The sequence below is a fragment of the Staphylococcus sp. 231237_7MaSpsaltlick genome (assembly GCF_043107035.1).
The window spans coordinates 1-57,671 of sequence record NZ_JBICNX010000022.1; the positions used below are offsets into that span (position 1 = coordinate 1).

51 protein-coding genes and 2 pseudogenes (1 of these 53 running past the window's edge) are annotated in these 57,671 nt (G+C 33.6%); 5 read left to right on the forward strand and 48 right to left on the reverse strand.

The window, feature by feature from the left end:
* The coding region (locus tag ACF91D_RS24675) for a thermonuclease family protein (RefSeq protein ID WP_392437872.1) at positions 1 to 321 on the reverse strand (321 nt) is incomplete at its 3' end.
* 206 nt (positions 322 to 527) lie between these two features.
* Here ACF91D_RS24675 and ACF91D_RS24680 point away from each other — a divergent pair.
* Together ACF91D_RS24680 and ACF91D_RS24685 are read left to right on the forward strand one after the other, a co-directional pair.
* A complete protein-coding gene (locus tag ACF91D_RS24680; RefSeq protein WP_042738800.1) occupies positions 528 to 719 on the forward strand; it encodes a hypothetical protein in 192 nt (63 codons plus the stop codon).
* 304 nt (positions 720 to 1,023) lie between these two features.
* Positions 1,024 to 1,149, forward strand: a complete 126-nt coding sequence (locus tag ACF91D_RS24685) for a hypothetical protein (RefSeq protein WP_257044019.1) — start codon at positions 1,024 to 1,026, stop codon at positions 1,147 to 1,149.
* A gap of 140 nt (positions 1,150 to 1,289) precedes the next feature.
* Here the strand turns inward: ACF91D_RS24685 and glnA are convergent, their stop codons facing one another.
* The 4 genes from glnA to hflX all read right to left on the reverse strand — a co-directional run bounded on the left by glnA (position 1,290) and on the right by hflX (position 5,763).
* Positions 1,290 to 2,630: a type I glutamate--ammonia ligase gene (glnA, locus tag ACF91D_RS24690; RefSeq protein WP_042738801.1), complete on the reverse strand. Its 1,341-nt coding sequence runs from the start codon at positions 2,628 to 2,630 to the stop codon at positions 1,290 to 1,292.
* A gap of 21 nt (positions 2,631 to 2,651) precedes the next feature.
* On the reverse strand, positions 2,652 to 3,020 hold the full coding sequence (locus ACF91D_RS24695; protein ID WP_162846345.1) for a MerR family transcriptional regulator: 369 nt from the start codon (positions 3,018 to 3,020) through the stop codon (positions 2,652 to 2,654).
* A 253-nt stretch (positions 3,021 to 3,273) separates the two neighbouring features.
* On the reverse strand, positions 3,274 to 4,512 hold the full coding sequence (locus ACF91D_RS24700) for a methionine gamma-lyase family protein (RefSeq protein ID WP_107526704.1): 1,239 nt from the start codon (positions 4,510 to 4,512) through the stop codon (positions 3,274 to 3,276).
* A 15-nt stretch (positions 4,513 to 4,527) separates the two neighbouring features.
* Positions 4,528 to 5,763, reverse strand: coding sequence for a GTPase HflX (gene hflX, locus ACF91D_RS24705; protein WP_107526705.1), 1,236 nt, complete (start codon positions 5,761 to 5,763; stop codon positions 4,528 to 4,530).
* Between the two features lie 104 nt (positions 5,764 to 5,867).
* On the opposite strand from hflX, the gene ACF91D_RS24710 reads away from it, so the two are divergent.
* Positions 5,868 to 6,341 (forward strand): glutathione peroxidase, encoded by a 474-nt coding sequence (locus ACF91D_RS24710; protein ID WP_042738804.1) that lies wholly within the window; start codon positions 5,868 to 5,870, stop codon positions 6,339 to 6,341.
* Between the two features lie 374 nt (positions 6,342 to 6,715).
* Here ACF91D_RS24710 and hfq read toward each other — a convergent pair whose 3' ends face one another.
* The 18 genes from hfq to ACF91D_RS24800 all read right to left on the reverse strand — a co-directional run bounded on the left by hfq (position 6,716) and on the right by ACF91D_RS24800 (position 27,932).
* Positions 6,716 to 6,928: an RNA chaperone Hfq gene (hfq, locus tag ACF91D_RS24715; RefSeq protein WP_042738805.1), complete on the reverse strand. Its 213-nt coding sequence runs from the start codon at positions 6,926 to 6,928 to the stop codon at positions 6,716 to 6,718.
* 1 nt (position 6,929) lies between these two features.
* Complete coding sequence (gene miaA, locus ACF91D_RS24720; RefSeq protein WP_198643847.1) at positions 6,930 to 7,886, reverse strand: tRNA (adenosine(37)-N6)-dimethylallyltransferase MiaA; 957 nt, start codon at positions 7,884 to 7,886, stop codon at positions 6,930 to 6,932.
* An 18-nt stretch (positions 7,887 to 7,904) separates the two neighbouring features.
* Complete coding sequence (locus ACF91D_RS24725; protein WP_107526708.1) at positions 7,905 to 8,840, reverse strand: alpha/beta fold hydrolase; 936 nt, start codon at positions 8,838 to 8,840, stop codon at positions 7,905 to 7,907.
* Between the two features lie 374 nt (positions 8,841 to 9,214).
* Positions 9,215 to 10,888: a glycerol-3-phosphate dehydrogenase/oxidase gene (locus ACF91D_RS24730; protein ID WP_042738808.1), complete on the reverse strand. Its 1,674-nt coding sequence runs from the start codon at positions 10,886 to 10,888 to the stop codon at positions 9,215 to 9,217.
* A 146-nt stretch (positions 10,889 to 11,034) separates the two neighbouring features.
* Complete coding sequence (gene glpK / locus ACF91D_RS24735; RefSeq protein WP_042738809.1) at positions 11,035 to 12,537, reverse strand: glycerol kinase GlpK; 1,503 nt, start codon at positions 12,535 to 12,537, stop codon at positions 11,035 to 11,037.
* Between the two features lie 182 nt (positions 12,538 to 12,719).
* Positions 12,720 to 13,538 carry an MIP/aquaporin family protein gene (locus ACF91D_RS24740; RefSeq protein ID WP_042738810.1) on the reverse strand — a complete coding sequence of 273 codons (819 nt, stop codon included), beginning with the start codon at positions 13,536 to 13,538 and terminating at the stop codon, positions 12,720 to 12,722.
* 171 nt (positions 13,539 to 13,709) lie between these two features.
* Positions 13,710 to 14,744 carry a S66 family peptidase gene (locus ACF91D_RS24745; RefSeq protein WP_107526710.1) on the reverse strand — a complete coding sequence of 345 codons (1,035 nt, stop codon included), beginning with the start codon at positions 14,742 to 14,744 and terminating at the stop codon, positions 13,710 to 13,712.
* 129 nt (positions 14,745 to 14,873) lie between these two features.
* A complete protein-coding gene (locus tag ACF91D_RS24750; RefSeq protein WP_042738812.1) occupies positions 14,874 to 15,407 on the reverse strand; it encodes a glycerol-3-phosphate responsive antiterminator in 534 nt (177 codons plus the stop codon).
* A 12-nt stretch (positions 15,408 to 15,419) separates the two neighbouring features.
* Positions 15,420 to 17,498, reverse strand: coding sequence for a DNA mismatch repair endonuclease MutL (gene mutL, locus ACF91D_RS24755; RefSeq protein ID WP_107526711.1), 2,079 nt, complete (start codon positions 17,496 to 17,498; stop codon positions 15,420 to 15,422).
* A 12-nt stretch (positions 17,499 to 17,510) separates the two neighbouring features.
* Positions 17,511 to 20,219 carry a DNA mismatch repair protein MutS gene (gene mutS, locus ACF91D_RS24760; RefSeq protein WP_107526712.1) on the reverse strand — a complete coding sequence of 903 codons (2,709 nt, stop codon included), beginning with the start codon at positions 20,217 to 20,219 and terminating at the stop codon, positions 17,511 to 17,513.
* A gap of 396 nt (positions 20,220 to 20,615) precedes the next feature.
* Positions 20,616 to 21,113, reverse strand: a complete 498-nt coding sequence (gene thiW, locus ACF91D_RS24765) for an energy coupling factor transporter S component ThiW (RefSeq protein ID WP_042738815.1) — start codon at positions 21,111 to 21,113, stop codon at positions 20,616 to 20,618.
* Between the two features lie 29 nt (positions 21,114 to 21,142).
* Positions 21,143 to 21,508 (reverse strand): YlbF/YmcA family competence regulator, encoded by a 366-nt coding sequence (locus ACF91D_RS24770; RefSeq protein WP_042738816.1) that lies wholly within the window; start codon positions 21,506 to 21,508, stop codon positions 21,143 to 21,145.
* Positions 21,508 to 23,049 (reverse strand): tRNA (N6-isopentenyl adenosine(37)-C2)-methylthiotransferase MiaB, encoded by a 1,542-nt coding sequence (gene miaB / locus ACF91D_RS24775; RefSeq protein ID WP_042738817.1) that lies wholly within the window; start codon positions 23,047 to 23,049, stop codon positions 21,508 to 21,510. Before miaB ends, ACF91D_RS24770 begins: the two co-directional genes overlap by 1 nt.
* Positions 23,050 to 23,241: 192 nt before the next feature.
* The gene (locus tag ACF91D_RS24780; protein WP_042738818.1) at positions 23,242 to 23,538 is read right to left on the reverse strand and encodes a thiamine-binding protein; all 297 of its coding nucleotides are present in this window, start codon (positions 23,536 to 23,538) and stop codon (positions 23,242 to 23,244) included.
* Positions 23,539 to 23,663: 125 nt separating this feature from the next.
* The gene (locus ACF91D_RS24785; RefSeq protein ID WP_107526713.1) at positions 23,664 to 24,293 is read right to left on the reverse strand and encodes a poly-gamma-glutamate hydrolase family protein; all 630 of its coding nucleotides are present in this window, start codon (positions 24,291 to 24,293) and stop codon (positions 23,664 to 23,666) included.
* A gap of 108 nt (positions 24,294 to 24,401) precedes the next feature.
* Complete coding sequence (locus ACF91D_RS24790) at positions 24,402 to 25,268, reverse strand: 2-oxoacid:ferredoxin oxidoreductase subunit beta (protein ID WP_042738820.1); 867 nt, start codon at positions 25,266 to 25,268, stop codon at positions 24,402 to 24,404.
* Positions 25,269 to 27,029: a 2-oxoacid:acceptor oxidoreductase subunit alpha gene (locus ACF91D_RS24795; RefSeq protein ID WP_392437879.1), complete on the reverse strand. Its 1,761-nt coding sequence runs from the start codon at positions 27,027 to 27,029 to the stop codon at positions 25,269 to 25,271. It lies immediately after the preceding gene.
* 114 nt (positions 27,030 to 27,143) lie between these two features.
* Complete coding sequence (locus tag ACF91D_RS24800; RefSeq protein WP_107526715.1) at positions 27,144 to 27,932, reverse strand: TIGR00282 family metallophosphoesterase; 789 nt, start codon at positions 27,930 to 27,932, stop codon at positions 27,144 to 27,146.
* Between the two features lie 161 nt (positions 27,933 to 28,093).
* Between ACF91D_RS24800 and ACF91D_RS24805 the strand changes: the two genes are divergently transcribed.
* Positions 28,094 to 28,309: a hypothetical protein gene (locus ACF91D_RS24805; protein WP_042738823.1), complete on the forward strand. Its 216-nt coding sequence runs from the start codon at positions 28,094 to 28,096 to the stop codon at positions 28,307 to 28,309.
* 193 nt (positions 28,310 to 28,502) lie between these two features.
* Here ACF91D_RS24805 and rny read toward each other — a convergent pair whose 3' ends face one another.
* The 18 genes and pseudogenes from rny to rbfA form a co-directional block, all read right to left on the reverse strand.
* The gene (rny, locus tag ACF91D_RS24810; protein WP_107512619.1) at positions 28,503 to 30,062 is read right to left on the reverse strand and encodes a ribonuclease Y; all 1,560 of its coding nucleotides are present in this window, start codon (positions 30,060 to 30,062) and stop codon (positions 28,503 to 28,505) included.
* 402 nt (positions 30,063 to 30,464) lie between these two features.
* Complete coding sequence (gene recA, locus ACF91D_RS24815) at positions 30,465 to 31,511, reverse strand: recombinase RecA (protein ID WP_042738825.1); 1,047 nt, start codon at positions 31,509 to 31,511, stop codon at positions 30,465 to 30,467.
* Between the two features lie 168 nt (positions 31,512 to 31,679).
* Entirely contained in the window at positions 31,680 to 32,828 is a 1,149-nt protein-coding gene (locus ACF91D_RS24820) for a CinA family nicotinamide mononucleotide deamidase-related protein (RefSeq protein ID WP_107526716.1), read from the reverse strand.
* A 188-nt stretch (positions 32,829 to 33,016) separates the two neighbouring features.
* The gene (pgsA, locus tag ACF91D_RS24825) at positions 33,017 to 33,595 is read right to left on the reverse strand and encodes a CDP-diacylglycerol--glycerol-3-phosphate 3-phosphatidyltransferase (RefSeq protein ID WP_107512621.1); all 579 of its coding nucleotides are present in this window, start codon (positions 33,593 to 33,595) and stop codon (positions 33,017 to 33,019) included.
* A 37-nt stretch (positions 33,596 to 33,632) separates the two neighbouring features.
* Positions 33,633 to 34,025: a helix-turn-helix domain-containing protein gene (locus ACF91D_RS24830; protein WP_107527217.1), complete on the reverse strand. Its 393-nt coding sequence runs from the start codon at positions 34,023 to 34,025 to the stop codon at positions 33,633 to 33,635.
* Positions 34,026 to 34,064: 39 nt separating this feature from the next.
* Positions 34,065 to 34,895: a DUF3388 domain-containing protein gene (locus ACF91D_RS24835; protein ID WP_042738829.1), complete on the reverse strand. Its 831-nt coding sequence runs from the start codon at positions 34,893 to 34,895 to the stop codon at positions 34,065 to 34,067.
* Positions 34,896 to 35,092: 197 nt separating this feature from the next.
* Positions 35,093 to 35,797: an elongation factor P 5-aminopentanone reductase gene (ymfI, locus tag ACF91D_RS24840; protein WP_107527218.1), complete on the reverse strand. Its 705-nt coding sequence runs from the start codon at positions 35,795 to 35,797 to the stop codon at positions 35,093 to 35,095.
* A 3-nt stretch (positions 35,798 to 35,800) separates the two neighbouring features.
* On the reverse strand, positions 35,801 to 37,087 hold the full coding sequence (gene yfmH, locus ACF91D_RS24845; protein WP_107527219.1) for an EF-P 5-aminopentanol modification-associated protein YfmH: 1,287 nt from the start codon (positions 37,085 to 37,087) through the stop codon (positions 35,801 to 35,803).
* Positions 37,084 to 38,376 carry an EF-P 5-aminopentanol modification-associated protein YfmF gene (yfmF, locus tag ACF91D_RS24850; protein ID WP_107527220.1) on the reverse strand — a complete coding sequence of 431 codons (1,293 nt, stop codon included), beginning with the start codon at positions 38,374 to 38,376 and terminating at the stop codon, positions 37,084 to 37,086. Before yfmF ends, yfmH begins: the two co-directional genes overlap by 4 nt.
* 10 nt (positions 38,377 to 38,386) lie before the next feature.
* Complete coding sequence (locus tag ACF91D_RS24855) at positions 38,387 to 39,100, reverse strand: GntR family transcriptional regulator (protein ID WP_042738833.1); 714 nt, start codon at positions 39,098 to 39,100, stop codon at positions 38,387 to 38,389.
* A 2-nt stretch (positions 39,101 to 39,102) separates the two neighbouring features.
* Positions 39,103 to 40,557: pseudogene (locus ACF91D_RS24860) on the reverse strand (DNA translocase FtsK); the annotation flags it as partial.
* Between the two features lie 105 nt (positions 40,558 to 40,662).
* Positions 40,663 to 41,532 (reverse strand): annotated as a pseudogene (locus ACF91D_RS24865) (DNA translocase FtsK 4TM domain-containing protein); the annotation flags it as partial.
* Between the two features lie 302 nt (positions 41,533 to 41,834).
* On the reverse strand, positions 41,835 to 43,508 hold the full coding sequence (gene rnjB / locus ACF91D_RS24870; protein ID WP_042738835.1) for a ribonuclease J2: 1,674 nt from the start codon (positions 43,506 to 43,508) through the stop codon (positions 41,835 to 41,837).
* A gap of 318 nt (positions 43,509 to 43,826) precedes the next feature.
* On the reverse strand, positions 43,827 to 45,932 hold the full coding sequence (gene pnp, locus ACF91D_RS24875; RefSeq protein ID WP_042738836.1) for a polyribonucleotide nucleotidyltransferase: 2,106 nt from the start codon (positions 45,930 to 45,932) through the stop codon (positions 43,827 to 43,829).
* Between the two features lie 151 nt (positions 45,933 to 46,083).
* Entirely contained in the window at positions 46,084 to 46,353 is a 270-nt protein-coding gene (gene rpsO / locus ACF91D_RS24880) for a 30S ribosomal protein S15 (protein WP_042738837.1), read from the reverse strand.
* Positions 46,354 to 46,457: 104 nt separating this feature from the next.
* Positions 46,458 to 47,429 carry a bifunctional riboflavin kinase/FAD synthetase gene (locus ACF91D_RS24885; RefSeq protein WP_107527222.1) on the reverse strand — a complete coding sequence of 324 codons (972 nt, stop codon included), beginning with the start codon at positions 47,427 to 47,429 and terminating at the stop codon, positions 46,458 to 46,460.
* Between the two features lie 12 nt (positions 47,430 to 47,441).
* Positions 47,442 to 48,359: a tRNA pseudouridine(55) synthase TruB gene (gene truB / locus ACF91D_RS24890; protein WP_107527223.1), complete on the reverse strand. Its 918-nt coding sequence runs from the start codon at positions 48,357 to 48,359 to the stop codon at positions 47,442 to 47,444.
* Between the two features lie 123 nt (positions 48,360 to 48,482).
* The gene (gene rbfA, locus ACF91D_RS24895) at positions 48,483 to 48,830 is read right to left on the reverse strand and encodes a 30S ribosome-binding factor RbfA (protein WP_042738840.1); all 348 of its coding nucleotides are present in this window, start codon (positions 48,828 to 48,830) and stop codon (positions 48,483 to 48,485) included.
* Between the two features lie 444 nt (positions 48,831 to 49,274).
* On the opposite strand from rbfA, the gene ACF91D_RS24900 reads away from it, so the two are divergent.
* The gene (locus ACF91D_RS24900; protein WP_042738841.1) at positions 49,275 to 50,144 is read left to right on the forward strand and encodes an HTH domain-containing protein; all 870 of its coding nucleotides are present in this window, start codon (positions 49,275 to 49,277) and stop codon (positions 50,142 to 50,144) included.
* A gap of 111 nt (positions 50,145 to 50,255) precedes the next feature.
* Here the strand turns inward: ACF91D_RS24900 and ACF91D_RS24905 are convergent, their stop codons facing one another.
* The 7 genes from ACF91D_RS24905 to ACF91D_RS24935 form a co-directional block, all read right to left on the reverse strand.
* Entirely contained in the window at positions 50,256 to 51,248 is a 993-nt protein-coding gene (locus ACF91D_RS24905) for a hypothetical protein (RefSeq protein WP_042738842.1), read from the reverse strand.
* Between the two features lie 1,169 nt (positions 51,249 to 52,417).
* A complete protein-coding gene (gene infB, locus ACF91D_RS24910; protein ID WP_042738843.1) occupies positions 52,418 to 54,484 on the reverse strand; it encodes a translation initiation factor IF-2 in 2,067 nt (688 codons plus the stop codon).
* Positions 54,485 to 54,488: 4 nt separating this feature from the next.
* A complete protein-coding gene (locus tag ACF91D_RS24915; protein WP_042738844.1) occupies positions 54,489 to 54,806 on the reverse strand; it encodes a L7Ae/L30e/S12e/Gadd45 family ribosomal protein in 318 nt (105 codons plus the stop codon).
* On the reverse strand, positions 54,803 to 55,087 hold the full coding sequence (gene rnpM, locus ACF91D_RS24920) for an RNase P modulator RnpM (RefSeq protein ID WP_042738845.1): 285 nt from the start codon (positions 55,085 to 55,087) through the stop codon (positions 54,803 to 54,805). The genes ACF91D_RS24915 and rnpM overlap by 4 nt, the downstream gene beginning before the upstream one ends.
* A 20-nt stretch (positions 55,088 to 55,107) precedes the next feature.
* A complete protein-coding gene (nusA, locus tag ACF91D_RS24925) occupies positions 55,108 to 56,277 on the reverse strand; it encodes a transcription termination factor NusA (RefSeq protein ID WP_107527424.1) in 1,170 nt (389 codons plus the stop codon).
* Between the two features lie 20 nt (positions 56,278 to 56,297).
* Entirely contained in the window at positions 56,298 to 56,765 is a 468-nt protein-coding gene (gene rimP / locus ACF91D_RS24930; protein ID WP_107512723.1) for a ribosome maturation factor RimP, read from the reverse strand.
* 254 nt (positions 56,766 to 57,019) lie between these two features.
* On the reverse strand, positions 57,020 to 57,671 hold the end of the coding sequence (locus ACF91D_RS24935; RefSeq protein WP_107527423.1) for a PolC-type DNA polymerase III. 3,665 nt of this gene lie beyond the right edge of the window; the window shows 652 of its 4,317 coding nt (coding positions 3,666-4,317); its start codon lies off the right edge, out of view — the gene reads right to left on this strand; its stop codon occupies positions 57,020 to 57,022.

A 57,671-nucleotide genomic window follows, 5' to 3' on the forward strand; every position in this document is an offset into this window, starting at 1 on the left:
ATCCTTGTTCGTTAAGTGCTTCTTTGAATAATCTGAAGCTTCTTTACCATATGGTTGAACCGGTGTATTTGGTTTAACTGTTTCTGGTGTATCTATTCCAATTAGTCGAATTTTAATATTCTGTTCTTGCTCATTACTACCTACCAATGTATCTCCATCCACTACTCGATCGACATGTACTTTTTCAGTTTTACTTGGACCTGAAGTTGTGTCTGAACCACTATTTTGAAATGGACCACTGTGATTAATAAATTGGAAAAATAAAACACCGATAACAATGACTATCGCAATAATACCGGTTAATGCTTTAGTTGATTTCATAGTTGCACCCACTTCTTAAACTTTGTCCAAATCATCATATATAATTTATTCAATACCGTCAAGAATCATTTTTATTATCTAAGGTGACTTTTAAAAATTCACCCCCTTGAAAGGAAATATTTCACAATTATATTAACAAAGTTATTTATTTAATTTAACTCAATGTCTATAACATGCTATAATACCCATGTTAGGAGTGAACGTATTTGAGTATGTTTAAAGAAAATATGATTTCTACAATCGCCATCATTGTAGCGATAATCATCGGACTTGTCTTACAATTTCAATTTGACTTACCTCCACTTGTTGCGGCTGTATTAGCAATTTTTATGGGCATTTTTGTAGGGTTTATTATCGTAATTATTCAAGGCATTGTGAATAAACGCAATAAAAAGTAAATACACAAGTATAAAACATGACACGAGTCTGGGACGTAAATTCTAGAAATAAAGCATTCAGCTGATTTAATTCATCTGAGTGCTTCTTTTTATTTTAAAATATTATATTGCTCACTTCCCTAGCGAGCTGGTTCAATCTCTGGCTCGACACGCATCATACTCCCTCATGTGTCTCGTAAAAATACGTCGAATCCATATAGCCATTTGTAAATTATTTAATACATCTTAAGAAGCGAATTTAACATGGTGCTTATGCATATAATCTTTAACATAACACAGCAAACCTAAACTAGGGTAATCTTCAGTGATTATTACCTCAAACGCTATATCTAGATATATTGATGAACTCATTGAAACAATCATTGAAGATGAATTCGATTCATCTTCAATGTATGATAGCTTTATCCATCCATTGCCTTATAATATTTAAAAATCGTCCCCAAATAGCACCTAAAATGCACCCAAACCACTCAATAAAATAAAAGTGGGTGCAAAAAAAGCAACCCTAATTATTCATAACGAATAACAGGATTGCTTATATACCTAGTGTTATACCCCTTTGTCTAGCACCTAGTATTGTTTAATATATTGTTCTCTTTCCCATTCAGATACTTGTGTTCTGTAGTAATCCCACTCGATAGATTTAGAATTAATAAATTGGTTATAAATGTGATTACCTAAAGCATCTTTAATTGGTTGATTTTCTTTCATTGCTTTAATTGCAGTGTATAATGTTGATGGTAAATCTTGAATACCTACTGCTTCACGTTCCTCACGATTCATTTCGTAGATATTTTGGTTAACTGGTTCTGGTACTTCTAATTTGTTTTCAATACCATCTAAACCAGCTTTTAAGATTGCAGCTAAAGCTAAGTATGGGTTCGCAGCTGGGTCAACTGAGCGTACTTCAACACGTGTAGATAAACCACGAGAAGATGGTACACGGATTAATGGTGAACGGTTTTTACCACTCCATGCAATGTAACATGGTGCTTCATAACCTGGCACTAAACGCTTATAAGAGTTAACTAATGGGTTACATACGCCAGTGAAACCACGTGCATTTTTAAGGATACCTGCAACAAAGTGGAATGCATCTTTTGTCATTTGCATATCACCATTAGGGTCGTAGAATGCATTTTCTTTACCTTTAAATAAAGATACGTTAAAGTGCATACCGCTACCGTTTACACCAAATAATGGTTTTGGCATGAATGTTGCATGTAAGTTATGTTGGCGAGCAATTGTTTTTACAACAAGTTTAAATGTTTGGATGTTATCACATGCTGTAATTGCATCAGCATATTTAAAGTCAATTTCATGTTGTCCTGGAGCAACTTCATGGTGACTTGCTTCGATATCAAAGCCCATGTCTTCTAATTCTAATACGATATCACGACGACAGTTCTCACCTAAATCAGTAGGTGCAAGGTCGAAGTATCCACCATCATCATTTAATTCTAATGTTGGTTCACCTTTTTCATCTAATTTGAATAAGAAGAATTCTGGTTCTGGCCCTAAATTAATATCTGTAAAGCCTAATTCTTCCATGTCTTTCAATACACGTTTCAAGTTAGCACGTGGGTCACCTTCGAATGGTGTACCGTCTGTTTTATATACATCACAAATTAGTCGAGCTACTTTACCTTGACCTGCAGTCCATGGGAAGATTACCCAAGTGTCTAAGTCAGGATATAAATACATATCTGATTCTTCGATACGTACGAAACCTTCGATTGAAGATCCGTCAAACATCATCTCGTTATCTAATACTTTTTCTAATTGACTAACAGGTACTTCAACGTTTTTGATTACACCTAAAATATCTGTGAATTGTAAACGTAAGTATCTTACATTTTCTTCCTTGGCAAACTTATGAATGTCTTCTTTAGTAAATGAACGTTTTGGCATTGTTAATGTCCTCCAGTAAAATTATTTGATAAAACGTGATAAATCCCCACGGTTTATCGGAATTGCTTCTCGTTGTGGTTTCTGTGTAGCATCAACTATCATTTGTTTTCTAGTTTCTTGTTCTTCATCAGAAAGGTGTGCTTGATCATCATGAATAATTTGTTTAATCCCTTTAATATTGAAGCCTTTTTCTATAAGACTTTTAATTTCAAGCAATCGTTCCAAATCATTCAATGAAAATAATCGCTTATTTCCTTCCGTACGTTGTGGTTTAATCAGTTCATGTGTTTCATAATAACGAATTTGTCTTGCGGTTAACTCGCTCAACTTCGTAACAACACTCATAGAGAAGACAGGCATATTACGTCGCAAAGTATCGTTTGACTTCAATCCAATCACCTCTATTTTTGAACTTGTTATTAATTTAGCACAATTATCAGACAAATTCAAAGATATGTCAGGTTTTCTTACATGATGTGCGAAACCCCGAAATGAATAGGTTTAAGTACTTCCATTAATCTATTGTTAATCATTTTTCCGAATATTCTTTAAAATTATTTTAAATTTTTTAAATACAACACTAAAAAAACGCTAAATGATTTCTTTCAAAGAATCATTTAACGTCTTGTATGATTTTTATAATTTAAATTAATTGATTCGCTTTTAATGATTGTGCAGCTCGTGTAACTGCTAATTTAACATGTTCATATGTTAATCCACCTTGAACATAGGCTTCGTATGGTGGTCTGATTGGTCCGTCTGCAGATAATTCAATTGAAGATCCCTGTATAAAAGTCCCCGCAGCCATAATTACATCATCTTCATAGCCAGGCATATAAGCAGGTTCAGGACTAAAGTGTGCATTGATTGGAGATGCATGTTGGATGCTTTGGCAAAACTGTATCATTTGTTCTTTTGTATCAAATTCGACAGTTTGAATCAAATCTGTTCTAGGTTCGTGAAAGGCAGGTTTTGTACGCATGTTTAACTTTTCTAGTAATAAACTAGTAAACAATGCGCCTTTTAAACTTTGACTCACTACATGAGGTGCTAAAAAGAATCCTTGATACATTTCTTGTAATGAATACAGCGAAGCGCCTGCCTCTTTACCTATACCTGGAGCAGTTAAACGATAGCCACAACGCTCAATTAAATCCTTTCGACCAGCAATATAACCACCGATTTTAGCAAGTCCACCACCTGGATTTTTAATTAATGAACCCGCTATTAAATCTGCACCACATTCAATTGGTTCCTTTAATTCTACAAACTCACCATAGCAGTTATCTACAAATATAATAATATCAGGATGCACGGATTTAATTGCTGAAATTGCACGTTCTATTGTAGCTAGATTAATGGATGGCCTTTGATCATATCCTTTAGAACGTTGGATAGCAACAACTTTAGTGTTCGGCTTGATTGCATGTAATACATGATCAATATCAATTTCATTTCCCTTTAAATCAACTTTGTTATAACTTACTCCATGCTCTTGTAAGCTTTCGATGCCATTGCCATTGATTCCAATGACTTCTAATAAAGTGTCATATGGATTACCGGTAATATATAATAACTCATCTCCATATTTCAATGTACTTTGTAAGGCCAAAGTAATGGCATGGGTACCGGAAATAATTTGGGGTCTTACCAAAGCGTCTTCAGCTTTAAAAGCATGTGCATAAATTTCTTCTAAATGATCTCTACCTATATCATCATATCCATAGCCAGTTGTGCCTTGCAAGTCACTTTCAGATGCTTTGACCGCATGAAAGGCATCTAAGACTTTCTCTTGGTTTAAATATGCTGTTTTTTCTATTTCTGTAAAATACGGATTTAACGTAGATTCCACTTCATCTATCAATTGTGTCATATCGTTCATTTATAATTACTTCCTTTATTCTTTTTTATAACCTTTAATCTCATATTTAGCAGTGTCTTCATTAAAGTTCAATTCAGTTACCAGTGTGTGTTGTTTTAGAAAGTACAAACGATGGGCATCTGTACTAGCAACTTGTTCCTCATAATAACTAAGTATCTGCTTAATTTGATCAAATAATAATTGTTTAACAGCATCAATATCATTGGAATATTGAGTTGATACATAAACGGAGGGTAAATTGGTTGTCGGTGCGATATCATGATTTAGATCTCTTTTATTAAATATAATAGCTTGTGGAATATGAGCCATATCTAAATCATCTACAATTTGATTCACAGTATCCATTTGACCACGATATTCTGGATGACTACTATCTACAACATGTAATAATAAATCGGCATCTTTCGCTTCTTCTAAAGTTGATTTAAATGCTGCAATCAGTGTAGTTGGTAGCTTTTGAATAAAGCCCACTGTATCTGAAATAATTAAATTAAAGCCGTTATTAATCTTTATTTGTCTTGTCTTAGGATCTAGTGTAGCGAATAATAAGTCTTTCTCATAAGTAGATTCATGTGCTAATTTATTAAACCACGAAGACTTTCCAGCATTAGTATATCCAACTAAAGCAACTTGAAATACTGCGTTCTGTTCACGTTTATTTCTATAGCGCTCCCGATGTTCAACTACAGTATTTAATTGATGTTTGATTTCATTCATACGTGTTCTAATATGACGTCTGTCCATTTCTAATTTTGTTTCACCAGGACCTCTTGTCCCAATTCCACCGCCCAATCTAGACAAACTACGGCCATGCCCTTGTAATCTAGGCATTAAATAATCCAACTGAGCTAATTCTACCTGTAGCTTACCTTCCTTGCTACGGGCTCTTAATGCAAATATCTCTAAAATTAATTGCGTTCGATCAATAATTTTCACATTAAGTTGACCATTTAATGATTTCGATTGCGCAGTAGTTAATTCATCATTTGTTACAACCACATCTATATCATGGAATTCTACATAATCCTTAATTTCTTCTAGTTTACCTTTACCAACATAGTATTTATGATCGAAATGCTGTTTATTTTGAGTGAATTGCGCTTGAACATCGAGTTGACATGTCTCAGATAAAGATGCTAATTCCTCCATCGTTGACGTGAAATTAAATTCATCATCTGTTTGAGCATGTACACCAACTAACACGGCAGTTTCTAATTGTTCTTCTGTCTTGTGTAACGATTGCTGTGTCATTACATGCACCTCTTTTCAAAGTTTTCTTTGCTATTCTATCATAGTGTGTATATAAAGACTATAGAGACAAATTGTGTTAAATTAAAACTAAGAGGTGAATAAATATGACGATTTACGATATAGAAGTACAAAAACCAAACGGCGAATCATATAAATTAGCAGATTATAAAGGCAAAGTGATGTTAATTGTAAACACTGCCAGTGAATGTGGATTTACGCCTCAATTTGAAGGTCTTGAAGCGTTGTATCAGAAGTACAACGACCAACCATTTGAAGTTCTTGGCTTTCCATGCAATCAATTTGGCGGACAAGAACCAGGCACAGGTGAAGAAGCAACACAATTTTGCAAAATCAACTATGGTGTGTCTTTCCCAATGCATGAAAAATTAGATGTTAAAGGTGAAAATCAACACCCATTATTTAAATATTTAACATCTGAACAGAATGGTTTTTTTAATGAAAAAATCAAATGGAATTTTACTAAGTTTTTAGTGGATAAAGAAGGTAATGTGGTTAAGCGATTTTCACCACAAAAGAAGCCAGACCAAATTGAGTCTGATATCGAAGCTTTATTATAAATTAAATAATCATTTGAGCAACACATCTCAAGCTAAGCATCGACAATTGCTATTTCATATAAAGCATTGTCGATGTTTTTAATGTTTTAGAGAAATGTGTTTTATCAATACTGTAGTAGTCAATGTGCAATGTACAATAAATCAGTTACTTAGTTCAATTTAATTACATAATCACTGTTCGTTTATCGATATTTATTCCAACATTGGTATTTCACGTAAGCGCAACACATTGGCATACATATACAGCGACAAAAAACTGCCGACAAGTTATTACTTTACCGACAGTTTAAAAGCTTATTCATTATGTATTGGATTTATTCCCTACATCATCTATTGAAAGATAACATCGGTCCAATCGGTTAAATCTTTAAATACTACTCTTCTGAATCATCAATTGTGAATGTACTAATTGCATGTTTATATATCATATGTTCTTTACCTTGAGATAATAAACATACAAGATATTTATCAAAATCAACAATCGTACCTTTCATTTGGAATCCATTTACTAAAAAAACAATAACTTTTGTTTCTTCAGCTTTAAATTGCCCTAGGAATTTGTCTTGGATGTTTTCTGTTGTATTCATGTTATGTACTCCTTTTATTTATTTGGGCTGAAACCTTTCGTAACATTGATGAAAGTGTGAGTGTTTCTTTGTCTAACCAGATGACATCTAGTTTATTTTTAAACCATGTCATTTGCCGCTTAGCATAATTTCTTGAGTGCTGCTTTAATTTTTCCGTGGCTAATTCTATCGTCATTTCATTATGTATAACTGGTACAATCTCTTTATAACCAATCGCTTGCATGCTTTGACATGATTCGTATCCCTGTTCGACAAGATACTTCACCTCATCTATTAACCCGCGTTCCAACATTATATCAACTCGGTTATTAATTCTATTATATAATGTTTGACGCGACATTTCTATCCCTAGTAATAATGTATCATAATTTTCTGTATATTGCGCATTTTTCTTACGTGAACTTAAAAGTTTTTTTGTTTTTTGGTAATATTCAATCGCTCTAACTACTCTTTTTCTATTATTTGGATGAATAGCTTTAGCAGATTCAGGATCAAATTCAGCTAAGTAGTCATGTAGTGCTTCATTTGACAGTGGCTCTAAACTTGCCATTTTTTCTTGTACACGCTTGTTATCTGTTTCTGAAATTGTTTCTTCATCTTCAAATGCATAGTTATGAATCAATGATTGAATATATAATCCCGTCCCCCCTGCGATAATTGGAGTCTTGCCACGTCCTGTAATTTCTGTAATTAATTTTTCAGCTCTGCTTTTAAACTCATATGCTGAAAATGCTTCATCTGGATTTAAAATGTCTATCATATGATGTGGGATGCCTTCCATTTCATCGCTTGATATTTTAGCAGTCCCGATATCCATATGTCTGTACACTTGCATTGAATCACCGCTAATAATTTCACCATTAAATTGCTTTGCCAATTCAATACTAAATTCAGTCTTACCAACTGCTGTTGGACCGACTAAAACGATGATAAATGGTTTAGTATTTACCACTGATATTCACTCTCTCTTTTTATTTTACTTTGTATTGTCATACTTTTTCAAAATCTGCTTTTCAATCCATTCATACATATGTTGCCATGTTTGTGTATAACCTTCTTCAAATAAAATTTCATGTCTCTTGAATTTATACAATTGGATTGTCACATGATTTAATCCGCCCTTTTTATAATATTTTCCTAACTGACGAATGCCTTCTCCGTAATTACCTAATGCATCCTCTTTGCCTGAGATTAATAACACTGGTAAATTTTGATTCATTTGCTTAATATTTTTTATTTTACTGGTGCGTCTTGCTTGTCGCATTGTATCATAAATAATTTGATTTGATACTAAATAGCCTGCATTAGGATCGTTATTATATGCTTCAACTTCTGAATCTGTACTTGAAATCCAATCAAATTCTGTTAGTTGCGCATCGATTTTCTTATTGAATGTACGATTCATTAAATTGTTTAACCACTTCAATTTACGTCGTTTACCACAAATAATCGTGATTAATTTTAATAATGAGGATAATAATAAACCCATCCCCTTATTATGCTGCAATGTTCCCGTTAGGATGAGCCCTTGTAATGACAAAGGGTACTTTTCGGAAAATACACGAGCCACAATCGATCCCATTGAATGACCAATAACAATATAAGGTATATTATTATAATTTGTACAAACAGTCTGAGCAATTTCATAAGCATCTTCTGCAAGCTGTTCAATTGAATCAAAATGTCCACGCTCATTATCTGCAATACTTATACCATGACCTCTATGGTTATGTCTGAGCACATCATAACCTTGTTGATTTAAAGAAGCGACTAAGCGGTCATATCTATCCATATGATCTGCCATACCATGAAACAAATGTATTACACCAATTGTTTGTTGCTTAGCTTTATCTAATTTCACATCAATCATTTTCCCGTCAGAAACTGTGATTTTAAATTCTTTTAAATTCATAATCTGCCTCCAAACCATGAAAGTTTTAAAATAGTCTTTACTAAATAATATACCCTCTTACGAAACCACTATCAAATAGCAAACAACATTATTATCATATTATATTTTGAGCATATCTACTTATAAGCTTTATTTAGTTAACATAATTTTTTTATTATCAACTCATATTTACAGCTATACAATTTATTATTTTCACTGTAGTTTAGAACAACACCAGCCTTGACTTTCGCAAATGATGATTTATAAATGAAAAACCATTAATGCATTTATCATAAATAACACAAGAGACCTACCAGAATTTCTATAATTCTGATAGGTCTCTCTTTAACTCAGTTATAAAACAATAGTGCTTTTATAAGAATGATAATACTTTATTATTCTTTTTCAGCTGGTTGTTCATTACCTGTTTGTGCTTCTTCTAAAGCAACATTCAATTCTTTAGTATAAAGTTGTTGTTGAACAGTAGAATAACCTAATAATCCAGCCATTACACTTATCACTTGGTCTTTATAATTAATAACGTCATCAATTTTGAAGTAAAGTTTACCAGTACGACGTACAAAGAAGTCAGTTGGACGATAAACCATTTCATTTTGAATTGAGTAGATTAACTCAGTATAAATATCTAATGGTAAACCTGATTCTTGGTATTGTGCTGTTTGTGCAATTTTAAATAATTCTTCAGCATTTGAACCGTATTTTGAAGCAAAGTGACGTGCAGTTGCTTCATCAATTTGGTAAGCTTTTGCTTCTTCTACCTTTTGATTAATAAAGTTTTCGAAGTTTTGACTACCACCAACATCTCCACCTGAGATTGTTAAGTTTTTAGTTGCACAAGGTTTGAATTTCAAACCGTATTCTGATTTCAAGCGTTTTGATAATAAGTCTACAATTTCAAGTGCCATGTGACGGTAACCAGTTAATTTACCACCAGCAATTGTTAATAGACCAGATTTACCTTCCCAAACTTCATCTTTTCTTGAAATTTCAGAAGGGTCTTTGCCTTCTTCTAAAATTAATGGACGAATACCTGCCCATGATGATTCAATATCTTCATCTTTAACATCTACATCTGGGAACATGTAGTTAATCGCATCGATTAAGTAATCTCTATCCTCTTGTGTTGCAAGTGGTGTTGTTTTGTCATTGTTGTAGAAAGTATCTGTAGTTCCTACATATGCTTTACCTTCACGTGGAATAGCAAAGATCATACGACCGTCTTTTTCAGTGTCGAAATACACTGCTTGACCTAATGGGAATTTAGATTGATCAATAACAATGTGTACACCTTTAGTTAAACGTAATTGTTTGTTATTTCTAGCGTAATCACCACTACGTACTTCATCAACCCATGGACCACTCGCATTAATCACTTTTTTAGCTTTAATTGGGTAAGTTTCACCAGTGATTTGATCCTCAACATGAATTCCATTTACTTTTTCATTTGAGTCATAAGTGAAATGTACAGATTTTGTATGATTAATAACTGTAGCACCTTTTTCAACGGCACGTTTCATAACTTCAATTGTTAAACGTGCATCATCTGTTCTATATTCAACATATGTGCCGCCACCTTTAAGACCATCTTTTTTAACAAGTGGTTCTTTTTCAAGTGTTTGTTTTGAATTTAACATTTTTTTACGTTCTGATTTTTTTACGCCTGCTAAAGTATCATACATTGTTAAACCGATTGAAGTTGTGAACTTACCGAATGTGCCACCTTTGTGCATTGGTAATAACATACGTTCTGGAGTTGTAACGTGTGGACCATTTTCGTAAACGATAGCACGTTCACGACCTGTTTCAGCAACAACGCCTACTTGTAATTGTTTTAAATAACGTAAACCACCATGTACTAATTTAGTTGAACGTGAGCTTGTACCTTGTGCAAAGTCTTGCATTTCAACAAGAGCTACTTTCATACCTCTTTCACTTGCGTCTAATGCTATACCTGCTCCTGTGATTCCGCCACCAATGATGACTACATCATAAGAGTCATTTTTTAAATCTTTTGTAATCTGTTCTCTTTTCAATGTTGATAAACTCATAAACCTAGCGCCTCCTATAGATAATAAAAAAAGAGAGACCTATCCCATACATATATAAATTGTACGAACAGAATCTCTCATTTCTCATCTTGATATTATTAACTTACCCACATTGTAGCATAAATAACTACAATACGTCTAATTTTTTATTCTTCATCTAATTTAAATACTTGAGTAGCTTCTACTGCTTTTTTCCAACCTTTGTAAAGTTTTTCTCTTTCTTTTTCTTCCATGTCTGGTTTGAATTCTTTTTCAAGTTTCCAACGATTTGCAATTTCGTCTTTACTATCCCAGAAACCTACAGCAAGTCCAGCTAAATAAGCAGCACCAAGTGCAGTTGTTTCATTAATTTCAGGACGTTCAACACCTACATTAAGTAAGTCAGATTGGAATTGCATGATGAAGTTATTTTTAACTGCGCCACCATCAACACGTAAATTGTTAACTTCTATATCTGAATCTTTTTCCATAGCTTCTAAAACATCACGTGTTTGATAGCAAAGAGATTCTAAAGTCGCACGAATAAAATGTTCTTTTTCAGTACCGCGTGTTAAACCAAAGATTGCACCACGTGCATCTGCATCCCAGTATGGTGTACCTAGACCAACGAATGCTGGTACTACATAGACACCTTCTGATGACTCTACACGTTCAGCATAGTTTTCTGATTGAGGTGCAGAATTTATCATTCTCAAACCATCTCTCAACCATTGAATCGCTGAACCAGAAACAAAGATTGATCCTTCTAAAGCATAATTCACCTTGCCATCTAAGCCATAAGCAATCGTTGTTAACAAACCACTTTCAGAAGCTACAGCTTCTTCACCTGTGTTCATTAACATGAAACCACCAGTTCCGTAAGTATTTTTTACATCACCACGGTTAAAGCAAGCTTGACCGAATAGTGCTGCTTGTTGGTCACCTGCAATACCAGCGATTGGAACTTCTTGACCGAAGAAGTGGTAATCAATTGTATTGGCATAAACATCACTTGAAGCTTTAACATCAGGTAACATTGATTCAGGAATTTCAAGAATTTCTAGCAATTCTTTATCCCATTCTAAATCATGAATATTATAAATTAATGTTCTGCTCGCATTTGTGTAATCTGTGATATGTGCTTTTCCACCAGATAATTTCCATACTAACCAAGAATCGATTGTACCGAATAATAAATCACCATTCTCTGCTTTATCTCTAGCACCTTCAACGTTATCTAAAATCCATTTAACTTTAGTTCCTGCAAAGTAAGGATCTAATAATAATCCCGTTTTCTCTCTGAATTTGCTTTCTAAACCTTGTTCTTTTAATTCTTGACAAATACCTTGCGTTTGGCGTGATTGCCAAACGATAGCGTGGTACACAGGGCGACCAGTATTTTTATCCCAAACTACTGTCGTTTCACGTTGGTTGGTAATACCAATACCAGCAATTTGATCTGCGCCAACATTTTGTTCGTTTAATACCTCTGCCATTACGGCTAATACAGATGTCCAAATCTCGTTAGCATCGTGTTCAACCCAACCAGATTTAGGAAAATGCTGTTTAAATTCTCTTTGTGCAACACCTTTAATTTCTCCATCTTTATTGAATAGAATTGCGCGTGAACTTGTAGTTCCTTGGTCAATTGATAAAATATATTTTTCCATAATGTAACGCTCCCTTGTTAATCTTTATTGTTGTCTGAATATATGCTAAATATGTTTATGACTTCATCTCAAAGTTACACATTATTACCCAATACCCACAACGGTTTAGCTCAAACTTTTAAAAATTTGCAACATAAGACCTGTCTATATCAATAAATATAAACAGGACAAATTTAAAACTTTTAATAAATAGATTCAATGCCTTTTGCATCTTTACCTTTATTTAATACTAGTCCAAGAACAATTGTAACAATTAATAAGACAATTGCAACAACAGACATCGCATCAAAAGCACCTTTATAGAATAATCTATAAATAACAGCACCCATCATACCACCAGTAATAGGACCAAGAACTGGTACAATTGCATATCCCCAATTTGATTTTCCTTTACCGGCAATTGGTAAAATTGCGTGCGCAATACGTGGACCTAGGTCACGAGCAGGGTTAATTGCATAACCTGTAGGACCACCTAAACTTAAACCGATAGCAATGATTAAGCCACCAACGATTAAAGGATTTAAACCGTCAGCTATTTTATTCATACCAATATATAATAATGCTAATGTTAAGATTGCTGTTCCGATAATTTCACTGATAAAGTTTGCTAAATAGTTCTTAATTGCAGGAGCAGTAGAAAATACGCCTAATTTAGCTCCTTTATCCTCAGTAACTTTCCAATGTGCTAAATAAGTTAACCAAACTAAAACGCCACCAAAAATACCACCTAGAATTTGACAAATGATATAACCTGGTACCATAGACCAACTTAAAGCGCCATCCATGGCAAATGCAAGTGTTACTGCTGGATTTAAGTGTGCACCAGAAATATTTCCAACTGCATAAGCACCCATCGTTACCGCAAGTCCCCAACCTGCAGCAATGACGATCCAATCAGCACCATTACCATTACTTCGCTTTAAGTTAACGTTTGCACAAACGCCACCCCCAAACAAGATTAGTATTGCTGTTCCCAAAAATTCAGCAAAATATACATTCATTGAGATTCCTCCTAAAAAAGACAAAGAGACTTCTACAATAGTTTCCAGTTGTGAACCACCGGTCTAAGTACTGTAGAAATCTCCCATCTCTGTTCTAATTATTAACTTAACTTTATATTACACTTATTTTGTAAGCGTTGTCAACTAAATTTTGTAACTAATTTGACACAATTAGTTAAGGGATACAGTAGACTCCAATAATTTAAATATTTTGTTTTTGCAATCGATTTCACTATACAATCCATAGGGTAGTATCATTTTCGGTTCATTATGGCCAAATGATAAATTGTATAATATTGGAATATCTTGATTATTACTTTGTTTGATTCGTTTAATAAACGCATTTTTATAACATTCATAATTGCGATTGAGATATGGTTTACCTATTATAATTCCTTCAATGGCTACAAGCACCTCATCGGTAAGTATTACGTTTAATGCTTTAGTTATCACTTCAAGTGACGGCTCTATTTCAGATGTTTCAAGAAATAAAATTGTACCCTTTAGTCGTTCTACAATTGGGTAAATATCGTCATTCACCACTTTTAATAAAGTTTCTAAATTGCCGCCAAATAATTTACCTCTTGCTGTGCCGTTACCGTTTAACACTTCATAATTATGATTCGGCATTATCCCCCTTCGCATTTTGCCCTTAGCACTTCCCCAATCACCACTGTTCGTTCTAATGTATTTTGCTGGATAAATATTGTGTGAATCATGCGTTTCAAACCAACAGTGTTTGATATGTTGAATTGTATATTCATCCATCGTTCCATTTTCGGCAAAGTCTGTTAGAAGTGCTGGACCGTAATAACTCACTATACCCATTTTATAGAATAATAAATGCAGTGAAGTTGTATCAGAATAGCCACTAAATATCTTAGGATATTTTTTTATATTTTGACTATTAATAAATGGAATTATCGTATGTGCATCATCCCCACCAATACAATTAATAATACCTTTGATTTCAGGATCAACCAATGCCTCATTTAAATCTGCAGCTCGGGCTTCAGGATGTTCTTTTAAATATCGACTACCTTTCAGCGCATTAGGCATCACTTTAACTTGCAAGCCAAATATTTGTTTTAAGTTATTTATACCCTGTAAGGTTCTCCAAATATATTGATGATCCCCCGCTATACCTGATGACAATGAGACAATTGCAACCGTATCACCTGATTTAAGTCGTGATGGTTTAATCATATAATCACCTCCACTTTTAATTTAATTACTAATTTAAAAACGGTTATAGCGATAATAATTGCATAATTACAATATTATTGCTATAACCGTCAACTTAATTCTTATATAATTTTTTTAATATATCTATAACTACCATAAATCTCTATCACTCGTTGTAATATATTTAGCACCGTGCTCCACTGCAACATTAACCTCATCTACATCGTTAATTAATCCACCCGCAATGACTTGTGTATTCGTTTCTTCGTTAATAATTTGAATTGCTTTGGTGGCAACTCCAGGTAAGACCTCAACATAATCAGGTTCAACGCGCTTAATCAAATCAATACTTCTCGATAATGCTTGACTATCTAGTATAAACACTCTAAATACAGTTGTAGTATTTAATGCTTTGGCCTTATTAATTACCTTTGTCTTGGTAGATACAATACCTTTCGGATGATAATGCTGGATTAAATATTCACATGCAAATTCATCATGACTCATACCTTTGATTAAATCAATATGGATATAAGTTTCAATTTTATTCTTTTTCAATAGATCCATAATACTCTTCAAATGACCAATATGCGTATCTAACAATACACATTCTTTATAATCTGTTTTTGTCAGCTTTTCTAAATCTTTCATCGAACGAATTGCTGGTAAAATATGTGGTTTCAAGCCACTAACCTCCTACATAATCCTTTTGAATAATCGTTCTATTTCATAGTTTGAAAAATTAATAATAATCGGGCGTCCATGTGGACAAGTAAATGGATCTTCTGTTTCTCTAAGTTGGTTAACTAAATCTGCCATTTCATTATTTTTTAAGTAATGATTTGCTTTGATTGATTTTTTACAACTCATCATGATGGCTGCTTCTTCACGTATTTTTTTCACTGAAACTGTTTTATGCTCTAATACATATTCAATCATATCTTTTATAATTTCTTCTGCTTCTTCTGGTGGGAACCAAACAGGATAACTATCAACAATATAATCATGGCCTCCGAAAGGTTCGAGGTGGACGCCTACTTTCTCTAGTTCATCTTTATGTTGATCAATAATCATTAGTTCATCTTTTGAAAAATGGAAAGTTAATGGAATCAGTAAGTTTTGAACTTCATTTGTCACTTCTCCAATTTTATCTCTAAAATATTCGTATTTAATACGTTCTTGTGCAGCATGTTGATCTATCATAAACATACCATTTTCATTTTGAGCAATAATATATGTCCCATGTACCTGACCAACAATTTCCATGTATGGAACACGACGACTTGGTGTCTCACTAACACTCCCTTTTATATCCTGATGTTCTTCAGCAGTTGTAGTACTTTCTCTATATGTTTGCTGTTCTGTATCTGAATAATCAACAGCCTTCTCCTCATCTGTATTATCCATTGCATTGAGCACATCTCTTTGACTTCGAATATAATCTGAATCTACGATATCTTCGGCATGATTATAACTGTCATACTGAGCATATCCTGATTGATACTGTTGCTGTCCAATCATTGAATCATTATTGTGCGTAGAATATAAATCATCTTTTGTTATTGCTTGCTCATCATGTTCAATATTTGCTGTGCTCTGTTGATCTACAATTGATTCATCTGGGTGTGATTGGGTGTGATTTTCATTGCCACTGACATTCGTAGTAGACTGTGGATTGTTTGTAAGATGGCGTTGTTGTCTTTGTTCAAAATCCATTTTTTGTTGTTCAAACTGACTTAATACCTTATTTTTTTTAGTGAATTTCGTCATATCGTTTTTCGGTATTAAAATGCGATCCTTAAATGCCTCTCGTATCTTTTCAACAATGAGTGCATACAATTGATCCTCTTTAGATAATCTTACCTCTAATTTTGTCGGATGCACGTTAACATCAACTAAAATAGGATCCATTTCAATGTTAATGTAACAGATAGGATAACGGCCAATTGTTAAAAGCGTGTGATATCCTTCTACAATTGCTTTATTTAATAAAAAATTCTTTATATACCTTCCGTTTATAAAAATGGAAATATAGTGTTTATTACTTCTAGAATGTTCTGGTTTAGCTACAAATCCTTCAATATGATAATCACTCGTATCCCCGGTAATTTGAACCAAATCTTTGGCAACTTTCATACCATAGATTTCAGCCATGACTTCATTTGTTCTTCCAGAACCATTAGTTTTAATAATCGTCTTGCCGTCTGATACTAATGAAATTCTAATATCAGGGTGACTCATTGCCATTCTATTTACGATATCAGTAATTTTACCTAGCTCTGTATATAAACTTTTAATATATTTTAAACGTGCCGGCGTATTATAGAAAAGTGATTCAACTAAAATATCAGTACCTCGTTTTGCTTTTGCAGGTTTCTGTTCTAAGATGGCTCCATTTTCAACATAAATTTCCTGACCTTCTGCATTATCGGTACATGATTTTAACGTTACTTTCGCAACAGAGGATATACTTGCTAATGCCTCACCTCTAAATCCTAATGTACGTATATGGAATAAATCTTCATCGTCGTCTAATTTACTCGTAGCATGACGATGAAATACTAAATCGAAATCATCTGCCTCAATACCAGTACCATTGTCTACTACTCGAATTGAAGCGACTCCAGATTGCTCAACTTCAATATTGATTTCAGTCGCTTGGGCATCGATTGCATTTTCAAGTAATTCCTTTACAACAGAACCTGGTCGTTCTACCACTTCTCCGGCTGCAATTTTATTTGCTAACGATGTCTGTAATTCCTTAATTTTACCCATTTGACTTCACCTCTACTTTAACTGTTTTTGTAATTCACTTAGTTTAACTAAAGCGTCAATAGGCGTCATATTTGATAAGTTTAGTGCTTTTATCTCTTGTTCAATCTCACTTTGTTCAACTGGTGCATCAAATAGTTCAAATGCCGCCTGTTCAAATTGTTGTGTGGCATCAGCTTTATTATCTCTCGCTATGTCATCCTCTGGGTGTTGCTTCGACACATTTGTTTCGAAAATAGCGTGAGATTGATCTGATGACACAGTTTCCATTGAATCTTGATTTGTCGCATCATCTGCGCTTTGTGAAGATTCATCTGACACTTCCACCTTATTCACTACAACTTGGTTATCGTGCAGTTGGTCACTTTTTTCAAATGCATCTAAAATAACTTGCGCCCTAGAAATTACTGCATCTGGTAGATTAGCCAATTTAGCAACTTGAATACCATAACTATCGTCTACAGCACCTTCTTTAACTTTATGTAAGAAGATTAACTCACCTTTATATTCATTGGCAGCTACATGCACATTTTTCAAACAAGGTAAAGTTTGATCAAGCGCAGTTAATTCATGATAATGCGTCGAGAATAATGTTTTTGCATGTGAGGTATTTGCCACATATTCAATCATAGCTTGTGCTAATGCTAAACCATCATAAGTTGATGTTCCACGACCAATTTCATCAAAAATAATTAAACTATCTGCTGTTGCATGAGCTAAAGCTTTTTGTGCTTCTAACATTTCTACCATAAAGGTACTTTTCCCAGAAACCAAATCATCTGCTGCACCAATTCGAGTAAATATTTGGTCGAAAATAGGTAGGACAGCTTGATCACAAGGTACATAAGCACCCATTTGTGCCATTATACTTATAATTGCTACTTGTCGCATATAGGTCGATTTACCGGACATATTTGGTCCAGTAATTAAATATATATACGCCGCTTCATTTAATTCACAATCATTTGGTACATAATCATTATAATCCATAACACGTTCCACAACTGGATGACGTGAATTTGTTAATTCAAGTGTCTTATCTTCACTAAAGTGCGGTCGAGTATAGTTATATTTTTGGGCAATTTCTGCAAAGCTTTGGAGACAATCAATTTCTGAAATGATTTTAGCTTGACGTTGTAATCTTTCAGTATAACGTTTCACTTGTTCTCTTAATTGCACAAATAATTGATACTCTAATTCAATTGCTTTATCTTCTGCCCCTAGAATAATATCTTCTTTTTCTTTCAATTCGTCAGTAATAAAACGCTCTGCATTAGATAAGGTTTGTTTGCGTTGATAGCCGAAAGCATTAGGATCAAAACCTTGTAAATTGGCACGTGTAATTTCTATGAAATAACCAAAAACTTTATTGAAACTTATTTTTAGTGATTTAATTCCAGTACGTTGTCTTTCTTTAGTTTGTAATTCAGCTAACCATGTTTTACCATTTTTTGACGCTGATTGATAACTATCTAAATCTTGATTAAAACCTGCTTTAAATAACCCACCATCTTTGATAGAAATAGGTGGTTCTTCTACAAGACTATCATCGAGTAATGCCAGCAATTCATCTAGTGGTTCTAAAGCTTGGAATTGTGTGGCTAAGTTATCATTTAAACCAGTTATTAATGTTTTGATATTAGGTATTTCAGAAATAGAATGTTTGAGTTGAATTAAATCACGTGCATTTACATTGCCATAGCTCACGCGGCCTACTAATCGTTCTATATCATAGACTTGATTCAAATAATTTCTGAGTGTATCACGTTCGATAAAATGATTGATAAATTGTTCAACGATATTCAATCTATTTTCAATGTTTTGTTGATGAATTAAAGGTCTATCTATCCATTGCTTTAATCTTCGTGCTCCCATTGGCGTCTTTGTTTCATCCATTAACCATAGTAACGTTCCTTTTTTGGATTTCAATCTAATGCTTTCTGTTAACTCAAGGTTTCTTTTAGCATAAAAATCCATTTTCATAAAATCTACGGCTTCATACTTAATGACTGTCTCAATATGGGATAAATCTCTTTTTTGTGTATGGTGAATATAGTCTAGCAATAATTGTGTAGCATTAAACAAATGTCGTTCTGTCATTTCATTAACAGCATACTGTGCATCAGAAATTGCTTCTCTTAATGTAATTGTTTCCGTTGTCAAGCTGATTTGGCGACGTAATTCTGGATCCAGTTTTTGATTTACAACAATCTCATTAGGATTAATAGTCGTAATTTCATTGATTAATGTTGCTTCGTCTTCAAAGTGTGTAACTTTTAGTTCCCCAGTTGAAACATCACAATAGCTTAATGCATAGATGCCTTCTAGTTTAATAAAGCTCAAAATATAATTATTTTGCTTTTCATCTACTCCGCCTTGATCCATAACCGTACCGGGCGTCACGATGCGTACTACATCACGGTGAACCATGCCCTTTGTCTGCTTAGGATCTTCCATTTGTTCACAAATAGCGACTTTATAACCATTATTTATTAAAGTTTCGATATAACCATCAGCAGAATGATATGGTACACCACACATTGGAATCGGATTCTCTTTTTTAGCATCGCGTTTAGTTAATGTTATTTCTAATACTCTAGACGCTTCTTTTGCGTCTTCAAAGAACATTTCATAGAAATCGCCTAATCTAAAAAATAATAAACAATCTTGATATTCAGATTTTATTTTCAAATATTGTTGCATCATTGGCGTTTGGTTCGTCATATTGTTACTTCACTATCCTTCTACAAATTCTTTTGTTTGTTCATTTTATTGTTATACGCATAAAACACTTCACATTGTTCAACTATAGAACTAAATATGAATGTCAGTACAATTGCGTTTACTCACTTGTGGACAATAGCTATATATGATTTTTAGCTATATTTCTAACGTACTTTATTTATCCTTTTAACTCTTAAATTTTAACATAACTTTTATTACTACGCTCATTTAATAAAAAATGGTTGCATTCACATAATTATGAAATTTTAAATTATGGCTTTCCAGCTAGACAATATAAAAAAGATTGAGATAAAATAACGTTTATGTCCACTTCAAGCGTCCAAAAATACAGATACTTAAAGTGAAAAACACAGTTATTTTAAATCTCAATCTTAGTTAATCTTTATTGAAAAATTTCTTTAATATCCCTTTTTTCTTTAAAATCATTAAAATGATATAACTGATAATTGCACCAATTATACTAGATACTAAAAACATAAGCATCAATGGTTTAACTGCAAAATCAGCAAATCCTAAAATAGCTGCTAGTGGAATACACATTACACTACCAATGATTCCAGTACCAATTACTTCACCCACCGCAGCCATAAAGATATGTTTACGATAATGATAAAAGGCACTAGCAAGCAATACACCAACCATACTTCCAGGAAAGGCAAAGAAACTACCTGTACCAAAAATAATGCGAATTACTGATGAAATAAAGGCTTGTGCTAAACCAAACCATGGTCCTACTAATACTGCACATAACACGTTTACTAAATGTTGTATTGGCGCTGCCTTTACCGGCCCCAAAGGAATGACAATAATACTACTTAATACGACATTGAGCGCAATTAATATAGCAGTTAACGTCAATTTTTGTGTCTTCATTCATCGCTCCCCTTTCCTGAAAAATACAATTACGTATTGTTATTGTCTTCGTTATGTTCATTTAGTCGATCTGACATTGTACTGATTAACATTTGTAGTAAATCATTCGCCTCTGCTTGAGACTCTTTAAATTCTTCAACAATTGGCAAAATGTTAATATTTTGTTCAATTTCTTGAATCTTTCCTTCAGATTGTTTCAATGCTTCCGTCTTTCCATAATTTTGTAAATTGACAGATTGTTTTTGATTCTTTTTTAAATCTTTCATTTTCTGTTCAATTTGTTTATTATTATGAATTTGTTGCTCTACACGATGATATTCCTTTACGATATCTAAGTCTTTAATATGCTCACTTATTCTATCAGCTTCAGCTAAAATTTCATCTTTATTATACATTAAGGTGTCACCACAGCTTTTCCACTTTCACGAATAAATGTACCATTCAGTGAATACTGCTTCGCTTCATCGATTTGAACTTCAACTATTTTACCTATCATGTCCTTTGGCGCTTTAAAGTTAACTAATTTATTCTTAGCAGTATAACCTGCTAATACAGTATCATCCTTTTTACTTGCACCTTCACACAATACCTCTACTGTTTGGCCTTCGTATGGTTTCATTGCCGCTTCAGAATACTGTGATACTTTCTGATTTAAACGTTGTAGTCTATCTTTCTTTACATCCATCGGTACATTATCTTGCATTTTAGCAGCAGGTGTACCATCTCTTTGTGAATAAATATAAGTATACGCGTGCTCAAATTCAACTTCATCATATAATGTTAATGTTTCTTCAAATTGAGCTTCTGTTTCGTTTGGATAACCCACGATAATATCTGTAGTTAATGCTACATTTGGTATCTGTGTTTTAATTCTATCGACTAAATCTAAATAACTTTCACGTGTGTATTTACGTCCCATTATTTTCAACACTGCATTATTTCCTGATTGCACTGGTAAATGAATATGTGGCACGATGTTACCACCATTTGCAATAACTTCAATCATACGATCTGTAAAATCCCACGGATGACTCGTAGTAAATCTTACTCGTGGAATATCAATACGTGAAATATCCTCTAGTAAATCCCCTAATCCATATTCTAAGCCATCAATGTCCTTACCATATGAGTTTACATTCTGACCTAGTAGCGTGATTTCTTGATAACCTTCTCGTGCAAGACCACGCACTTCTTCGATAATATCTTCGGGTCTTCTACTACGCTCTTTACCTCGCGTAAATGGCACTATACAATATGTACAAAATTTATCACAGCCATACATGATATTAACCCATGCCTTAATATTACCTTCACGTACTTTCGGTAGATTTTCAATGACATCGCCTTCTTTAGACCATACTTCTACCACCATTGCTTTCGATAAATATGCTTCCTCTAATATTTCAGGTAAGCGATGAATATTATGGGTACCAAAAATCATATCTACATTTTGATATGACTTCAATATTTTATTCACTACTGATTCTTCTTGTGACATACAGCCACAAACACCAATTACCGTTTCAGGCTTTTCCTTTTTCAAATGCTTTAAGTTTCCGATTTCGCTAAACACTCTATTTTCAGCATTTTCACGAATAGCACAAGTATTTATTAAAATCACATCTGCTTTATTAATATCTTCGATTGGTTTATAACCCAATGCCTCTAAAATACCCGCCATAACCTCTGTATCATGTGCGTTCATTTGGCAACCATATGTTTTAATCAAGAATGTCTTTCCTTGACCCATATTGCGATATTTTTCATCTATTTGAAAGTCTCTATTATAATTAATTTCTTCTTTCCCACGTTTACGTGCCTCTTTTAAACTTGGCGGCTGATATACATGCTCGAAATACTTACTATAGTCTTTAGCTTTTTTATCACGTTCAGCTAAAATATCTATCGAAGTACTTTTTCTTTGTTCTTCATTCACTTTACAAAATCCTCTCTATATCATATAAACTAAGAACAAAATTAAAATTAACCAACAATGCTACTCATTGCATTACCGTTCTAAGTTCAATATATAATCATCTCTTCATTATATTAAATTTAGCACTAAAGTGCAAAATGCCGTTTAAGATAACAAACCGATCCAACAACATTAAGTTGAATCGGTTAAGCACTATAATTCATCATATTTACCAGTTAAAGTTTCAATCGTTATACCTTCTGGAACATGATAAAATTTAACCTGACAAATGGTGCTAGGTACTTCTAATTCGACCATACGTTCATTTAACTTTTGAATTAAAATGAGGCACTCATTCATCTCGCCTTGTACTGTTGTTTCTAAAGGTCCTACACGATATGCTAACCCAGAATCATCAATCACTTTAATCGCTTCATCAACATATGGAATCACGTCTTCACCGTTTGGTGTCTTTGGAATAATTTGAACGCTCATTAATGTATCATGCATATCTATCACTAGCCCTTCATTCGGAATATCAATTCATTTTATTTTAACAAATTATTCATCAAATAAATAGTAATCGTTAGCTTTTTCAACTGACATATTCACAGTATACATTTGAATGATGGTACTTAACTTACTTTACAACGTGTCAACGCGTTATGTATTGCCTCCGAGAATTGATACATCAAATCATCCCAATTATTTTTATCTTCCCGCGCTGATAAAGTGAATTTACGATTTTTAAACAGGCTTTTTCTCAATGCAACTGTCAATTCAAGTTGCACGCCTGCCTCCCGCTTACAACAGTTAACAAAGTTATCTCTATGGAATCCAGATATATGACTTGGTGCATCTTTCACTATAATATTAATGTCTGCTAATTCACTTTTGATGGCCGCAATTAATTCTAGGTCACGTCCACCAATATAAACTTCTGACTTATTGCCCATGCAACCATGTATTGAAACTGCAAATTGACTATCCTCAATCATTCGATGTAATTTTGGTTCGTCAAAGTGACGTGAAGTTACATGTAATTCATGGTTTTTGTTTTTTCTAACACCTTTAAATGTGTAATATTTATAATCACCTAAATCACTTAGGCAATCAGCCAATTCTGAAGTCCCACGTTCGATAGCCCCTCCATGCACTGCAGTTATAATAACTGGTTTTGTTGCCTCTCTTGTTACGATATCCCAATCATCACCTTGCTTAGTTTTGGTTAATAATTCTCCCATAGTCCTATATTTATCTACCATCATATACTCCTTATTTTAATTTCCATATTTACTAAAAAAAGCTGATATAACACAGTATCTTTGACACTTGAATTATATCAGCTATAAAAATATTTAAAAGTCCTTCGATTACACAAATTGTTTCGTTAATTCATTAAATTGAGTTTCATCCAAATGAATATCTTGTTTTGCTAATGCTTCATTAGACATTTCATCAATTTGAGACTCAAATGATGGCGTATCTGTGTCTTGATAGACAATCCCCTTAACTAGTGAATTGTATTCTAACACCTTTTGTGTTGCCATTGTTTTATCAGTAAAATCATATCCATCTATGTCAGCGATATCAGTTAAGTTTTCCTTAAACCAATCATATGTGTTCACTTTATTATAAGTTACGCATGGTGAGAAAACATTAACAAATGAAAAGCCATCATGATTTATTGCATCTTCAATCATTTTCGTCAGTGCTTTAATATCACTAGAGAAACCTTGGGCAACAAACGTAGCTCCAGATGACAAAGCAAGTTCTAATGGCGCTACATTTTGTTCTATATTCCCTTTTGGTGTTGATTTCGTTACAAAGCCTTGCGCTGAAGATGGCGATGTTTGGCCTTTAGTCAGACCATAAATTTGATTATCCATTACAATATATGTCATATTCATATTTCTACGTAAGGCATGTATTGTGTGTCCCATACCGATGGCGTAACCGTCTCCATCACCACCTGAAGCGATAACTGTTAAATCTTTATTAGCCATTTTAACACCTTGTGCAAGCGGTAAGGCTCTACCATGAATTCCATGCACACCATAGGAATTAATGTATCCTGATAAGCGTCCAGAACAACCTATACCAGTGATAATAGCTACTTCTTCAGGCTCCAAACCTACATTAGCTGCTGCCTTTTGAATAGCAGCTTGAACAGAGAAATCTCCACATCCCGGACACCAATTGGGTTTAACATTATTTCTGAAATCTTTAAATGTTGCCACTTACACCAACTCCTTTAAATCTTCGGCAATTTCTAATCCTTTTTGTTCTATTTCTTTAGGTAAAAATGGCGTGCCATCATATTTAGTCTGATTAATTAATTTATCGCCTAAATTTACATTCATTTTTATAATATTTGCTAGTTGGCCTTGGTAATTATGTTCAACTACTACAACTTTCGACACTTTGTCTATTTCTTGCTGTAGTGTTTCTTTAGGGAATGGATGTAATTGTCTAATTTGAACATGATTCACTTTTACACCTTGTTCTTCTAGTCTATCCTTACCTTCTTGAATGGCACCTTTAGTTGAGATAAATCCAATATATAATATATCTGCAGTATCATGAACAACATCCGCTTCAACGGGTTCATTAATTAATAAATGTTCAACTTTGCGCATACGCTTATCCATTTGTTGATTACGATTATCTGCTGCTTCACTTGGCTTACCTTCTTCATTGTGTTCAACACCAGTCACATGATGAATACCACCTTTAACTCCTGGTAACGGTCTTGGTGATACACCTGATTCCGTAAGTGCATAACGCTTGAAATAAGATTTGTCATCTTCTTCTCTTTCAATATCAGACTGGACAATTGCGCCACGTTTAATCTCAATGCGATTATAGTCCAATTGATCGACAGTTTGTTTACCTAAAGATAATTGTAAATCACTTAATACAATAACCGGACATTGGTACATCTCAGCTAAATTAAAGGCCTCCATAGTTAGGTAAAATGCATCTTCAGCATCTGTAGGTGCTACAACAATCTTAGGTATATCGCCATGTGTACCATAAATCATCTGCATTAAGTCTGATTGCTCTTGCTTCGTTGGCAAACCAGTTGAAGGTCCTCCACGTTGTGTATTAATCACAACAAATGGCGTTTCTGTCATTCCAGAAAGACCGATTGCTTCCATCATCAACGACAGTCCAGGTCCTGCACTTGCCGTAAATGCACGAACTCCCGCATAGTTTGAACCGATAGCCATATTTGCTGCTGCAATCTCATCCTCTGTTTGTACTACAGTTCCGCCTACTTTTGGTAAATTCTCAATCATATACTCCATAATTTCAGAAGCAGGTGTGATTGGATATGCAGCCATAAATCTAGAACCAGCTGATAATGCGCCTAAACCTATTGCATCATTACCAATCATATATAAATGAGGATTATGGTTTGTAGGTTCTAATACAAAGTCTCCAGTGATATGTTCAAGTTGTTCGCTCATCAATCGATAGCCTTCTTTTAAGGCTTCGATATTCATTTCAACTACTTTTTCACCTTTTTTCGTAAACATGTTCGTGATTAAACTCTCGAAATCACTTAATTCTAAATCCATAACTGCACACGTTGCACCTATCGCAACCATATTTTTCATTAGAGCCGTACCTAATTCCTTGGCAGTTGCAGTTAATGGTAAATCTATCATCTCAGCTTTACAATCTTCAGGCTTTTGTGGTTTCGCCTTACTATCAGCGATAATGACACTATCTGATCTCATCTCATGATGATTTAATTCAATCGTTTCTTGATCAAATGCAACTAATATATCTAGATCGTCACTAATTGCATGTACAGGTCTTGTTGATACTCTTATTTTATTATTTGTGTGGCCGCCTTTAATTCTACTTGAAAAATGACGATAGCCATATAAGTAGTATCCTTTACGGTTCATAGCAGTAGCGAAGATTTCCCCAGTCGATTCTATACCTTCACCTTGTTGACCGCCCACTTTCCATGATACTTGTGATTTCATATCATCTTGCCTCCTAGTGGTATTAATAATTCATCTTTCATCATATCAAAATGAACCACCCTTTTACTATGTAAAGAGTGGAACATTTTAAAAATCATACTAATGGACGATAGCTTAAAAAGGGTGATCATCATTAATTAATACGCGTTCAATATGTGTCGTTTTACCTTCTTTATTTAAGTCGATAATAACACCAGACAACACACTTCTACCTTCATCAGGTACAACATGTCGTTGTGGTAGACTCGTTAAAAATCGATTGATCACTTCAGTGCGATTAATTCCTAAAATGCCATCATAATATCCCGTCATTCCAACATCAGTAATGTATCCTGTACCTCCAGGCAAAATTCTCTCGTCAGAAGTCTGTATATGTGTATGTGTACCAACAACTGCACTTGCTCTGTTATCTAAATACCAGCCCATAGCATTTTTCTCAGATGTTGTTTCTGCATGAAAATCTACAAAGATATAATCTGTTTCTTGTTTCGCTTGTGCAATTAATTCATCTGCTTTGGTAAACGGATCATCAATATCTTGCATAAATGCACGACCTTGTAAGTTAATTATTGCTAATTTCAACTCATTTATTTGAATGAATCGCATACCGACACCGGGCGCTGCATCCGGGAAGTTAGCTGGGCGTACCATACGCTTAGCATCATCTATAAAATCATAAATTTGTCTTTGACCATAGGTGTGATTACCCATTGTCATGAAATCTACGCCTTCTCTTAGCAGTTCTTTATAAATTTTCTCGGTTAAACCTTTTCCGTGTGCAGCATTTTCTGCATTCACTATTGTAACCGTTGGGCGATGTGTTTGCTTTAACTTCGGTAAATATGTTTTAATAGCATCTCTTCCTACCTTACCAACAATATCCCCAATAAAAAGTATTCTCATTAACAGTTCATCCTCTCTTACTGATAGTTTAATGTAATTTTTTTATTATGAAAAGTGAATGTGAAAAATATATTCAAATTTCTAAGTTTTAAAGTGATATGACGTGGTAAACAATGTACTGTAACATTAATTTAACTAGATATAGGAGTTGTAATTTATAAATGTCAATAAATATTGATCCACAAAAATTTGCTGACTTAGTAGTTACAGCAAATCCATCAAAAAGTGACAATCCAGAAGATATCGCTAAAGACAGTTTAGAACTCTATGTAAATGCCTATCGATTAGCCGAAAGACATTCTAACATTTCAACAAACTGTTACGACACAGCTGAAGTTTTAAAAGAAATTAAAGCAGCAGATTTAGAATTAACTTAGTACTTATTAATTGCTAATTGAAGATAATTTATTTATAACCAAGCTATACTTCAACAATAAAAGCTATCCTCAAATAATTGAGGATAGCTTTTATTGTTTTTCATAATGTCTAACATTATAAAAAGTTAAAGCCTATCCAAAATTATGGATAGGCTTTAACTTAGTTCTAGAATTTCATTAAATATCTAGAACGTTATTTTGCATATTCAATTGCTCTAGTCTCTCGAACAACTGTCACTTTTATATGACCAGGATATTGAAGTTCATCTTCAATTTGGTTTTTAATATCTCTTGCTAAGCGGTGTGATTTTAAGTCGTCGATAGTATCTGGTGATACAATAACTCGAATCTCTCTACCAGCTTGGATAGCAAATGCTTTTTCAACACCATCATAACTTTCTGATAATGTTTCAAGTCTTTCTAATCTTCTTATATAATTTTCTAATGTCTCTTTACGAGCTCCAGGTCTAGCGGCAGATAATGCATCCGCTGCTGCAACCAAAATAGAAATTATTGAAGTAGGTTCAACATCACCATGGTGGGAATGAATTGCATTAATAACTGTTTCACTTTCAGCATATTTCTTAGCTAATTCAACTCCTATTTCAACATGGCTACCTTCAACTTCATGGTCAATCGCTTTACCAACGTCATGAAGTAGACCAGCACGTTTAGCTAATGTAACATCTTCACCCAATTCTGCTGCTAGCATACCTGCTAAATGAGCAACTTCAACTGAATGTTTTAGTACATTTTGTCCATAGCTTGTACGATACTGTAAACGACCTAAGATTTTTACTAAATCTGGATGCATATTATGTACATTTATTTCAAATGTAGCTTGTTCCCCAGCATCTCTAATAATATCGTCTACTTCTTTTCGAGCTTTATCTACCATATCTTCAATTCTTCCAGGATGGATACGTCCATCTGAAACAAGATTTACTAATGCTGTTCTAGCAATTTCACGTCTAATTGGGTCAAAACCAGAAAGTATAACTGCCTCTGGCGTGTCATCTATAATTAAGTCAATACCAGTTAACGTTTCTAACGTTCTGATATTCCTTCCTTCACGACCAATGATTCGACCTTTCATTTCATCATTCGGTAAATTAACAACTGATACTGTTGACTCGGAAGTATGTTCCGCAGCTAAACGTTGAACAGTTGTTGCTAATAGTTCTTTAGCATTTTTATCGACTGCTTCTTTTGCTTCTTTCTCTTTTTCCTTAACAAGTATTGCAATATCTTGTGACAATTCATCTTCTACTCTTTGAAGTTGTTCTTGTGCTGCTTCTTCTTGAGAGAGACCAGAGATGCGTTCTAATTCTTGTTCATGCTTATTTATTAACGTTTGAACACTACTCTCTTTTGCATCTACTTGTTGTTGTCTTTCTTCAAGTTTAGATTCTTTTTGCTCTAAAATCTCATCTTTTTTGTCTAATAGATCAGATTTTCGCTCTAAGTTTTCTTCTTTTTGAAGAAGTCGGGCTTCTTGCCTTTGAAGATCACCACGTCTTTCACGAAGTTCATTTTCACTTTGTTCTTTTAAGATTTGATTTTCTTCTTTAGCTTCAAGGAGCTTTTCCTTCTTGATATTATCTGCTTCTTTTTTACCTTGTTCGACAATATCTTCGGCAGTTTGTCTTGCTTGTAATTGCTTTTGATGCAATAAATTACGGGCTATAATATACCCTACAACAACTCCGAGAATAATACCTAGCAAAACGAGTAGGAGGCCTAATAAATTCACACAAACACCCCCTTTTTTCTAGGATTTTGCTCTGTATATCAAATTCAATATGATTATATGAAGTTATATAAGAATCATACAATGTAATTGTACGGTTTAAAGACAAGAAGTGTCAAGGTTTCCACCTACATAAATTCAATATTAGAGACCTCTCTTTTACACTTTATTTACTATAGATGTTGATAACACACGATTCGCCTTATTTTATGGAAAATCAGAATAAAATTTTTCACATAAATTTAAATTATTATTTTACTACTTTCAGTATAATTAGTCCCGTATTCAAACGTTAGACACTCAATTTGAAAGATTTTTATAAAAATATCCCGAGATTAGATAACTACTAATCTCGGGATATGACACGTGCATTGAAAATATTTGCATGTATGCACTAAGTTTAACTTATTCATCTTCAAATAGTGAAGTTGGTTGTTCTTCTTCACTCTCTTCGACATCACCATCAAATATACCTAAAGTTTCACGTAACTTTTGATTGATTTCATTCTTAACTGCTGGATTTTCCATAAGGTAAGTCTTAACATTTTCTTTACCTTGCCCCATGCGTTCTCCATTATATGAATACCAAGCACCTGATTTATCAACGATTTCGTTCTCAACGCCTAAGTCGATTAATTCACCTTCTTTAGAGATACCTTTACCATACATAATATCAACTTCTGCAATTCTGAAAGGTGGTGCTACTTTGTTCTTAACAACTTTAATCTTAGTTCTATTACCAACGATTTCTTGACCTTGTTTCAATTGTTCTGCACGTCTAACTTCTAAACGAACTGAACTATAGAATTTCAGCGCTCTACCACCTGGTGTAGTCTCAGGGTTACCAAACATAACGCCGACCTTTTCACGAATCTGGTTGATGAAAATTGCTGTCGTATTTGATTTAGAAATGGCACCTGACAATTTACGTAATGCTTGTGACATAAGTCGTGCTTGTAAACCGACATGCGTGTCACCCATTTCTCCTTCTATCTCTGCTTTAGGTGTTAAAGCGGCTACCGAATCGACAACTACAATATCTACTGCACCACTACGAACGAATGCTTCTGCAATTTCTAGTCCTTGTTCACCATGGTCCGGTTGTGATAAGTATAAATTTTGGATATCTACTCCTAATGCTTCAGCATACACTGGATCTAGCGCATGTTCTGCATCGATAAATGCAGCTACACCACCATTTTTTTGTACTTCAGCAATAGCATGCAATGCTACAGTAGTCTTACCAGAACTTTCTGGTCCATATATTTCTACAATTCTACCTTTAGGGTAACCACCTACTCCTAAAGCATTATCTAATGTGACTGAGCCACTTGAAACACTTGAAACTTTACGTGCTTTATTGTCACCAAGTTTCATTACTGCGCCTTTACCAAATGACTTCTCCATATTTTTAATTACTGTATCTAAAGCTTTTTGACGATCGTTATCCAATGCTGGACCTCCTAAATGAGTTTTGTCTCTGAAAATTATCTTACCCATACTATACATGTATTTTTATTTTAGTGCAAGCATTTTGCGAATATTTGTTCGCTAAAAATACCGTTCGTTTTGTCTAATATAGAACACACGTACTGTTCAAAAATTAAGATAACTATTGATTTATTGGGATTTTAAACGATTTAGCAATCTAATTAATACATAATTTTGTGTTCGGTGTTTAAGCAAATTGCGTTGTTGTATCATTTTAAAATGTTGTACAGACAATTTGTCTTCCTTTAGAACGCCTAAATACACCGTATCTTTATTATATAGTAATGATATTGCAACTTCAGATTTATATAAATCCTTTACAATATTCGTTGAAATTGATAATTGTCTCTCTATATCCAAGTCATTACTTATAAATTGGTTATTATGTGGCAACATGCCTAATAAGCGTTCTTCTTGGTCAAAATCTTTTAAACGAGAATATAAATCTCCATCAGTAACACCGTCATATATCGCAAATGTACGTTCGATATTTTGCATCAATGCTTGTTCTAACTTAATATCGTCAGAACCATAATAGAAATCACCAATTCTATTTAAAATCTCTGTTTTAATTGGATCAATCAAGGCTTTACAGTTTTCAACTGTTTCACCGTTTGCAGTTAGTCTGATATTTACTTCATGAGTACCCGCTAATGGTGCTATAGTAGGATTCGTTTGATTATCGATTAAATCTAATAATTCTGTTTCAACTTTAGATTCACCAATACCAGCGAAACGCAATAATTCTGAGAAGATAATTTGTTCGCCATCTAATAAATATGGCAATAGTTCATTTTTAGCCATAGGTTGCATTTCTTTTGGTGGTCCAGGGAGTAGAATCACTTTCTTATCCTTATGTTTAACTAACATACCTGGCGCCATGCCAAATTTATTTTCTAACACTTCTGACCCTTCTATTACAAGTGCTTGTTGACGATTATTAGGCGTCATTTCAACGTTTTGCTTGATAAAATACTGCTCAATATCTTCTAAAGCAGCACTATCTGTTACTAATTCACGACCAAGCACCTCCGCTACTGTATGCTTTGTCAAATCATCCTTAGTAGGACCTAAACCACCAGTTAGAATCACTGCATCATTGTTGTCTAGTGCTGTATTGAATACACGTTTCAAACGTTCCGGGTTATCACCAATAACTGCATGTTCCACCACACTGTGACCGATCCCATTTAATAATTGTGATAGATATTGTCCATTGGTATTAGCAATTTGTCCTAATAATAATTCAGAACCCACTGCGATTATTGATATATTCAAGTAAACTCCTCCTTCATACAAGCTACACTATATTTAACATAGTTAAATTATAAAACGAAGTACAAGCAAAAACGAAATATTTCGTTTTTAATTGATAAAAAAGTATGGTTAGTCTTTTCAAATCAAAAAAAGTCAGATGATTTATCTGACTTTAGTAACTTTTAAATGCTTTCGACAGCATTTCGACATTATTTAGCTTTAAACACATCTCTACCTTTATAGAAATATTCAATTCCAGATAAGATTGTAAAGAATACACCGATATATAATAATGTTTGACCTAGTGAAAAACCAATCCAATTTGCAAGTGGATCGCCTAATAATATCCAAACAATTGCTACCATTGTAACGGCCGTTTTGATTTTTCCTAATTGTCCGGCAGCACTGACAAATCCTTGCTCAATTTGCAATAATCTTAACCCTGTGACTGCAAATTCTCGTGCAATAATGATAATTGCTACAACCGAGTTAGTTAAATCAATTTGTACCAATGCTATTAATGCGCTCGACACTAGTAATTTATCTGCTAATGGGTCTAGAAATTTACCCATATTGGTAACTAACTGCCACTTTCTAGCAAGATAACCATCTACAAAGTCACTCAACGATGCAATGATAAAAATAACACCACTAATCAATAATTCAATTCTAATATCATTTCCACCGATAAAAGAAACTTTACCAAAACCAAAATCTGCTAATGCAAATACCATAAACACTGGAATTAGTATAACTCTAAAAACGGTTATCCAATTCGGTATATTCATATAAAATGCCTCATTTCTATTTATAACTTAAATTCATCTACAAGAATAATACTGCTAATACCCACAGTATAGCTGTAACAATAACTATAAAACTAACGACTACAGCAAGTTGTAGTGGTTCTTTATCTTTACTTCTATATGTTGGTTTATGCTCACCTGAAAAAGCCGCAATGACTTGATCCAAATCATGATCCGCATTGGGAATTTCTTCTTTATGTGCTTCAATAAGTTGATCCGAATCGATATTCACTGCCTTAGCATACTTAATAATAAAGCCTTCAGCATAGTTTTGATTTTTCAGTGAAGCAAAATCATTATTTTCAATCAATGTCAGTGTTTTTCTTTTAATTTGTGTACGAGACTCTAATTCATTTAATGTCATACCTAAACGCTCTCGGCGACCTTTTAAAGTTTGACCTATTGAATTCACAGTTGTAAAGCCTCCTTTAATAAAATGTAATTAATTTGATTATTCAAAAAAGCCAAAGCCGCCACCAAAACCATCATCGCTAAAGTCTAAATTGTTTTTACTTTTAACTGTTTGTTTTTTCATTTCTTCATAATGGATTTCTTGGTTTTTATTTTCTCTTAATTCAATAATATAATCAAAATCTTTCATTTCGTAATCACTTGTTTCAACAAATAAATCTGGATGCTCAACTACCTTAATGGCCGGCAAACTCATTACTTCCTTCACAAGATCTTGGTGCTTTTGGCTTGATTCACGTGCTGTAACTGCACCGTCAATAATATAGACATGGTCTGAGTCATATTCACCTTTAATCAACGAACTTCTCACGGTTTGTTTGATTAAAGTTGAACTGATAAACAACCATCTTTTATGTGCACAGACACTTGCTGCAACGATAGATTCTGTCTTCCCTACCCTAGGCATACCCCTTATACCAATTAATTTATGACCATCTTCTTTAAATAATTCAGCCATAAAATCGACAAGTAACCCTAAGTCTTCACGTTCAAAACGAAATGTCTTTTTGTCATCGGCATCTTGCTCTATGTATCTACCATGACGGACAGCTAGACGATCACGCAGTTCTGGCTTTCTCAATTTGGTAATCGAAATATCATCAATTTCCATTACAATGTTTTCAAAGCGATTTACCTTTTCTAAACTATCAGTCTTGATAAGTAAACCACGTCTACTTTCTTCAATACCGTTAATAGTGACAATACTAATCCCCATCATACCAAGTAAACTTGAAATATCACCTAATAATCCAGCACGGTTCATTGTTATCTCATATTCTAAATACCATTCTTTTCTAGTAGCGACTGCCATGAAATAAACACCCCTTCGTTTCAAAACAACAGTTATTATTTATAATAGCTTTGATAAAAATAAACGTCTAGTAAAAACAATAAATTAAAATTTATTATAAATATAGAGCTATTCATTTGTTACTTTATCATTTATTGTAATCACATTATAGCACTGAATGTACATGCGTTGGATTGTTTTTTCAACAGTATATAAATTTATAAATACCAAGCTCCATTGACTTTTTGAACAGTACCCGTGATGCTCTTGGCGTAAGGATGACAAAGATAACTACATGTATGCGCAATTTCTTGAGGGTCAATCAAACGCTGTTGTGGCAATGATTCAACCATTTCTGTTAATGTATCATCATCAAATACTTGTGTCATGCGCCCACTGACAAAGCCAGGTGCAATCGCATTAACTGTAACAGTGCTTAAGGCCAATTCTTGACTCAGCGCTTTAACAAAACCGATTTGTCCAGCTTTCATTGCGGAATAAACCGATTCTAAACTCGCACCAGTTTCACCCCAAATGGATGATACTACAACAATGCGACCGTTTATACTTTGTCTCAATTGATCAATAAAGTATCGACAAATACGCATGAGTTGACGAAGATGTAACGTATAACTTTCATCAATCATCGCATCTGTCATATCTTGTAACATACCGTATAAAGCTTGTCCACTGGTGTATATCAAACAGTCTAAATTTTGAACAAAATAAAAATATTCATCTAAATTGTCTACTTTACTTAAATCACATTGTACAAATTGTACTGCTTGTCCTTGATAATGCTCTTGTAATGATGATAAATCAGCTTGATTGTAGTGAACAATAACTTCATAGCCATCAGACAATAGGCGTTCGGTGATTGCTGTACCAATTGACCCAGAGCCACCAATCACTAATGCTTTCATGTATTATTTCATCTCCAGTCGACTGTCGACCATCTGTTCTAGATTCAGACAAGTCTTCGCTGTTTCATTCACACTTTCCAATGTAATACTTTCTACTATGTCTAATAAATCAAATAGACTGACACCTTCAAAGTGGAGTTTTGTATATTGATTTGCTATATACTCTGGAGAATTTAATCCTGAAATAAATTCTCCTATAAATTGTTTCTTCAATAATTCAAATGCATCATTATCCTCAATATTACCTAACTTGCTCTCTAATTCGGTAAGTAATAATGCTTTTAATTCATCTGGTTTTTGTGTTGCACTTGTCACGATAGAGAAACTGTATGTAGGTTCAAGCATAAATTGATATCCAAAGGTCTCGTCAATTAAGTCTTGATTGAGTAACGTTTGATAAAAATCTGTCTCTTCACCGAATACCATCTCGAAAAAGAGTGTCATTTCAAGGTCACGACGTACGTATGTTTCTGATGGTTCATTCTGTGGAACCTTATTTTTGAATCCAAGCATTAAACGAGGTGATTGTAATTTCATTGTCTCAGTTACAACCGATTCACTTACTTTCTCTTGTTCAATCAACGGATCTCTCACTATTTCAGGTTGATACTCTTTATCTCTCATATCCTCATGTTCAGCTACGACACGATAAATATGCTCAGGATCTACATCTCCTACAACGAATAGCACCATATTTGACGGATGATAAAATGTTTCATAGCAAAGATATAAATCATCTTTAGTAATTTGATAAATACTTTCAACACTACCTGCAATATCGACACGGATTGGATGTGTTTGATACATTGCTTTTAGCGTGTTAAACATTAATTTATATCCTGGCTGTTCTTGATACATTTTAATTTCTTCAGCAATAATACCTTTTTCCTTATCAACTGTTTCCTTTGTAAAGTAAGGTGTCTCCACCATAGTCAATAATCGTTTAATATTGCGATCCACGTTATCAGTTGCACTAAACAGGTAACTTGTACGGTCGAAACTCGTAAAGGCATTAACTTGTGCATTATCTTCTGCAAATGCAGTAAATAAATCTTCTTCTTCATTTTCAAATAATTTATGTTCTAAAAAGTGCGCCACACCGTCTGGTACTGTTACATATGTATCACTGCCATGAGGCTTAAACTTATTATCTAACGATCCAAATTGAGTAGTATATGTGACAAAGGTCTTTTGGAATCCTGCTTTTGGAATAATAAATACCTTCAAACCATTTTCTAATTCTGCTTCAAAGACCCGCTCATCTATTTGATCATAGTATGTTTCCTTCACGATTCACTACCTCCTTTCGTCAATATATATATCGTATCAAGCACTGTTGCTTGTGCAACCTTGATGACATCTTCTCTTGTAACATGCTCTATTCCTTCAATATACATATCTTCGGTTAAATCCTCATTTAATAAAATATTATTATTTAAAATCTCAATAATACTCTTTGCTCTATCTTGTGACTCTTGTCTTTGTGAAACGATAACCTTTTTGGCTAATGCCAATTTACTATCATCAAATTGACCTGCTTGGATTTTATTAAATTCTTCAATAATGGTATCTTTTGCAACTTCATATTTATCACTCGAAACACCACTTAATACAAACATATATCCATTTTTGCCATCAATTTGAGAATGAATCGAATACGCTAAACTTTGTTTTTCACGGACTTCATTGAAAAGTACTGAAGAAGGGTCGCCTCCAAACATAATGTTAAATACAACTACTGCAAAATAATCTGCTTCTCCATATACTGTTGGCAGTTTAAAGCCCATATTTAACTTAGCTTGGTCTACGTCATCTTCTTCAAGGATTGTCTGAGGCAACTCATGATTCGTTAACATTGGTGTCACAGTAGTAAGTTCAAATGGTACTGTTTGAATATTAAAATATGTGTCTATTTGAGATTTTACTGTTGTTTCATCCACATTACCGACTACATAAACGGCACAAAAGTCGTCAGATAACATAGATTGATATGTATGGTATAAGGTTTCCGGTGTTATGTCGTTAATATATGAAACTTGACCAGTTGCAAGATGTCTGTATGGGTGATCGCCAAACATATGTTTTAATAAATTTAAAAATGATATCTGTGATTTATTATCGACCATAGCTTCTAATTTCTTGGCTAATAATGTTTTTTCTTGTGCTACAAAGTTCGCATTGAACTGATTGTCATATACTAGAGGATTCCAAACAATTTCCTTTAGGAGTTGTAATCCCTTTTCAAAAAGAGGAGTTTGATCCTTTAAGTAACGTTCATTTACGAGTTCTAAAGATATGGTAATTACATGTTTATCTTTAAATTTTGTAACGAAACTATTAACATACGCACCATATAAATTAGACAAATGACGATTAAAGTCTTTATCCGTCGGCCATTTTTTAGTTGCTCTCACTAATAATTTACTTAGTACTGACCTTGCTGTCATAGTTTCATTATCTAGTGGTGCCATAAACTTTAACGTAATGGTGGTTGTCTTAAATTTAGACGTTGGCATTACTTTGATATGTAAATCATTTTGTCGTGTGTCTTTATTCAAATTGTCATGCCTCACTTTCATAATTTTGTTATTATAATCTATTTCTAACCGTTTTGAATTTAACTAAACTACTTTTGAAATAATTAAAAGAATAAAATATTGGTTTTTCATCTTGATCATAGTGCACGAGCTTTAATAACATTAAACCTTCATGTGGTGATGCATCTAATACATCCGAAATATGCGGTTCATAGCTTATCGACTCTATTTCTGTTTCAGCATATGCTATCTTTGTCGACGAATTGAGTTCGATGGCTTCTAATAATGACTCATTACTATTTTGATATTGAGCACAAGTTAGTAGTCGTGTCGGCACCTTGTCTAAACAGTAAACAACTGGTTGTTTATCTGCCGTTCGAATACGTTCGATGATTGTCACATAATCCTTTTCAGGTAAATTTAAAGTTGTCGCATCTAACGAAGTTGAAGGCTTTTCATCAAAACTAATGAATTCTGTTCCAGGTTCATAACCCTTTGCTCGAATCATTTTACTGATACTAACTAACTCACCTAATGGATAAAGGAATGGGTGCTGTGATTTAACACTCGCACCTTCCTCTAAATTATTTGATAATACTTGTTCAGTAATGAGTTCATCAATAGCATCATAAACATCGTCTGTTTTCACATTTAGCTTTCTTGCTATAGCAAGGTGACTTGGTAACTGCTCACCATATTGAAAATCACCTGATTTAATTTGCTGTATTAACCATTCTTTGACTTTATAAACTGAAGTAAGTTCCATATTTACACCTCATCACTATCTAAATCCACAAGAATTTGTCTAGGTTTACTACCTTTTTGTGGTCCGATTACTTGATTACGCTCTAAATCATCCATCAATCTAGAAGCTCTGTTATATCCGATTCTAAACTGTCTCTGTAGTAACGATGTACTTGCCTTTTGTTGTTCTAAAACGAATAAATATGCTTCATCGTAAAGTGCATCCTCACTCTTCATATCAGCTTTATCCACTGGCGCATCAGGTTCCATTTCTTTAACATAATTCGCCTTTTGTTGTTCTACAACATAGTTAACGACTTCTTGTACTTCTTGATCACTTAAGAAAGCACCTTGTACACGTGTTCTCGTTGACCCGCCGTTAGCTACATATAACATATCCCCTTTTCCGAGAAGTTTGTCAGCGCCGCCACTATCAATAATCGTTCTTGAATCGGTTTGAGAGCTCACTGCAAATGCAATTCGAGTTGGTATATTATTCTTGATTAACCCTGTGATGACATCAACCGAAGGACGTTGAGTCGCAATAATCAGATGTATACCAGCAGCACGGGCCATCTGTGTGATACGTTGAATTGCATTTTCTACTTCTTTACCTGCTACCATCATTAAATCCGCTAATTCATCTACTATAACGACAATATATGGCAACTCAGACTGCTTTTCATCTAATTCTTTATTCTGTTTACGAATCATTTCATTATAGCCTTCAATATTTCTGGTTGAACTGTGCTGGAATAAATCGTAACGACGTTCCATTTCAGCCACAACCTTTTCCAATGCTTGAGATGCCTTATGAGGATTAGTAACTACTGGAATTAATAGATGTGGTATGCCATTATATACATTTAATTCTACCATTTTTGGATCAATTAACATAAGTTTTACTTCGTGGGGTTTCGCGTTAAGTAAGATACTTGTAATAATGCCATTGATACATACTGATTTACCACTACCTGTCGAACCTGCAACTAATAAATGTGGCATTTTATTTAATTCAACTGTTATCGGACTTCCAGAAATATCTCTTCCTAATCCAACTTCCAATTTGTTTTTGGCAGGGAATTTTTCATCTAATACTTCTTTTAGAGATACAAGTGAAATCTTATCATTAGGAACCTCAATACCCACAGCAGAACGTCCAGGTATAGGGGCTTCAATACGTACATCCTTTGCTGCTAATGCAAGGGCAATATCATTATGCAAATTAACGATTTTACTTACCTTTACACCTTGAGCTGGCTGAATTTCGTATTGTGTTACTGCTGGTCCAATCTTGATTTGAGTGACTCTAGCATCAACTCCAAAGTTTTTCAATGTTGTTTCTAGTAATTGACCTTTTTTCTGTACTTCCGCTTTTGAAGTTGATTGTTGCTTTGCAGGTTGATTCAACAATGTTAATGGTGGTATTTTATATGCTTCATTTTCTACTTCTCCTGCTTCAGAAATCGAACCGCTATTGTCCGAAGTATTATCATGGTCACTTTTATCATCCGAATGAACATCTTTATGTGATTGATTTTCTGAGTTCTGTACTCCTGATTGGTCATTTTGATTATTATCTTGATCAAACACACGTTTTGAGCGTTTCTTCGTTCGGCTCAATGAACTTGTTTCATCACTTTCACTATGACCATAGATTGGAATGTCTGCTTGATTCGATGTTGACTCTGAATCTTGTACTTCAGGGAAGTTACTTACGTCTTTCATTGGTTCTTCTAATTTCAACTGTTTTTCTTGCTCAGCTTTTCTTTCTGCTTTCACTCTAGCTTTTGCGTCTTTTTTAATTTTATTTTGCTTTCTTTTTTCATGCATATTGGCAGATGCGTCTTTACTTTTACTTTTCAATTGTTCAAACATTATTTTAGAAACATCTCTGTGCTTTTGCTTTAACAATAAAATAATACTTGAAGCAATAAGTAATAATGTAATGATTATCACACCGACTATTGAAATTAATGGGTTAAATAATGCTAATAAATAATGACCAATTAACCCTCCCCCAAAATTAGGGAAATGTGTATGTTCATATGATTTATATACAAATGATAATACTGGCTCTCGTTGCGCCTTAGTATGATTTGTAAAATAAAAAATGATGTGCATTAAGAATAGCAAGGCGAATTGCAATACTACAGCGCCAACTGTTCTTCTAGTCTTTGGTAATGCTTTATAATATGTCATATACACCGTAGCAATTAATACTAATATATAAGTAAGAAATCGACTAGTTCCAAATAAATAATTAAAGAAACTGTCTATCATCGTTCCTACAATACCTAATTGAAAGGCTCCTAATCCTACTAATATAAAGATTGCAATAGCTAATATATATCTTAACGGACTATCTGTCTGTTTCTTTTTCTGGCGACTTTTATTATTTCTAGTATTTGTTGATTTTTTCTTAGTTGTCGTTCTCTTTTTCGTTTGTGCCAAATTTCACACCTTCTTTTCAACTCTAATTTCGTCTATTTATGTAAGTTTGAATATGATATGTATTACTTTAAAACTCATACATATCTAACAGTACCTTTTCTCCATTCTATAACTCAAAACATTAACTTATTACATCAATATGATAACACAAAAGAGGCAAAGACTTATTCCGCTTCTGCTAGCTTTAAAGGTTGCGTCGTATTAATCATGGATTCGTATCAAATCACAACTAATGACAGCAATCGACTTTTAAAATGTTAACCTAAGCGTTTGTCTTAACCTCTTTGTTTTGTTCAATTCTATTAAATTTCAGAAATAACTGGAATAATCATTGGACGACGTTTTGTGTTTTCGAATAACAGTTTACTAATTTGGTCTCTCATGTTTTGTTTGATATCAGACCATTCTATTCTTTTCTCTTGTAAACCTAATTCTACAATCTCTCTTACTTTTTCTTCAGCTTCATTCAATAACGCTTCGCTTTCTCGCACATAAACAAAACCTCGAGATTGGATTTCAGGACCAGCTGCAATTCGTCTATTCTTAGGATCAAGTGTTACTACAGCGATAAAGATACCATCTTCAGCTAGGAGATGACGGTCACGTAACACGATATTACCTACATCACCGACACCAATTCCGTCAATCAATACATTACCCGAATTGACTTTTTCATTTAGAATCATTTCTTCACCATTGAAGTTAACAACATCGCCTTTTTCAACTAAGAAAATCTTTTCAGGCTGAACGCCTGCCTCATTAGCTAATTTAGCATGTGCAATTTGCATTTTAAACTCGCCATTAACTGGTAAGAAATACTCTGGTTTCATAATGTTAATCATCATTTTTAATTCTTCCATACATCCATGACTTGATGCATGTATCTTTTTATTATTTGGAATAATTTCTGCACCAGCTCGCACTAATTCATTAAGTGTATTTCCTACAATGACTTCCATATTTGCAGATGCCGTAATTGCCAAGAACACTGAATCTCCTGGTTCAATATTCATTATTTTATGCTTCTTCAATGCCATTTGATTTAATGCTTCCACAGGTTCACCTTGCATACCAGTAGCAATTATAATCACTTCGTTTTTAGGGTAGTTTTCAACTTCATTAATAGGTATTAATAAGTCTTTAGGTATATCGAAATAACCCATTTTACGTGCAATATTAAATGAACTTTCTAGAGAACGTCCCAAGAAAGAAACCTTCCTATTTAATTTGCTTGCAATGTTCAACACTTGTTGAATTCTAATAAAGTTTGATGCATAACACGAAACAATTAAACGCCCTTTAACTTTAGTAAATGCATCATACATATGAGATTCAATTACATTTTCAGGCGTATTATAACCTGGTTTCTCAGCTTCAGTAGAATCACTAATCAATGCAAATACACCTGATTCTCCAATTTCCGTCATTTTCTTTAAGTCTGGTGCATAATGTCCGTGTAAACTTTGGTCGAATTTAAATTCACCCGTATAAACAATTGCACCGTATGATGTATGAATACAAACGCCTAAACTATCTGGGATACTGTGTGTCGTGTTGAAAAACGTTATGTTTACACCTTTGAAACGCATGATAGATTCATTGTTTACAGTGTAATATCTAACTTTCTTATTGACATTTCTTGCCTTCATATTCTCTTTGACTAAGCCGATCGTTAACTTCGAACCGTATACAGGTGCATCAACTTGTTCAAGCACATATGTAACTGCACCAATCGCATGCTCATGTCCATGTGTTAAGAAGATCCCTTTCAACTTGTCTTTATTTTCAATTACGTATTGAATGTCAGGAATTACTATATCTACGCCCAGCATTTCATCCTCTGGGAACATCAATCCTGCATCTAACATAAACATCTCATCGTCTACTTCAACGATATACATATTTTTCGCTATTTCTCCGACTCCGCCAAGAGGAATAATACGAATGTTATTATTATTTTTCTTTATTAAACTCAAAATGTTACCTCCTATTTGAATATCCCCGACCATATATAAACTCATAATTTATTATAAGTTAAAACAAGCTTGATGTACACTATTAAAGTAAGGTTTACATGCTTTAACACTAACTAGAATATATCAACTGATATCATTTTGAGTAACGTGTACCTACAGATTTTATGACATAGTACAATTTAATTAGACATGTTGTGATGTCATTCTTTCGCTAAAAAAAAGAAACCAGCTTTATTGATTAGAAACATAATCAAACGGATTTCCCGTCAACTATATTCCTAATCACAACTAGTTTCAAAATCATGCTAATATTTAAGCTTAAGATTCTTCTGATAACAATGCTTTATGTGAAGCATTGACACGACCTTGCTTATCAATTTCTGTTACTTTAATTTTAAATGTGTCTCCAACTTTCAAGACATCTTCCACTTTATCGATACGTTCATTCGCAATTTGAGAAATATGAACTAATGCATCTTTACCAGGGAACAATTCTACAAACGCACCATATTTTTCAATACGCTTAACTTTGCCGTCATAGACTTGGCCAACTTCAGCTTCACGTGTAATATCTTCAATAATACTACGTGCTTTGTCGATTGCTTCCTTATCTACAGCACCGATGACGATTGAGCCATCTTGTTCAATATCAAGTTTTACTCCTGTTGCATCGATGATTTCATTAATCTTCTTACCACCAGGACCGATGACATCTCTGATTTTTTCTGGCTTAATTTGCATTGTAACCACTTTAGGTGCATACATGCTTAACTCATTGCGTGGTGTGTCAATCGTTTGTAGCATATGATCCAAGATTGCTAAGCGACCTTCTTTTGCTTGTGCTAATGCTTCTTGAATAATTTCTTTAGTTAAACCATCAATTTTAATGTCCATTTGAATAGCCGTAATACCTTCAGCAGTTCCTGCAACTTTAAAGTCCATATCGCCTAAAGCATCTTCCATACCTTGGATATCTGTCAAAATAGTATAACTATCTTCACGAGTTACAAGTCCCATAGCAATACCAGCTACCGGCGCTTTGATTGGTACACCAGCATCCATTAATGCAAGCGTTGACCCACAAATTGAAGCTTGTGAAGAAGAACCATTTGATTCTAACACTTCACTTACCACACGTACTGTATATGGGAAATCTTGTGTATCAGGTATAATGTGACTTAATGCACGTTCACCTAATGCACCGTGACCAATTTCACGACGTCCTGGAGAACGAACAGGACCTGTTTCACCAACTGAATAGTTAGGGAAATTATAGTGGTGCATAAAGCGTTTTTGTTCTTCTTCTCCTAAACCATCAAGTATTTGATATTCACTTAATGATCCTAATGTAACGACAGATAACGCTTGAGTTTGACCTCTTGTAAATAGACCTGAACCGTGCGTTCTTGGCAATAAACCAACCTCTGAATCAAGCGGTCTAATTTCATCCGTTTTACGACCATCTGGGCGAATTTTTTCGTCAGCAATCAAACGTCTTACTTCTTCTTTTACAAGATCATTCAAAATACTGTATACTTCTTTAATTAATGTTTCATTCTCTGGATCTGCTTCATCGATAAATTCACTTGCAACTTTTTCTTTCAATGCATCTAAATTGATGTCACGTTGCTGCTTATCAAAAGTTAACACAGTATCCTTTAATCCGTTAGCCTCAGTTAATTGTTTTACTTGTTCGATGAGTGATTCATCTTTTTCAACAGGTACAAATGCTTTCTTTTCAGGTTGAATATGATTAACGATTTCTTGTTGGAAATCAACTAGACGTTGGATCTCCTTGTGACCAAAGAAGATTGCTTCTAACATTTCTTCTTCAGTTATTTCGCTCGCACCCGCTTCAACCATGTTTACTGCATCTTTATGACCAGCAACTTCTAAATCTAATCTAGAGATTTCCTTTTGTTCAACTGTTGGATTAATAATGTATTCTCCATCAATATAGCCTACGTTGACACCTGCGATAGGTCCTTGGAAAGGAATGTCAGATACACTTAATGCCATTGATGAACCTATCATTGCAGCCATTTCAGGTGAACAATCTGGGTCTGCACTTAATACAGTATTCATAATTTGCACATCATATTTATAACCTTTAGGAAATAATGGTCGTATCGGTCTATCAATCAAACGTGCAGTTAGGGTAGCTTCATCACTTGGACGGCCCTCACGTTTCTTAAATCCACCTGGTATTTTACCTGCTGCATACATTTTTTCTTCATAATTTACCATAAGTGGGAAGAAGTCACCATCACGTGGTTCCTTTGATGCTACTGCTGTAGAAAGTACTACAGTATCGCCATAACGAACAAGCACTGCGCCATTCGCTTGTTTGGCAAGTTGCCCTGTTTCAATCGTTAAAGAACGATTAGCCCACTCAGTCTTGAAAACTTTTTTCTCTTGAGACATTACGAATCTCCTCTCATATTTCTAATAAGTCTATCATATCATTTCTACTATAAATTTAATATTAGTATCTTATTTTAGATTATCATTATATTAATTATAAAAAAGGGAAAGGACCTTTAAGGTTCTTTCCCTATCAATAAACGTCAAAAGATTAACGACGGATACCTAATGATTTAATTAATTCACGGTAACGTTGAATATCTTTGTTACGTAAATAGTTAAGTAAGTGTCTACGACGACCTACCATTTTTAATAAACCACGACGTGAATGGTGGTCTTTTTTGTGTGTACGTAAGTGATCGTTTAATGCACTAATTTCCGCAGTTAATACAGCGATTTGAACTTCTGGTGAACCAGTGTCAGCTTCGTGTGTGCGGTATTCTTTAATTAATTCATTTTTTCTTTCTTGTGAAATTGCCATTGTCAATTTCCTCCTTTTATTGTTATACGCCTCAATCCGAGCTAATCGTCGGAGTTTCGAACTAGCCAAGATAAAGGTGCTTTAATGTGCTGTACACATTAGACTTAAATATTATATGATATATCGTCTCCAAAATCAACCGCTAATAAGTATTTCGCTTTTTCTTTATCTTTGTTCATCTGTTCCACAAGAGGATCGATACCATCGAATTTGATCTCAGGGCGTAAAAAATGATGCCAAAATACAGTTACTCTTTCCCCGTATATATCATCATCAAAATCAAAAATGTTAACTTCAATAACCACTTGTGCTACAGACGGATCATGAAATGTAGGTTTAACGCCTACATTGGCTACACCGCGATATACTTTATGATCTGAACCAATTTCCATACTTACTGCATAGACACCATTTTTAGGCAAGACGTAATCATCACTCGGTTGAACATTAGCAGTTGGGAACCCAATTGTTCTACCACGCTTTTCACCTTGTACGACTGTCCCTTTAATTCGAAAACGATAGCCTAATTCTTCATTTGCTTTTTGTAAATAACCGGATTTTAAAGCCTTGCGAATTGCCGTCGTGGAAATTTTCTCAGATTCAATTTCTTGCTTACTCACAGTGGTTGTATTAAATTCTGACATTTCATCTAATATTAACATATTCCCTTTACCAAATTTACCAAAAGTAAAATCAAATCCAGCAACAACTTCTTTAACATGATTCTTGATAATATAATCTTCTATAAAGGATTCGGCAGTAACATCTGCGAATTTTGATGAAAAATTAATTACGATACAGTAATCGATACCAAATGTTTCAAGAATTTCAACTTTATCTTGAATTGGTGTTAAATAATCTGTACGTTTTAACTCTGGATTAAGTACAACTGATGGATGAGGGTCAAATGTCATTACAGCCTTTTTCAAATTTTTCTCTTCAGCTATTTGTGATAATGTATCGAAGACCTTTGCATGTCCCTTATGCATGCCATCAAAAAAGCCAAAAGCCATTGCAACATCTTCTTGTATATATTGTTTTTCTTGAATTGGATGTGCTACTTCAATCACTTTCATGTCTATTCTCCTTTAGTTAAAGACCTTTTTAGGTTTTATTTCATCTTGCTTTTCAGGATGTGGTTCATAAATTGCTAATACCTTTTTATCAGTCGCATTAATCATTGCAACCTGATTCGCTATTTCTACATCAAACTGTCGCTTATTAAATTTTTGACCATTCAAAATCTTCTGTTGCATAGCAGCTTCAGTAATAACAATTTGCTGTAAACCTTTTAATCCATATTCTATAGGAAATAATTTAGCTTGTAACGTCTCTTGCTCAACTAATTGAGCAATTTCATGCAATTTATAACTATCTTTTAATGCAAAGCCACCACTATCAACTCTAGTCAATTGCGACATATGTGCTGGTATATTGACTTCCTGTCCAATATCAGTCGCAAGTGTTCTAATATATGTACCTTTCCCACAAGTCACAAAGATATCAAATTGACATCCACCTTGGTCAAAGGTCAAATCCGAAGTACGCTGTATCTCCTTAATATTCACTGTACGTTCTGGTCTTTCAACTTCAATATTTTTACGGGCATATTCGTATAACTTCTTACCATTAACTTTGACAGAAGAATACATAGGTGGGATTTGCTTAATTTCACCATGAAATCGCTGTAATACATCATCTATTATACTTGTATTAATATCAGAAGTTGTAACCTCAGAAATCGCTAATGTTTCACCTGTTTGATCTTCTGTTGTTGTACTTTTACCAAGATACACTGTTGCTTGATATGATTTTCCCATATCCATAATATAGTCACTGACCTTTGTCGCATTGCCGATACATACTGGTAATACCCCAGCTACTTCCGGGTCTAATGTTCCAGTATGACCTACTTTTTTTGTTTTTAATATTTTCCTTAATTTAAATACGACATCGTGACTTGTTAAACCACGCTCTTTATAAACAGGTAAAATACCGTTATACATTTATTTCGCCACCTTCAATATTACATAATACAATCATCATATATTCTAACATGTAACAGCTTTTTGTAGAGCATAAAAAAACTGAAACAAAATTACATTTCAATTTTGCTTCAGTAGTATTTACTATTTATCTTTTTTATGCAAGTCTTGAATCATTCTCTCTATTTTATTACCGTAATCGATCGACTCATCGTATTCAAAGTTTAACTCTGGAACAATTCGTAATCGCATTCGTGATCCTAATTCAGATTTTATAAAGCCTTTAGCTTTTTCTAGTCCTTTGAATGTATCGTCGATTTCACGTTTGCTACCAAGCACCGTAAGATATACAGTTGCAATAGATAAATCATTTGTTAATTGCACATCAGTTATAGTTAAAAACCCAATTCTTGGATCTTTGACTTTGTTGTTAGCAATATCCATTATCTCTTGTTTCATTTGCTCTCCAACACGTTCTGCTCTCATATTCATATTCATTTCACCTCACAACGGTTTGTTTATTTTGTAATTGGCGTCATCCTTACTTAGCGATTATATGATAGTTTATTTCATAACGTCAAACAAATATTATCACTTTATAAATTCAGATTGACAAATAACACATATCAATTTAAGTTGCACGGAATTATAAAGTGCGAAATTATTTTAACAGTTAGGCATGATTTTTATTCCTAACTGTTAATTTTTGAAACGAATATGAAATAAATTGTTATTTGTTACATTTTATATTGCCTGAACGTTTAGTTTTTATGCCTAAGTGTTTATTTTATATCACTTTTTGTTACAGAGTAGCTTGACTTTTACATAATAAATTTATAATAAAAAAGTGTTACGCATTATATATAAAAAATGGTATAATGTAAAACTAATGAACATTTTAAATGCTTATTACAAAAATTATTAGGAGCGTGCAATTTGGAAAAACCTGAACGTTTATTATATATCTACACACGTTTTTTAAATGGCAAAACATTAAATAAAGAAGCGCTAGCAGAGGCATTAAATGTTAATTTACGTACCATCCAACGAGATATCAGTGATTTAAATCACTTTATATATGAAGATGCTGAATGGCAAGGTTTAGGTGGTACGATTATTTATGATAAAAACATCGAACAACATCGTTTAAAAATTGATAAATATAAATTTGAAAGTAATCGATTATTAAATCTAGTGTTTAGAATGAAAACATTGACACCTATCATTCATGAAGATACTTATAACCTAATTAGAGGATTAAATGCCAACATTAATATGGCTGAAAAAATGCTTTCTAATAAATTATTAAATCAATTTAAACTCAACAAAGTAAAGGTTGAATCTCAACTCATTTTCAAAATTCAAATTGCTATTGAAAACTATGAATTTATTTCTTTATCAATCAATAATCAACAGCAAATAAAGGTCATACCCATTTATACACGCTATTATGATAGACATCATTGGTTTACTTATTATTATCACGGAGAAATCACCTGTGTGAATTTAGCTAATGTTAGAGACGTTACTCCTTTAAATGATCAATTCCATTTAGATATTATTAATAAAATAGAACCTGTGAAACTGCACTTTAGTACTTCTATTTGGAATGAGATACATAAACAATTTATAGTGGCACATACACAAAATGTTGAAAATGGCGTTATTGCTAACATTATAATTTCACAACAAGAATGTTTACAACTTGCTTATAAATATGCCAGTGAAATAACTATTTTAAAACCTCAAATTTATGTTGATGCCTTCAAAACTAAATTAAAACAGCTATTCAATAAATACCATTAATTTTCAAGCAATCTGTCCTAATTATCATTCTGACCACTTTTTATTTTTTTAACAAAAAGAAACCCCTAAGAGTTAGCATTTTCATCCAACATTAGGGGTATATACTTCAAGTTATTGTTGTTGTAGTGTGCGTTGTAAGTTGCGAATGCGTTTATTAAAATCTGACGCCCCACCTTCACGTGCTTCTTTTTGTTGTCTATTCCATCTATAGTATTCAGGCTTGGTGAGTTCTTCTTTTTTACGTAAGCGCAATTTATGCTCTTTATAGCTTAATAGATTACCTGTCGTTATTCTTCTATTTTGTTTAGATGCCAAAACAAATAAGTTTTCCTTGATATAAGTACAAAGTTTTTCATCAGTAAAGTTTTTGAAAATAGAAATAAATAATTCTTCTTCACTGCAAATATATATTCTCTCTTTACTATCCTCTATCATTTTCAACAGCAAATTAAAATTTTCCCTTTGAGACGGTAATATATGGTTTAATGTTAAAAAGTCACGTGGTATGCCTGCACTATGGCCAGCTTGATAAGGAAAGAAATTCAATACCATGACTCTGTTCGGGTCAATATTAAATTGCTTCAACATAGACGAATTACTGTATAGAAATTTTACAAACCATCTATGCTTATCAATATAAGGTAGGAATAGTTTTTCATTATTGAACGTTAACTTACCTTGGATATCTAAGACAATACGCTTTCTATATTCTATAGCTGTATCATCAGAAAGATTAGTATTATAACTATTAAAATCTTTTTCAGGATGCTTTTTTAATATAACGATATCTGCTTTCTCAGGATTGCCGAAAAATGGTCTGGCCATTGCCGGATTAATTAAATTTTCATTCGAAATTACTTTTCTTCTATCTTTATTAATTGAAATTATACCATTTGCAAAGTCTATCATCTTTTTGAACCTTGGTATTTCAGCAAAATCTTCACCGAAATGCTGCTTTAAATATAATAAATCCTGTGGATGTATGAAGGCTGTTCGATCATTATTTTCGATAATTTGATTTAACGTATGGTCATCATACACGGCATCATATTGTTCTAAATATTGTTGCCAAAATTCATTGATTTCATTTAAATATCTGCTCATATGGTATAACCTCCTCTTAATAGTATTATAAATAAGTAACTGGACAGTAAGTGTCCGTCTTATAAAAAAAGTAAATTTTCTATATATAAATTAACTAATCTTTGCCTATTAATACGAAAACGATTAATATTTTATCATATCTTTATTTTTTAATCATCTCTAACTATAATTTTCCTAATCAATATAGTTTATAAATATTTATTTTATATATACTTACTTAGCTATAAAAACGGTCTGGTTTATTATTAATATTATTTAGAAAACTTCATATGCATCTCCAGTAATAATGCCGAAATATGATGTGCTAAAAATAATGTGACTTTGATTTTGATTAATTAATATAGGAAGTATAAATGAGTAATATTAATAAAGTGATTCAATATTGATAAAGATAGAAACTTTTGAAGAATAAAACAGATAATAAAATAAACTTAAGAATGATTAAAGAAATTTAAAATGCAGATTCTTTGAAGGTTAACTTATTTGAGATAGAAAAATTGTCTTCCGTAAAACTAATGATTAAATCATTGATTTTTATTCATAGTAATTTTATAAGTGTATTATACCTTTTGTGATATCCATGAAAGGTATAGTCCATATTATTAATTAATAGTTATTACATGAATTCCTAAATAAAAACTGTTAATAAATAAATGATTTTATAATTTTTACTAAAGAAATTTTATAATAAATATAATTATATCATCTAGTTATATCTTTAGTACAGTAAAGTGAGTTTTGTAGCTAGAAAAAGATCATTTGACAATGGTAATGGTATTGCCTTTTTATTGCTCATTTTATTGAACTCGTATTGTTGGCGAGACTCTGAGGGAACAGGACATGCTGAAGACTACAGGCTGAAGCTGGACCTTAGGAACGCGAGCCAACAATCTATAATATACAAAGTTTGAATGCATTAGATATCATTTTTGATCTTTTTAATTAAAGACAATGGTATCTCCTTTTTATTGCTTAATTTATTGAACTCGTATTGTTGGCGAGACTCCTGAGGGAACAGGACAAGCTGAAGACTACAGGCTGAAGCTGGACCCTAGGAACGCGAGCCAACAATACGATTATAAAACAAAAAAGTAGTAATCCATTTCTCTTAAATGGATTACTACTTGTCTATTTAATCATATATTTTTATAAATCTAAAAATCACTTAATTATCTTTTAATTTCAACCATTTCAAAGGCCTCGATAATATCGCCTTCCTTAAGGTCATTATACTTTTCAATTGTAATACCACATTCGTAACCTTGTGCAACTTCTTTTGCGTCATCTTTAAAACGTTTCAACGTATCCAATTCACCTTCAAATTGTACGATACCGTCTCTAATCACGCGCACACCAGCATTACGAGTTATTTTACCATCTATAACATAACTACCTGCGATAGTACCAACTTTAGACACTTTAAATGTTTGTCTAACTTCTGCTTGTCCGATAACTTGTTCTTCGTATTCAGGATCAAGCATACCTTTCATAGCTGATTCAATTTCTTCGATAACGTTATAAATAACACGGTGTAAACGCATATCTACACCTTCAGCTTCTGCCGCACGTTTTGCACCAGTATCAGGTCTCACATTAAAACCAATGATAATACCATTTGATGCATTAGCTAATGTTACATCTGATTCATTGATTGCACCAACTGCAGTGTGAATTATACGTACATTTACACCTTCAACATCAATCTTCATTAATGACGCTGCCAATGCTTCAACAGAACCTTGAACATCACCTTTAATAATCACATTTAAGTCTTTCATTTCACCTTGTTTCATTTGTTCAAACAAGTTATCTAATGAAACGCTTTTACTCTCTTGACGTTGTTGTAACACATTAGATTCATGGCGTGCTTCGCCTATTCTACGTGCTTGTTTTTCATCTTTAAATACAACGAATCTATCCCCAGCTTGAGGAACATCGTTGATACCAGTAATTTCAACAGGTGTAGATGGACCAGCAGTCTTAATGCGTTGACCTAAGTCATTAACCATTGCACGAATTCTACCATACGTATTACCTACAACGACTGGATCACCAACATTTAGTGTACCGTTTTGTACTAATAATGACGCAGCTGGACCTCTAGATTTATCTAATTCAGCTTCAATAACTGTACCCACAGCACGTTGACTAGGATTTGCTTTTAGTTCTTGTACTTCAGAAGTCAAGACAATCATTTCTAATAAATCATCGATACCTTCTCCACTTAAAGCAGAAAGTGGTACAAAGATTGTATCGCCACCCCAGTCTTCTGGAATTAAACCATATTCAGTTAATTCTTGCATAACGCGGTCTGGGTTTGAAGTTGGTTTGTCAATCTTATTCACAGCTACGATTGTTGGTACATCTGCTTCTTTAGCATGATTAATGGCTTCGATTGTTTGTGGCATAACACCATCATCTGCTGCAACAACTAAGATAGTAATATCTGTAACTTGTGCTCCACGCGCACGCATAGTTGTAAATGCTGCGTGACCAGGTGTGTCTAAGAATGTAATCTTCTTACCGTCATTGACGATTTGATAAGCACCGATATGTTGTGTAATTCCACCTGCTTCACCAGCAGTTACTTTTGTATTTCTTATAGAATCTAATAATGTTGTTTTACCGTGGTCTACGTGACCCATGATAGTGACAACAGCTGGTCTTTCGACTGCTTGTTCATCTTCAGATGGATCATCGAAGTATACAGATAAATCCTCTTCATCTATCACAACTTCTTTTTCAATTTCAACGCCATAATCATCAACGATTAATTCTAATGTTTCATCGTCTAATGATTGGTTGATATTTGCCATGATCCCCAATAAGAATAACTTTTTAATAATACCTGATGAATCAACATTTAATTTGTCTGCTAATTCACCAACTGTAATTCCATCTTGATAAGTAATTTTTGAAGGAGTTTCTTTAGGTTCTTCTTGTTTTGGTTGTTTCTTGTTATTTTTGTTGTTACCTTTATTATTCTTGTTGTTGCCTTTATTATTTTTCTTGTTGTTATTTTTAGGTGCTGGTTTTTGATTTGATTTTGGTTGTGATTTCTTTGAATCAGTTGATTGGCTTGCTTTGAATTTTTTATCTAATTCTTTAATTTGATCAGCTTCCAAAGCTTGCATGTGATTTGAAACCTCAACGTTCATTTTCTTTAATTCATCTATAATGTCTTTACTTTTTATATTTAACTCTTTTGCATATTCGTAAATTCTTTGTTTACTCATATAGTCACTCCTTACTATATTCATCTATCATTGACAATAATTTCTTAGCAAAACCTTGATCGGTAATTCCTATGTTGACTCTTTCTGATTTTCCTAATGCTTGTCCTAGTTCAACTCGTGAAGCAAAAATGCGCATAGGCACACGATTGCTGTCGCATTTATTCTTAATCACCTTTGTAGTGTTTTCAGAAGCATCTGATGCGACAATCACGAATTTTAATTTGTTCTTTTTCAAGTCATTTAAAATAACTGATTCACCTGTTTTAACTTTTCCAGCACGCATTGCTAAACCTAAAAAATTTATTATTTGGTCTTTGTTCATTTAGGAATCTCTTCGCGATATATAAGACGTATAATTTCTTTATAAACTGGATCTAAAGTTTCTGCATCGGCTTTGAAATATTTTTCTAGAATACCTTTTTCTTGTGCTTGTTCAACTGATTTAACGTCTTTAGATACATATGCACCGCGACCCTGTTTCTTGCCAGTTGCATCAGCAAATATTTCGCCTTCTTTGTTAATTACTACACGAATCATGTCATTTTTAGGAAACATCTCATTCGAAAGTATACATTTACGCATTGGAATTTTTTTCTTTTTCATAAAGCGATCACTCCAATTAATTATTCAGCGTCTTTATCTGTTTCTGAATCTTCTGGTGCTTCAGTTATTTCAGAAATTGATTCTTCCAATTCAATGTCTTCTGTATCCTCAACTGGTTGTGCTTTTGTTTCAGCTACTGGATAAACACCTGCTTCTCTAGCATCTGATTCTGATTTAATATCGATCTTCCAACCTGTTAATTTTGCTGCTAATCTAGCATTTTGACCACGTTTACCAATTGCTAATGATAATTGGTAATCAGGTACAACAACAACAGTTGATTGATTTTCTTCATCAACGATAACTTGTAATACTTGTGAAGGACTTAAAGCATTTTTCACGAATACTTTCGGGTCTTCATCCCATTGAACGATGTCAATTTTTTCTCCACCAAGTTCTTCTACAACCGCTTCAACACGAGCACCCTTTGAACCCACACATGCGCCAACTGCATCGATGTCTGGATTATCAGAATGCACACTAATTTTAGAACGGTCGCCTGCTTCACGTGCAACTGATTTGACAATAACTGTGCCATCGAAGATTTCTGGCACTTCTTGTTCAAACAAACGTTTTAACAAACCTGGATGACTTCGTGATACATAAATTTGTGGCCCTTTCGTTGTTTGTTCCACTTTATTAACATAAACACGAATTCTTTCATTTGGAATATAACTTTCATTAGGGCTTCTTTCAGCTTCAGATAACACAGCTTCTGTACGTCCTAAATTTACATAAACATAACGATGATCTACTCTATCGATAAGTCCAGTAACGATATCGTCTTCTTTGTCGATAAATTCATCGTATAAAATTTCGCGTTCAGCATCACGTAAACGTTGCATTACTGCTTGTTTCGCAGCTTGTGCGCCCACACGGCCAAAGTCACTTGGTGTAACATCCTCTTCATAAATATCACCAACTTCGTATGCTGGGTTCTTAACCAATGCAGTACTTAAATCGATTTCGTCTCTATCATCGAAGACTTCTTCTACTACATCTTTACGTGCAATCACTTTAAATGTACCTTGGTCCATATTTAATTCAACACGAACGCTTCTCGCACTATCATAATTTTTCTTATAAGCAGTAATTAATGCTGCTTCAATTGCGTCGATTAATACTTCTCTAGGGATTTTTTTTTCTTTTTCTAAATATTCAGTAGCTAATAATAGTTCATTACTTGACACGATTTATCCTCCTAATCACGTTAAATCATTACAGCATGACGTGCTTTAGCGATTTTACTTCTTGGAATTTTAACTTGTTTCTTTTTAGATTTTTCTTTTACTTCCATAACAATAGTTTCATCATCAACTGATTGTAAAATACCTAGCCATTCCTTTTCACCTTCAATAGGTGCATATAAAGAAACAAATACTGGTTTAGAAATAGCGTTTTGATAATCTTTTTCTTTTTTGATTGGTCTTTCAGCACCAGGTGATGCCACATCAAGATAATACATTTCTTGAATAGGATCTTCTTGGTCCATTACTTCACTAATCTTTTCAGATGCTAATGCACAGTCATTCAAGTCCACGCCACCATCTTTATCGATTGAAACTCTTAAGAAATGGTCTTTTCCTTCTTTAGTAAACTCAACTTCAACTAATTCAAAATTTAAGTCGTCAAGCACTGGTTGAATAATTGTTTCAACTTGCTCAGTTATTTTACTCATGCTGACCTCCTTTTTTGGCAAATAGAAAAGAGCGGGTATTATGCCCACTCTTTCTGCCTGAGTCTAATTTTTTAAGCACTATTATTATATCATATGTTATTCATGTAGACAAATAACTACATAATCACAATCCCGTGATGACAATATGACATGGCATTTGTGTTAAATTTAGACGCTTTATTTACTTTTACATTATTATTCAATTCTTTTACTTTTGAAAAAGTGGACACAATATTATGCTAAGTGATTCCAGCTTACATATCAAATATAGATAATTGCGCTTTATCGGGTAAATTTGGTAAAGAACCCAATTCATCTAGGTAATCAATAACTTTTTGTGATAATCCGGCCTTTTTGTTTAAATCTTCTTTAGATAAAAATGGCCCTTCATCTCTAGCTTCCACAATTCTTTGAGCAACGTTTTCACCTAAGCCTGGAACCGAAATGAATGGTGGAATTAATGTGTCACCTTCAATAATAAATTCAAATGCTTTACTTTTCTCTAAACTGATTGGTTGCATTCTATAGCCTCTTTGTGCCATTTCATTCATTATTTCTAATACAGTTAAGGTATCTTTTTCCTTTTTAGCTAAATCCATATAACGTGAATACATATCTTTAACAGTGTTACGGATGCTAACTTTATCTTTAATCATTGTTATTAAATCAAAGTCTGACGCTCTCACTGTAAAGTAACTTGCATAATAATACAATGGGTGATGTACTTTAAAGTATGCTATACGAACAGCCATCAAAACATATGCAGCAGCATGTGCTTTCGGGAACATGTATTTAATCTTTCTACATGAATCTAAATACCAATCTGGCACTTCATTATCCACCATAGCTTCAACCATATCATCTGTTAGACCCTTACCTTTTCGGACAAATTCCATAGTCTTGAAG

Bases quoted from the DNA above. Each gene is read 5' to 3' on its own strand.
- glnA (WP_042738801.1), bottom strand. From the start codon at position 2,630: ATGCCAAAACGTTCATTTACTAAAGAAGACATTCATAAGTTTGCCAAG.
- ACF91D_RS24700 (WP_107526704.1), bottom strand. From the start codon at position 4,512: ATGAACGATATGACACAATTGATAGATGAAGTGGAATCTACGTTAAAT.
- hflX (WP_107526705.1), bottom strand. From the start codon at position 5,763: ATGACACAGCAATCGTTACACAAGACAGAAGAACAATTAGAAACTGCC.
- ACF91D_RS24710 (WP_042738804.1), top strand. From the start codon at position 5,868: ATGACGATTTACGATATAGAAGTACAAAAACCAAACGGCGAATCATAT.
- hfq (WP_042738805.1), bottom strand. From the start codon at position 6,928: ATGAATACAACAGAAAACATCCAAGACAAATTCCTAGGGCAATTTAAA.
- ACF91D_RS24725 (WP_107526708.1), bottom strand. From the start codon at position 8,840: ATGAATTTAAAAGAATTTAAAATCACAGTTTCTGACGGGAAAATGATT.
- ACF91D_RS24730 (WP_042738808.1), bottom strand. From the start codon at position 10,888: ATGAGTTTATCAACATTGAAAAGAGAACAGATTACAAAAGATTTAAAA.
- glpK (WP_042738809.1), bottom strand. From the start codon at position 12,537: ATGGAAAAATATATTTTATCAATTGACCAAGGAACTACAAGTTCACGC.
- ACF91D_RS24740 (WP_042738810.1), bottom strand. From the start codon at position 13,538: ATGAATGTATATTTTGCTGAATTTTTGGGAACAGCAATACTAATCTTG.
- ACF91D_RS24745 (WP_107526710.1), bottom strand. From the start codon at position 14,744: ATGATTAAACCATCACGACTTAAATCAGGTGATACGGTTGCAATTGTC.
- mutL (WP_107526711.1), bottom strand. From the start codon at position 17,498: ATGGGTAAAATTAAGGAATTACAGACATCGTTAGCAAATAAAATTGCA.
- mutS (WP_107526712.1), bottom strand. From the start codon at position 20,219: ATGACGAACCAAACGCCAATGATGCAACAATATTTGAAAATAAAATCT.
- thiW (WP_042738815.1), bottom strand. From the start codon at position 21,113: ATGAAGACACAAAAATTGACGTTAACTGCTATATTAATTGCGCTCAAT.
- ACF91D_RS24770 (WP_042738816.1), bottom strand. From the start codon at position 21,508: ATGTATAATAAAGATGAAATTTTAGCTGAAGCTGATAGAATAAGTGAG.
- ACF91D_RS24780 (WP_042738818.1), bottom strand. From the start codon at position 23,538: ATGCATGATACATTAATGAGCGTTCAAATTATTCCAAAGACACCAAAC.
- ACF91D_RS24785 (WP_107526713.1), bottom strand. From the start codon at position 24,293: ATGGTAGATAAATATAGGACTATGGGAGAATTATTAACCAAAACTAAG.
- ACF91D_RS24795 (WP_392437879.1), bottom strand. From the start codon at position 27,029: ATGAAATCACAAGTATCATGGAAAGTGGGCGGTCAACAAGGTGAAGGT.
- ACF91D_RS24800 (WP_107526715.1), bottom strand. From the start codon at position 27,932: ATGAGAATACTTTTTATTGGGGATATTGTTGGTAAGGTAGGAAGAGAT.
- ACF91D_RS24805 (WP_042738823.1), top strand. From the start codon at position 28,094: ATGTCAATAAATATTGATCCACAAAAATTTGCTGACTTAGTAGTTACA.
- pgsA (WP_107512621.1), bottom strand. From the start codon at position 33,595: ATGAATATACCGAATTGGATAACCGTTTTTAGAGTTATACTAATTCCA.
- ACF91D_RS24835 (WP_042738829.1), bottom strand. From the start codon at position 34,895: ATGGCAGTCGCTACTAGAAAAGAATGGTATTTAGAATATGAGATAACA.
- ymfI (WP_107527218.1), bottom strand. From the start codon at position 35,797: ATGAAAGCATTAGTGATTGGTGGCTCTGGGTCAATTGGTACAGCAATC.
- yfmF (WP_107527220.1), bottom strand. From the start codon at position 38,376: ATGAAAGTGAGGCATGACAATTTGAATAAAGACACACGACAAAATGAT.
- ACF91D_RS24855 (WP_042738833.1), bottom strand. From the start codon at position 39,100: ATGGAACTTACTTCAGTTTATAAAGTCAAAGAATGGTTAATACAGCAA.
- pnp (WP_042738836.1), bottom strand. From the start codon at position 45,932: ATGTCTCAAGAGAAAAAAGTTTTCAAGACTGAGTGGGCTAATCGTTCT.
- rpsO (WP_042738837.1), bottom strand. From the start codon at position 46,353: ATGGCAATTTCACAAGAAAGAAAAAATGAATTAATTAAAGAATACCGC.
- ACF91D_RS24885 (WP_107527222.1), bottom strand. From the start codon at position 47,429: ATGAAAGTGATTGAAGTAGCACATCCAATTCAAGAAAAACAATATATA.
- truB (WP_107527223.1), bottom strand. From the start codon at position 48,359: ATGTATAACGGTATTTTACCTGTTTATAAAGAGCGTGGTTTAACAAGT.
- rbfA (WP_042738840.1), bottom strand. From the start codon at position 48,830: ATGAATATGAGAGCAGAACGTGTTGGAGAGCAAATGAAACAAGAGATA.
- ACF91D_RS24905 (WP_042738842.1), bottom strand. From the start codon at position 51,248: ATGAGCAGATATTTAAATGAAATCAATGAATTTTGGCAACAATATTTA.
- infB (WP_042738843.1), bottom strand. From the start codon at position 54,484: ATGAGTAAACAAAGAATTTACGAATATGCAAAAGAGTTAAATATAAAA.
- ACF91D_RS24915 (WP_042738844.1), bottom strand. From the start codon at position 54,806: ATGAACAAAGACCAAATAATAAATTTTTTAGGTTTAGCAATGCGTGCT.
- rnpM (WP_042738845.1), bottom strand. From the start codon at position 55,087: ATGAAAAAGAAAAAAATTCCAATGCGTAAATGTATACTTTCGAATGAG.
- rimP (WP_107512723.1), bottom strand. From the start codon at position 56,765: ATGAGTAAAATAACTGAGCAAGTTGAAACAATTATTCAACCAGTGCTT.